This is a genomic window from Nonomuraea sp. 3N208 (assembly GCF_052245935.1).
Lineage (GTDB): Bacteria > Actinomycetota > Actinomycetes > Streptosporangiales > Streptosporangiaceae > Nonomuraea.
Genome location: NZ_JBQQBR010000039.1, coordinates 1 through 57671, shown reverse-complemented (window position 1 = coordinate 57671; position 57671 = coordinate 1). Strand labels below are relative to the sequence as shown.

49 protein-coding genes (1 of these 49 running past the window's edge) are annotated in these 57671 nt (G+C 70.2%); 23 read left to right on the top strand and 26 right to left on the bottom strand.

All coding sequences use genetic code 11. The annotated features are described in order from the left end of the window. The 4 genes in view from ACTWPT_RS44205 to solA (ACTWPT_RS44190) are tightly spaced (at most 20 nt apart) and all read left to right on the top strand, a layout consistent with a single transcriptional unit that may run on beyond the window. Positions 1 to 246 carry the 3' portion of a RidA family protein gene (locus ACTWPT_RS44205; protein WP_443183531.1) on the top strand. It extends 240 nt beyond the left edge of the window, so 246 of the gene's 486 nt are visible here — the last part of the coding sequence; the start codon falls outside the window, past its left edge; its stop codon occupies positions 244 to 246. Positions 247 to 259: 13 nt separating this feature from the next. Continuing rightward, a complete protein-coding gene (locus ACTWPT_RS44200) occupies positions 260 to 595 on the top strand; it encodes an SDR family oxidoreductase (protein ID WP_443183530.1) in 336 nt (111 codons plus the stop codon). Between the two features lie 10 nt (positions 596 to 605). Beyond that, positions 606 to 2009, top strand: a complete 1404-nt coding sequence (locus ACTWPT_RS44195) for an NAD(P)/FAD-dependent oxidoreductase (RefSeq protein WP_443183529.1) — start codon at positions 606 to 608, stop codon at positions 2007 to 2009. A gap of 20 nt (positions 2010 to 2029) precedes the next feature. Then, the gene (gene solA / locus ACTWPT_RS44190; RefSeq protein ID WP_443183528.1) at positions 2030 to 3175 is read left to right on the top strand and encodes an N-methyl-L-tryptophan oxidase; all 1146 of its coding nucleotides are present in this window, start codon (positions 2030 to 2032) and stop codon (positions 3173 to 3175) included. Positions 3176 to 3248: 73 nt separating this feature from the next. Here solA (ACTWPT_RS44190) and ACTWPT_RS44185 read toward each other — a convergent pair whose 3' ends face one another. From ACTWPT_RS44185 to solA (ACTWPT_RS44120), 14 genes are all read right to left on the bottom strand, one after another. Further along, positions 3249 to 3641 (bottom strand): isocitrate/isopropylmalate family dehydrogenase, encoded by a 393-nt coding sequence (locus tag ACTWPT_RS44185; protein ID WP_443183584.1) that lies wholly within the window; start codon positions 3639 to 3641, stop codon positions 3249 to 3251. 414 nt (positions 3642 to 4055) lie between these two features. Then, positions 4056 to 4940, bottom strand: coding sequence for a LysR family transcriptional regulator (locus ACTWPT_RS44180; protein WP_443183527.1), 885 nt, complete (start codon positions 4938 to 4940; stop codon positions 4056 to 4058). A 195-nt stretch (positions 4941 to 5135) separates the two neighbouring features. Continuing rightward, positions 5136 to 6419, bottom strand: a complete 1284-nt coding sequence (locus ACTWPT_RS44175) for an NAD(P)/FAD-dependent oxidoreductase (RefSeq protein WP_443183526.1) — start codon at positions 6417 to 6419, stop codon at positions 5136 to 5138. A gap of 14 nt (positions 6420 to 6433) precedes the next feature. Then, positions 6434 to 7099 carry a haloacid dehalogenase type II gene (locus ACTWPT_RS44170; protein WP_443183525.1) on the bottom strand — a complete coding sequence of 222 codons (666 nt, stop codon included), beginning with the start codon at positions 7097 to 7099 and terminating at the stop codon, positions 6434 to 6436. Positions 7100 to 7119: 20 nt separating this feature from the next. Next, positions 7120 to 7455: a hypothetical protein gene (locus ACTWPT_RS44165; RefSeq protein WP_443183524.1), complete on the bottom strand. Its 336-nt coding sequence runs from the start codon at positions 7453 to 7455 to the stop codon at positions 7120 to 7122. Continuing rightward, positions 7452 to 8909: an aldehyde dehydrogenase family protein gene (locus ACTWPT_RS44160; protein WP_443183523.1), complete on the bottom strand. Its 1458-nt coding sequence runs from the start codon at positions 8907 to 8909 to the stop codon at positions 7452 to 7454. The genes ACTWPT_RS44165 and ACTWPT_RS44160 overlap by 4 nt, the downstream gene beginning before the upstream one ends. Next, on the bottom strand, positions 8906 to 9862 hold the full coding sequence (locus ACTWPT_RS44155) for a succinylglutamate desuccinylase/aspartoacylase family protein (protein WP_443183522.1): 957 nt from the start codon (positions 9860 to 9862) through the stop codon (positions 8906 to 8908). The genes ACTWPT_RS44160 and ACTWPT_RS44155 overlap by 4 nt, the downstream gene beginning before the upstream one ends. A 6-nt stretch (positions 9863 to 9868) precedes the next feature. Further along, complete coding sequence (locus ACTWPT_RS44150) at positions 9869 to 11245, bottom strand: aminotransferase class III-fold pyridoxal phosphate-dependent enzyme (protein ID WP_443183521.1); 1377 nt, start codon at positions 11243 to 11245, stop codon at positions 9869 to 9871. Further along, positions 11242 to 12108 carry an ABC transporter permease gene (locus ACTWPT_RS44145; RefSeq protein WP_443183520.1) on the bottom strand — a complete coding sequence of 289 codons (867 nt, stop codon included), beginning with the start codon at positions 12106 to 12108 and terminating at the stop codon, positions 11242 to 11244. Before ACTWPT_RS44145 ends, ACTWPT_RS44150 begins: the two co-directional genes overlap by 4 nt. Then, positions 12105 to 12995 (bottom strand): ABC transporter permease, encoded by an 891-nt coding sequence (locus ACTWPT_RS44140; protein ID WP_443183519.1) that lies wholly within the window; start codon positions 12993 to 12995, stop codon positions 12105 to 12107. Before ACTWPT_RS44140 ends, ACTWPT_RS44145 begins: the two co-directional genes overlap by 4 nt. 3 nt (positions 12996 to 12998) lie before the next feature. Beyond that, positions 12999 to 14138: an ABC transporter ATP-binding protein gene (locus ACTWPT_RS44135; RefSeq protein WP_443183518.1), complete on the bottom strand. Its 1140-nt coding sequence runs from the start codon at positions 14136 to 14138 to the stop codon at positions 12999 to 13001. Then, the gene (locus ACTWPT_RS44130) at positions 14131 to 15231 is read right to left on the bottom strand and encodes an ABC transporter substrate-binding protein (RefSeq protein ID WP_443183517.1); all 1101 of its coding nucleotides are present in this window, start codon (positions 15229 to 15231) and stop codon (positions 14131 to 14133) included. Before ACTWPT_RS44130 ends, ACTWPT_RS44135 begins: the two co-directional genes overlap by 8 nt. Positions 15232 to 15277: 46 nt before the next feature. Beyond that, positions 15278 to 16240 (bottom strand): succinylglutamate desuccinylase/aspartoacylase family protein, encoded by a 963-nt coding sequence (locus tag ACTWPT_RS44125; RefSeq protein WP_443183516.1) that lies wholly within the window; start codon positions 16238 to 16240, stop codon positions 15278 to 15280. A gap of 12 nt (positions 16241 to 16252) precedes the next feature. Then, complete coding sequence (gene solA / locus ACTWPT_RS44120) at positions 16253 to 17386, bottom strand: N-methyl-L-tryptophan oxidase (protein ID WP_443183515.1); 1134 nt, start codon at positions 17384 to 17386, stop codon at positions 16253 to 16255. A gap of 228 nt (positions 17387 to 17614) precedes the next feature. Between solA (ACTWPT_RS44120) and ACTWPT_RS44115 the strand changes: the two genes are divergently transcribed. Next, positions 17615 to 18349: an IclR family transcriptional regulator gene (locus ACTWPT_RS44115; protein WP_443183514.1), complete on the top strand. Its 735-nt coding sequence runs from the start codon at positions 17615 to 17617 to the stop codon at positions 18347 to 18349. Here ACTWPT_RS44115 and ACTWPT_RS44110 read toward each other — a convergent pair. From ACTWPT_RS44110 to ACTWPT_RS44095, 4 genes are read right to left on the bottom strand one after another with little or no spacing between them, the layout of a single operon-like run. Further along, the gene (locus tag ACTWPT_RS44110; protein ID WP_443183513.1) at positions 18327 to 19322 is read right to left on the bottom strand and encodes a D-2-hydroxyacid dehydrogenase; all 996 of its coding nucleotides are present in this window, start codon (positions 19320 to 19322) and stop codon (positions 18327 to 18329) included. The genes ACTWPT_RS44115 and ACTWPT_RS44110 overlap by 23 nt on opposite strands. 5 nt (positions 19323 to 19327) lie before the next feature. After that, positions 19328 to 20776: an NAD-dependent succinate-semialdehyde dehydrogenase gene (locus tag ACTWPT_RS44105; protein ID WP_443183512.1), complete on the bottom strand. Its 1449-nt coding sequence runs from the start codon at positions 20774 to 20776 to the stop codon at positions 19328 to 19330. Next, positions 20776 to 23745: an FAD-binding and (Fe-S)-binding domain-containing protein gene (locus ACTWPT_RS44100; RefSeq protein WP_443183511.1), complete on the bottom strand. Its 2970-nt coding sequence runs from the start codon at positions 23743 to 23745 to the stop codon at positions 20776 to 20778. The genes ACTWPT_RS44105 and ACTWPT_RS44100 overlap by 1 nt, the downstream gene beginning before the upstream one ends. Continuing rightward, entirely contained in the window at positions 23742 to 25001 is a 1260-nt protein-coding gene (locus ACTWPT_RS44095; RefSeq protein WP_443183510.1) for an aspartate aminotransferase family protein, read from the bottom strand. Before ACTWPT_RS44095 ends, ACTWPT_RS44100 begins: the two co-directional genes overlap by 4 nt. Before the next feature lie 163 nt (positions 25002 to 25164). On the opposite strand from ACTWPT_RS44095, the gene ACTWPT_RS44090 reads away from it, so the two are divergent. From ACTWPT_RS44090 to ACTWPT_RS44080, 3 genes are all read left to right on the top strand, one after another. Next, the gene (locus ACTWPT_RS44090; RefSeq protein WP_443183509.1) at positions 25165 to 26820 is read left to right on the top strand and encodes a PucR family transcriptional regulator; all 1656 of its coding nucleotides are present in this window, start codon (positions 25165 to 25167) and stop codon (positions 26818 to 26820) included. A gap of 87 nt (positions 26821 to 26907) precedes the next feature. Further along, entirely contained in the window at positions 26908 to 28419 is a 1512-nt protein-coding gene (locus tag ACTWPT_RS44085) for an ABC transporter substrate-binding protein (protein WP_443183508.1), read from the top strand. A 29-nt stretch (positions 28420 to 28448) separates the two neighbouring features. Continuing rightward, a complete protein-coding gene (locus ACTWPT_RS44080; protein WP_443183507.1) occupies positions 28449 to 30242 on the top strand; it encodes an ABC transporter permease subunit in 1794 nt (597 codons plus the stop codon). Between the two features lie 120 nt (positions 30243 to 30362). Here ACTWPT_RS44080 and ACTWPT_RS44075 read toward each other — a convergent pair whose 3' ends face one another. From ACTWPT_RS44075 to ACTWPT_RS44050, 6 genes are all read right to left on the bottom strand, one after another. Beyond that, positions 30363 to 31676: a hypothetical protein gene (locus tag ACTWPT_RS44075; RefSeq protein WP_443183506.1), complete on the bottom strand. Its 1314-nt coding sequence runs from the start codon at positions 31674 to 31676 to the stop codon at positions 30363 to 30365. A 290-nt stretch (positions 31677 to 31966) separates the two neighbouring features. Further along, positions 31967 to 33379 carry an amidase gene (locus ACTWPT_RS44070; protein ID WP_443183505.1) on the bottom strand — a complete coding sequence of 471 codons (1413 nt, stop codon included), beginning with the start codon at positions 33377 to 33379 and terminating at the stop codon, positions 31967 to 31969. Positions 33380 to 33399: 20 nt separating this feature from the next. Further along, on the bottom strand, positions 33400 to 34083 hold the full coding sequence (locus ACTWPT_RS44065) for an ATP-binding cassette domain-containing protein (protein ID WP_443183504.1): 684 nt from the start codon (positions 34081 to 34083) through the stop codon (positions 33400 to 33402). After that, complete coding sequence (locus tag ACTWPT_RS44060) at positions 34077 to 35798, bottom strand: branched-chain amino acid ABC transporter ATP-binding protein/permease (RefSeq protein WP_443183503.1); 1722 nt, start codon at positions 35796 to 35798, stop codon at positions 34077 to 34079. Before ACTWPT_RS44060 ends, ACTWPT_RS44065 begins: the two co-directional genes overlap by 7 nt. Further along, positions 35795 to 37003: an ABC transporter substrate-binding protein gene (locus tag ACTWPT_RS44055; RefSeq protein WP_443183502.1), complete on the bottom strand. Its 1209-nt coding sequence runs from the start codon at positions 37001 to 37003 to the stop codon at positions 35795 to 35797. The genes ACTWPT_RS44060 and ACTWPT_RS44055 overlap by 4 nt, the downstream gene beginning before the upstream one ends. Beyond that, a complete protein-coding gene (locus ACTWPT_RS44050) occupies positions 36967 to 37839 on the bottom strand; it encodes a branched-chain amino acid ABC transporter permease (RefSeq protein ID WP_443183501.1) in 873 nt (290 codons plus the stop codon). The genes ACTWPT_RS44055 and ACTWPT_RS44050 overlap by 37 nt, the downstream gene beginning before the upstream one ends. Before the next feature lie 141 nt (positions 37840 to 37980). On the opposite strand from ACTWPT_RS44050, the gene ACTWPT_RS44045 reads away from it, so the two are divergent. Next, complete coding sequence (locus ACTWPT_RS44045) at positions 37981 to 38916, top strand: helix-turn-helix domain-containing protein (protein WP_443183500.1); 936 nt, start codon at positions 37981 to 37983, stop codon at positions 38914 to 38916. 15 nt (positions 38917 to 38931) lie between these two features. On the opposite strand, the gene ACTWPT_RS44040 is transcribed toward ACTWPT_RS44045, so the two are convergent. Next, positions 38932 to 39639, bottom strand: coding sequence for an IclR family transcriptional regulator (locus ACTWPT_RS44040; protein ID WP_443183499.1), 708 nt, complete (start codon positions 39637 to 39639; stop codon positions 38932 to 38934). Between the two features lie 131 nt (positions 39640 to 39770). Between ACTWPT_RS44040 and ACTWPT_RS44035 the strand changes: the two genes are divergently transcribed. The 13 genes from ACTWPT_RS44035 (at position 39771) to ACTWPT_RS43975 (ending at position 55233) form a co-directional block, all read left to right on the top strand. Beyond that, positions 39771 to 41252 (top strand): aldehyde dehydrogenase family protein, encoded by a 1482-nt coding sequence (locus ACTWPT_RS44035; protein WP_443183498.1) that lies wholly within the window; start codon positions 39771 to 39773, stop codon positions 41250 to 41252. Positions 41253 to 41363: 111 nt separating this feature from the next. Further along, positions 41364 to 42026 carry an NAD(P)H:quinone oxidoreductase gene (gene wrbA / locus ACTWPT_RS44030; protein WP_443183497.1) on the top strand — a complete coding sequence of 221 codons (663 nt, stop codon included), beginning with the start codon at positions 41364 to 41366 and terminating at the stop codon, positions 42024 to 42026. Further along, the gene (locus tag ACTWPT_RS44025) at positions 42023 to 42715 is read left to right on the top strand and encodes a hypothetical protein (protein ID WP_443183496.1); all 693 of its coding nucleotides are present in this window, start codon (positions 42023 to 42025) and stop codon (positions 42713 to 42715) included. Before wrbA ends, ACTWPT_RS44025 begins: the two co-directional genes overlap by 4 nt. A 442-nt stretch (positions 42716 to 43157) precedes the next feature. Beyond that, entirely contained in the window at positions 43158 to 44633 is a 1476-nt protein-coding gene (locus ACTWPT_RS44020) for an APC family permease (RefSeq protein WP_443183495.1), read from the top strand. Positions 44634 to 44693: 60 nt separating this feature from the next. Beyond that, positions 44694 to 46637, top strand: a complete 1944-nt coding sequence (locus ACTWPT_RS44015) for a primary-amine oxidase (protein ID WP_443183494.1) — start codon at positions 44694 to 44696, stop codon at positions 46635 to 46637. Beyond that, positions 46634 to 48211 (top strand): acetolactate synthase large subunit, encoded by a 1578-nt coding sequence (locus ACTWPT_RS44010; RefSeq protein ID WP_443183493.1) that lies wholly within the window; start codon positions 46634 to 46636, stop codon positions 48209 to 48211. Before ACTWPT_RS44015 ends, ACTWPT_RS44010 begins: the two co-directional genes overlap by 4 nt. An 8-nt stretch (positions 48212 to 48219) precedes the next feature. Beyond that, positions 48220 to 49731, top strand: a complete 1512-nt coding sequence (locus ACTWPT_RS44005; protein WP_443183492.1) for an aldehyde dehydrogenase family protein — start codon at positions 48220 to 48222, stop codon at positions 49729 to 49731. A gap of 26 nt (positions 49732 to 49757) precedes the next feature. Next, positions 49758 to 50552, top strand: a complete 795-nt coding sequence (locus tag ACTWPT_RS44000; protein ID WP_443183491.1) for an SDR family NAD(P)-dependent oxidoreductase — start codon at positions 49758 to 49760, stop codon at positions 50550 to 50552. Between the two features lie 22 nt (positions 50553 to 50574). Continuing rightward, positions 50575 to 51597 carry a WD40/YVTN/BNR-like repeat-containing protein gene (locus ACTWPT_RS43995; RefSeq protein WP_443183490.1) on the top strand — a complete coding sequence of 341 codons (1023 nt, stop codon included), beginning with the start codon at positions 50575 to 50577 and terminating at the stop codon, positions 51595 to 51597. Between the two features lie 8 nt (positions 51598 to 51605). Beyond that, a complete protein-coding gene (locus ACTWPT_RS43990; protein WP_443183489.1) occupies positions 51606 to 52115 on the top strand; it encodes a VOC family protein in 510 nt (169 codons plus the stop codon). Between the two features lie 15 nt (positions 52116 to 52130). Next, positions 52131 to 52733, top strand: coding sequence for an amino acid synthesis family protein (locus ACTWPT_RS43985; protein WP_443183488.1), 603 nt, complete (start codon positions 52131 to 52133; stop codon positions 52731 to 52733). A gap of 8 nt (positions 52734 to 52741) precedes the next feature. Then, a complete protein-coding gene (locus ACTWPT_RS43980) occupies positions 52742 to 53611 on the top strand; it encodes an alpha/beta fold hydrolase (protein ID WP_443183487.1) in 870 nt (289 codons plus the stop codon). Continuing rightward, positions 53608 to 55233: a bifunctional 3-(3-hydroxy-phenyl)propionate/3-hydroxycinnamic acid hydroxylase gene (locus tag ACTWPT_RS43975; protein WP_443183486.1), complete on the top strand. Its 1626-nt coding sequence runs from the start codon at positions 53608 to 53610 to the stop codon at positions 55231 to 55233. Before ACTWPT_RS43980 ends, ACTWPT_RS43975 begins: the two co-directional genes overlap by 4 nt. A gap of 143 nt (positions 55234 to 55376) precedes the next feature. Here ACTWPT_RS43975 and ACTWPT_RS43970 read toward each other — a convergent pair whose 3' ends face one another. Beyond that, complete coding sequence (locus ACTWPT_RS43970; RefSeq protein WP_443183485.1) at positions 55377 to 56360, bottom strand: LysR family transcriptional regulator; 984 nt, start codon at positions 56358 to 56360, stop codon at positions 55377 to 55379. Between the two features lie 383 nt (positions 56361 to 56743). Here ACTWPT_RS43970 and ACTWPT_RS43965 point away from each other — a divergent pair, with 383 nt between their 5' ends. After that, a complete protein-coding gene (locus tag ACTWPT_RS43965) occupies positions 56744 to 57568 on the top strand; it encodes an ABC transporter permease subunit (protein WP_443183484.1) in 825 nt (274 codons plus the stop codon). Positions 57569 to 57671: the final 103 nt, after the last annotated feature.

Below are 57671 nucleotides of genomic sequence, written 5' to 3'. Positions count from 1 at the left end.
CTCAACTGCCTCGCTGCCGCCGTGCAGGCGGTGGGCGATCTGGACCGGGTCCGGATCGTGCAGATGCTGGTCTTCGTGGCCAGCACGCCGGACTTCGGTGAGCAGTCGCAGGTCGCCAACGCGGCCAGTGAACTGCTCATCGAGGTACTGGGTGAGAACGGACGCCACGCCCGCACCGCGATCGGTGTCGCCGGGCTGCCGCTCAACACCCCTGTCGAGATCCAGGTCATCTGCACCGCTGTGTAGCGGCGAGCCAATCATGAGCAGTGCGGCGGTGGCCCGGCTGCAACAGGCACTCGACGCCCTCGGCCAGCACGATCGACACCCGGTGCAGATCCTGCTGGCCGACGCGATGCAAGACAGCGTCGGACGAGTCTTCGAGGCGTCCTTCCGGCGCAGCTACGACCCGGAGGCCACCCGCCGTGAGCGTGAGGGGCAGATCCCGCTCCAACGCCTCGCCACTCCCGAGGAAATCGCCGACGCCGTCCTGTTGCTCGCGTCGTCGGAGTCCTCGGACATCACCGGGGCAACGCACCCCGTCGACGGCGGCCACACCGCTTTCCAGCAGCAGCCCACGCGTCCCAGAGACAGATGAAGGACACACCATGAACGCCCTTGCGGCACCACCCCGAAACGGAGAGCTTGGCTTCTGGGTGGCCCAACTGGCCGACAAGAGGCCCTCGTTCCCCCGCTTCACCGGCCAGGAATCCGTCGACGTGGCCATTGTCGGCGGCGGCTACACCGGCCTCTGGACGGCGTACTTCGCCAAGAAGCTCGAACCGTCGCTCTCGGTCGCCGTCTTCGAGGCCGAACAGGTGGGCTACGGCGCATCAGGACGCAACGGCGGCTGGCTCTCGGCGATGCCTCCGGGAAACCGTGCCACCTTCGCCCGCGCCGGGGGAGGGCTGGAGGCGAGCCGGGCGCTGCAGCAGGAGTTCGTCGCCGGCGTCGACGCGGTCCTGGACATCCTCCAGGCCGAGGGCATCGATGCGGATCAGCACAAGGGGGGCGCGCTCGTCGCCGCCCACACGGAGGCGGGGCTGGGCCGGCTTGTCACCAGACGTGATGCCGACCTGAAGTACGGGCTGACCGACGACGAAGTCCACATGCTCGACCGGGACGAGTTCCAGTCCCAGATCAACATCTCCACCGTCCACGGCGGGCTCTTCTACAAGCACTGCGCGCGCTTCCACCCCGCGAAACTCGTCTACGGCCTCGCCGACACCCTGACCTCCATGGGGGTCAGGATCTACGAGGGCAGCCGAGTGGACAGTGTCGAGGGCAAGACCCTCACCTTGGCCGACGGACGCGTCACGGCTGCCAGGACGTTCATCTGTACCGAAGGCTATTCGGGACAGCTGCTCGGCCGCCGGACCCTGATCCCGGTCAATTCCTCAATGATCGTGACCAAGCCCCTGCCGGAGGAGGCGTGGCAGCAGATCGGCTGGGACGGGCCCCAGTGCCTCAACGACTCCGCGCACACCTTCATCTACGCCCAACGGACATCGGACGGCCGTATCACCATGGGGGGCCGCGGTGTCCCCTACCGCTTCGGGTCCGGCACAGGGGGAGCCGGTGCAACCGCCCAGTCCACCATCGACCTGATCTCGCAGAAGCTCAGTTCCTTCTTCCCGGGCCTGCCTTTCGAGGTGGACCACGCCTGGTCGGGAGTCCTGGGCGTCACGCGTGACTGGAACGGCGGCGTGCACTGGGACCCGGCATCCGGGATCGGATCGTCCACCGGCTACGCAGGACACGGCGTCACGGCAGCCTACGTCGGCGGCAGGACTCTCGTGGAGCTCGCCTTCGAGAAGGAAACCGAACGGACCACCCTTCCCTGGGTCGGCTACCGGGCACGGAAGTGGGAACCGGAACCCATCCGCTGGCTGGGCGTTCACGCCATGTACCGGCTCTTCAACATTGCCGACCAGTGGGAAGAACGCAGGGGTTCCAGCAAGACCTCACTCCTGGCCAAATTCGGCAGCAGACTCGCCGGACTTCACGAGTAAACGAAAAGGAAACTGCTCTCATGGACGCACAACTCGCAGTCATCGGCCTGGGCAGCATCGGAAGCATGGCCCTGTGGCAGGCCTCCCGGCTGTCCGACTCGGTAGTGGGCTTCGAAGCCGCCACCCCCGCCCACGGCCGCAGTGCCGTGGGCGGGGACACCCGCCTGTTCCGCATGGTCTACCTCGGGAAGCCCGACTACTACCCCATCCTGGAACGCTCCCGCAGCCTCTGGGCCGAGCTCGAAGCGGAAACCGGGCAGGACATCCTCACGCCTACCGGGGGGCTGTCCATCGGGACGGCGAACGGCAGCTTCATCAACAGCCTCCTCGAGGCAACGCGCATCACCGGAGCCGAGCACTACGTCCTCAGCCGGGAGGACATGGCGGAACGCTACCCCCAGCACAATCTCCGCCCCGACGACTGCGCCATCTATGACCCCCGCGCCGGCGTTCTGCGCACCGACCGCGCCGTCAGCGCTGCCGTCGCGGCGGCCCAGGCAGGCGGCGCCGCCGTCCTTCAGAACACACCCGTGGACAGCATCACCGAAGCCGAACACGGCGTGGTCGTCGCCTCGGGCGACAGAACCTGGACGTTCGAGAAGGTCATCGTCGCCTCGGGCGGCTGGTCCCGAAGGCTCATGCCCGACCACCTCAAGGCCGTTACGGAAACCCATCGGATCGTCCTGACCTGGTTCATCGCCCAGGACGGCACCCAGTTCTCGCCAGAGAAATTCCCCGTCTTCAGCCGACTGTACGACGATCGCTCCATGTACGGCGCACCCGCCGTCGATGGCGTGACGGTCAAGGCATCGGTGGACGGACCGCTGGACGGGCGCGGAAGGACAACCTCCGACCCGGACTCCGTGCCCAGAGAACTCACCCCGGAAGAAATCGAGAAGGTCACCGAGACCGTCACCGAATTCTTCCCCGGCCTGACCCCCACCATCGTGCGCTCCGACGCCTTCCCCGACCTTTTCACCGAGGACAGGCATCCCCTCCTCGGCTGGCTGGATGAGAACAGCAGGGTCTACTGTGCCACCGGATTCTCCGGAAAAGGCTTCAAAATGGCCACCGGCTATGGCCACATCGCCGCACACGAGGCGCTCGGCAAACAGACCATCGAAGGCCTGGACTTCGTGCGTCCGGACCGGTTCAAGACCAGGTAGCCCACCAACTTCCGCCGCCTGCCGGTGAGCGGTGGGCGGCGTCGTCCCTGCCGCCCACCGAGGGAGAGATGGCTCAGAGGAGCTCGATCACCTTGTCGGTGAACTCGGCGGTGGTCGCGGTTCCGCCCAGGTCACGGGTACGGATATCGGTCTTGGCCAGGACCGAGGCGATCGCGTCCGTGATGTCCCTGGCCGCGGCGGGGTGGCCGAGGTGGTCGAGCATCATGGCCGCAGACCAGATCGCGCCCAGCGGGTTAGCGATGCCCTGGCCCGCGATGTCTGGCGCGGAGCCGTGCACCGGCTCGAACATCGAGGGGAAGTCACGCTCGGGGTTGAGGTTGGCCGCCGGGGCGATGCCGATGGATCCGGCGACCGCGGCCGCGAGGTCGCTGAGGATGTCACCGAAGAGGTTGGAGGCGACGACCACGTCGAAGCGGGCGGGGTCGAGGACGAACTTCGCGGCCAGCGCGTCGATGTGCTCCTGGCCCCAGGCAACAGCCGGCCGCCGCGCTGGGAGGCGAGCGTGAAGGCGTAGTCCAGCACGCGCATGACGCCGGCCCGGGTGAACACGGCCTCCTGCAGTTCGATCTCGTCCGGGAAACCGCTGTTGTGCCGGTCTCCGACCTCGCTGTAATCGCCTTCCACGTTCTCGCGCACGACGAAAACTCGACCTCGCCCGGCCGCGCGCCGTGCACCGGACTGTAGATGCCTTCGAAGACGCAGATGGGCCGGAGGTTGACGTACTGGCGGAAGCTGCGCCGGATCGGGATCAGCAGCCCCCACAGCGAGACATGGTCGGGCACCTCGGGTATCCCACCGCGCCCAGCAGGATCGCATCCTTGTCGCGCAGCTGGTCGATCTGCCTTATAAGCCATGCCTATCAGCTGTCGGCGGCCGAGGTGGCGGCCGTGACGAACGCGGCGGCTGCGGGGGACAGGCGGCCGCGGCGGCTGACGAGGGCGATGTCCAAGGTGGCCTTCGGCTCGATGTCCAGGACGCGGGCGCCCAGTCGCCGGGCGATGTCCCGCCAGGAATCCGTGACCACCGCGAGCCCGACCCCGGCCAGTACCAGGGGCATGAGCGACACGCGGTGCTCGATCTCGGCGGCGACGGTGAACTCGATGCCCTGTTCCCGCAGCGCGTCGACGTAGGCGCGCATCCCGGTACTCGGCTGCCCGACGATCAGCCGCTGTCCCGCAAGCTCCCGGCACTCCACCGCCGTCCGATCAGGGAGCGGACCGTCGGCCGGCACCACCAGCACAAGACGCTGCCGCCCCAGCGCATGTGAGGCGACCTCCTTGTCGGAGACCGGACCAGCGGACGCCAAAAGCCCCAACTCCACGGCACCCGTGCGCACCATGTCGATCACATCGCGCGAGGTGAACGCCGCTTTGATGGCCACAGAGACGCTGGGATACCGGTGGCTGAAGGCACTCACCAAGGTCGTCAGCGGCTCCACCGCCTGAGACGGCATGGATGCCACATCCAGGCGCCCCTCACGCAGCTCATGCACCGCCGCGACACTCGCCCGCGCCGTCTCCAGACTCCGCACGGCCTCCCGGGCAGGCTCGATCAGGGCCCTTCCGGCCTCCGTCAGGACTGCCCTACGCCCGATGCGATGGAACAGCTCGGAGCCGAGATCACGCTCCAGTGCCCGCACGGCCTGCGACAGCGACGGCTGCGACACGTACAGAGCCGAGGCAGCACGGTTGAACCCCCCACGATCAACAATCGCAAGGAAGTACTCCAGCTGCCGAATGTCCATACGCGCCCTCTCCCCCTCAAGAAATCAACCGACGACTCGATTGGTCCCGACCATGGTTCTCGGGCTATGGGCCGGCGACGGCGGTGCGGGCGCGGGTCCGTGTGGCGCTTTGGACCCGATGTCTCGTCCGGTAGCTCGGAAGCGATCATCAAGAGGCTCCTCGCGGCCAGGGGCGCCGGCCGCGAGGAAGCCGAGTCAGCGGAAGCGGTCCTTCGCCTTGTAGTACGCGCCGGCGAACGGCAGGAACCAGGCGGTGCCGTTGTAGAACGGCACGGGCACCTTGGGAAAGCCGAGCCCGCGCCAGGGGTTGGCCTCGGGACGGCCGTCCATCATGTCGGCGAGCGCACGCCCCATGTAGGTGGCCATCTGCACGCCGTGGCCGCAGTAACCCCCCGAGTAGTACAGGCCGTCCTGCTCGCCGGCGTGCGGGACGCGGTCGTAGCTGAAGCCGACGCTGCCGCCCCACACGTAGTCGATCTTGACGTTGGCGAGCTGGGGGAAGATCTCGGCCATCTCCCGCTTGAGCACCGCGCCGCTCTTGCGGTCGGAGGCCGGGTCGGACGGGGCGAAGCGGGCCCGGCCGCCGAAGGCGAGCCGGTTGTCGGGGGTGAGCCGGATGTAGTGGCCGATGTTCTTGGAGTCGACCACCAGGCGCGCGTTCGGGATGATCTCGCGGGCCAGCTCCTCGCCCAGCGGCTCGGTGACGATGATGAAGCTGCCGACGCAGATGAGCCGCTTGCGTAGCCACGGCAGCGCGCCGTCGCTGTAGGCGTCGGTGGCCGCGACGACCTGCCTGGCCCGGATGAGGCCGTTCAGCGTTTCCACCTCGAAGCCGCCACCGGGCATGCGCCGCAACTCAGTGGCGGCGTTGCGCTCGTGGATCTCGGCGCCGGCGCGCTCAGCGGCCCCGGCCAGGCCGTGCACGTACTTGCCGACGTGCAGGCCCGCGCTGAGCGGGTCGAGCAGCGCGCCGTGGTAGTAGTCCGAGCCCAGCTCGGTACGCAGCTCGCCGGGGCCGATGAGCGTGGTCTCGTGGCCGAAGTTCTCGGCGAGATCGCGTTGCTTGGCACGCATCTTCTCGAAGTGGGCTGGTTTGAAGGCGACACCCAAGCGGCCGGAGCGGCGGAAGTCGCAGTCGATGCCCTCCTTGAGCGTCAGCTCCTCCACGAGGTCCACGGCGTGGCGGAAGGAGTCGTACAGCTCGCGGGCGCGCTCCTGGCCGTAGCGTTCGCGTGCCTGGCCGGTGGTGATGGTGATGCCCTGGGTGCACATGCTGCCGTTGCGCCCGGAGGCGCCCGAGCCGACCTTGTCCTTCTCGACGAGGACGACCCGGGCGCCCCTGCCGGCGGTGTGCAGGGCGGTGGACAGGCCGGTCAGCCCGCCGCCGATGACCACCACGTCGGCCTCGTCCGGCAGCGGCCTGCCGGACCGGTCGGGTAGCGGGGGAGCGGTGTCGAGCCAGTACGGGATCTGTTTCATCGTGGGTTCCGTTCTCAGCAGCCGAGCAGTGCGGGCAGGCCCGACAGGTCGTTCAGCTCGTCGTAGGGCTGGTAGTCGGAGCTGCCGGGGCGGCGGTAGCGGTTGATCCACACGCGCCGCTCGAGGCCGAGGTCGCGGGTGGGGATGTGGTCGTACTCCCAGCCCTGGGCGGTGTGGATCACCTGGGACGGCTCGACGTCCATGACCTTGAAGGCGTGCTCAAAGGCCTGGCGGTCCGGCTTGTACGCCCTGGCCTGCTCGGCGGTGATGACATAGTCGAACTCCACGCCGATGTTGGCGACGTTGTGCTTGATGAGGTCGTCGTCGGAGTTGGAGATGATCGCGATCTCGTACTTGCTCTTGAGCGCCCGCAGCGCGTCCGGCACCTCCGGGTGCGGGCCGAACGTGGGCACCGCCTCGACCAGGGCGTCGCCGTCGGAGGTGCGGTAGTCGAGGCCGTGCAGGCGCATGGCGTTGCGCAGGCTGGAGTGCAGCACCTCGTGGTAGGGGCGGTACGCCTCCAGCACGGCCTGGAAGCGCATGACGCGGAAGTCGTCGAGGAACTCCTCCACGTTGAGCCCGTCGAGGTCCAGCCGGTCGGCGAGGACTTTGAGCGTGGTGGGCCCGAGCTGGAAGTCGATCAGGGTTCCGTAGGCGTCGAAGGTGACTACCTGTCGCATGTCGTTCAACCTCATGGTGTTCAGACCACCCGTTCGCCGGGCGGCACGATGTGATCGAGCGCGGCCAGGTCGGCCGCGTCCGGGGTCCAGCCGGCCGCCGCCGCGTTGGCGGTGACCTGCTGCGGGGTCATCGCCCCGCAGATGACGGAGCCGACCTGGGGCAGCGCCGCCAGGCCGCCGACGGCGACCTGCAGCCTGCTGCCGGGAGGCGGCGGCTCGCCGCGCCGGTACTTGCCGCTGAGCAGGCCGTTGGCCTCGTCCCTGTGCCCCTTGAGCGCGGCTCCGAGCGGGCGCTGGCTGTCGCCGCCGCCGTACGCGCCGTCGCCGCCGAGCCTGCGGTAACGCATGCCGCTCATCGAGGCGTCCCGAAGCCGAGGCAGACGTTCTTGAGCTGGGTGTAGCCGTTCAGCGCCTCCAGGCCCTTCTCGCGGCCCCACCCACTGTGCTTGTAGCCGCCGAACGGCAGCTCGACGCCGGTGCCGACGCCGGTGGCGTTGACGTACACCTGGCCGGCCCTGATGCCCTCGGCCAGCCGCATCGCGGTGGTCATGTCGCGGGTCCACACGTACGACGACAGTCCGTACGGGCTGTCGTTGGCGATGTCCAGGGCTTCTTCGGCGTCGCCGAACTCGATGACCGTCAGGACGGGCCCGAAGATCTCCTCCCGCGCACACCGCGCGGCGTTGGTGAGCCCAGCCAGCACGGTCGGCTCGATGAAGTACCCGTCGGCGAGCGCCGGGTCCGCGGGCCGTCCGCCGCCAGTGCGGATGGTGGCGCTCTCCTGACGGGCCAGCTCCAGGTACGTCTCCACGCGGTCGCGTTGCCGCGCCGACACCAGCGGCCCCATGTCGGGGTCGTCCAGGCCCGGCCCGAGCCGCAGGGAGGCTGCGTGCGCGACGAGCCGATCGAGGAACTCCTCGGCGCCGCGCTGCAGCAGCAGTCGGGTGCCGGCGGAGCACGTCTGCCCGGCGTTGCCGAACGCCGAGGCCGCCACGCCGGCGAGCGCCTGGTCGAAGTCCGCGTCGGCGAAGACGATGGCGGGCGACTTGCCGCCCAGCTCCACGACCGACGGCACCACGTTCGCGGCGGCGGCCTGCGCGACCTTGATCCCGGTCGGTACCGAGCCGGTGAACGTCACCTGGTCGATTCCGGGATGGCCGGCCAGGGCCGCGCCGGTCGCGCCGTCTCCTGGCACCACGTTGAGCACCCCGGGCGGCAGCCCGCACTCCAGCGCGATCCGCCCGATCTCCAGCGGCGTCAGCGGCGCCTCCGGTGACGGCTTGAGCACGACGGTGCAGCCGGCGGCGAGGGCGGGGGCCGCGCCGCGGGCGGTGTTCTGCAGCGGGTAGTTGAACGGGATGATCTGCCCCGACACGCCGATCGGCTCGCGGACGGTGTAGTCGAGCAGGCCGCGGCCGAGCGGAATCGTGGCGCCGCCGAGCTTGTCGGCGATGCCGGCGTAGAACTCGAAGTAGCGGGCCGCCGCCTCGACGTCGGCGCGGGCCTGGCGCAGTGGCTTGCCCACGTCCAGGCTCTCCAGCTCGGCCAGGTCGCCGGCCTGGCGGCGGATCTCCTGGGCGATGCGGGTGAGCAGCCGCCCCCGCTCGGCCGGCCGCAGGCACGCCCAGCCGGGCGAGACGAGCGCGGCGCCGGCGGCGGCGACCGCGCTGTCGATGTCGGCGGGGCCACCGCGGGACACCTCGGCGATGGGGGTGCCGCGGGCCGGGTCGACGACGGTGAAGGTGGCCCCGTCACGGGCGGGGACCCTCTTGCCGTCGATGAGCAGCTCGCGCACGGAATGGCTGGTCACGGCCGGATCTCCCCTTCGACCGCGCCGAAGATGACGACCTCGTCGCCGGTGCGGACGGTGCGGATGCGGCGCACCCACAGCACGATGCCGTCCTGCGGGGCGCGGATCTCCTCCAGGGTGGCGCCGTAGTGGTCGACGACGCGGCCGATGAGGTCACCCTGCTTGCACTCCTCGCTGGGGTCGGCGTGGCCGAGGAAGAAGCCGCCTGCGGCCGAGCGGGCGAAGGTGCCGCTGACCTCCGTGTACGAGCCGAGCAGCTCCGCCGCGCCGTCGATCATGCCGAGGTGCCGCATGATGTTGCGGACGGAGCGCACGTGCAGGGCGACCGTCTCCTCACGGTAGGTGCCGCCGCCGGCCTCGACGGTGATGGCAGGCTTGCCGGCCTGCAGTGCGGACAGGCGGGCGGTGCCGCCCCACTTGCCGCCCTTCCAGATCAGCGGGTGGCCGGCGGCCAGGCCGATGCCGGTGGCCAGCTCCTCATAGCCGCCCTGGACGATGGTGAGCGGTGCGATCTCGCCGTACGCGCCGCCGGTGTGCAGGTCGACCAGGGCGTCCACGGCCGGGATGACCTGCTCGACGAACGTGGCGGCCAGCCGGAGCGAGTAGGAGCCGTCGGGGTCGCCGGGGAAGATGCGGTTGAGGTTGGCGTGGTCCAGGCCGCTGGTGCGAGCGGCGGCCTCGAAGGCGGGGGTGTTCACGCAGGGGATGCCGACGAGCGTGCCGCGCAGCGTGGCCGGGTCGGTCTCGTCGAGGACGCGGCGGACGGCCTCCATGCCGTCGTATTCGTCGCCGTGCACGCCGCCGTCCACGCACAGGACCGGACCGGGCTCGGCGCCGTTGACCACGATCAGCGGGATGCCCAGGTCGACGCCGTACGTGCTGACGCCGACGGGGATGAGGCCCTGGACGCGCTCTCCGGGGGCGCAGCTCACCGGGCCGATGGTGTATGTCACTGGTTTCTACCTTTCGAAGGAAATGAGCCGGTGCGACGCCTCGTCGAGCGTGGCGGCGATGATGTCGGCGATCAGGTCGAGCAGGCCGGCTTCGGCGATCAGCGGTGGGGCGATCTGAACCAGCGGGGCGGCCCGGTCGTAGACGCGGGCCAGCAAGCCTGCCTCGCGCAGCCGGCGTGGGATGAGGTCGTGGATGAGCGCCGCCCGCGCCGCCTCGCCGAATGCGCCGTCCTCGCGCTCGCCGGCCAGCTCGACGGCGTAGAAGTAGCCTGCGCCGCGCACGTCGGCGACGATCGGCAGGGCGCCGAGCGCGATCATGCGCTTGGCCAGGTGCTCCTCGTGGGCGCGGACGTTGTCCAGCACCCGGTCGCGTTCCATGATGTCGAGGGCGCGCAGCGCGATGGCGGCGCACAGCGGGTGCCCGGAGAAGGTGTAGCCGTGATTGAGCACCTCGCCCGGCCGGTTCAGCACCTCGGCGACGCGGGCGCTGACCATGGTGGCGCCCATCGGGGCGTAGCCGGCCGTAATGCCCTTGGCCAGGGTGATCAGGTCGGGCCGGGCGCCGTAGCGGTCGCCGCCGAACCACTCGCCGAGCCGGCCGAACCCGGTGATGACCTCGTCGGCGACGAGCAGGAACCCGTACCGGTCGGCCAGGCGGCGCAGCCCCTCCCAGTAGCCCGCGGGCGGGGGGATGCAGCCGCCGCGGTTCTGCACCGGCTCGGCGATGAACATCGCGACGTTCTCCGGGCCCGCCCCCAGGATCGCGGCCTCGGCGTCCGCCAGCAGGTGGGCGGTGAACGCGGCGTCGTCCAGCGGCTCCGGCAACAGGGCACGGTTGGTGTTGGCGACGAACGTGGTCGGCACGGCGGGGGGACCGTACGGCTCCTTGAGCTCGGGGTGGTCGGTGAACGACAGGGCGCCCAGGGTGAGCCCGTGGTAGGCGCCGCGCCTGGCCAGCGCCTTGGTCCGGCCGGGCTCGCCACGCAACACGTGGTAGCGGCGCACGATCTTCCAGGCGGTCTCGACGGCTTCGGCGCCGCCGCTGCTGAAGAACGTGTGCTCCATCCCGTCAGGGGCGAGGCCGGCGAGCCGCCTGGCCAGTTCCAGGGCCGCCGGGTGCGCGGAGGCGGTCCACAGGGGGCTGTAGCACAGCTCGCGCAGCTGCCGCTCGGCCGCCTCGGCGATCTCGCCGGCGTAGCCGTAGCCGAGCTGGGCGCAGTAGAGCCCGGACATGCCGTCGATGTAGCGGGTGCCGGCCGAGTCATACACGTAGGGGCCGTCGCCACGGGTCACGACGAACAGCTCCTTGCCGCCCTCGCCGAACGAGCCGTTCGCGGTCATGTTGAGCAGCAGGTGACGCTCCGCTGCCTGAGTGGCGTTCACAGCGCCTCCTTGCCCGGAGCACCGAGGGCCGTGGCGGTTTCGACCGACAGCAGGGCGTTCTGCCTGCCGGAGCCGAGCCAGCGCACCAGCCCGACCAGCACGAGGGCGAGGATCGCGAAGGCGATCAGCAGCGCGCTGACCGCGGTCACGCTGGGATCGATGTCGAACATCAGGGAGTTGTAGATCTGCACCGGCAGGGTGAGGGTGCCGACGGAAGACAGGAACTGGGAGACGTAGAAATCATCGAAACTGGTGATGAAAGAGAAGATCGCCGCCGCGACCATCCCCGGCGCGGCCAGGGGGAAGGTGATCCGCCGAGCGATCGTCATGCGGCCCGCTCCCATGCTCGCCGCGGCGTCCTCCAGGCGTTCATCGATCCCGCGCAGCGTCGCGACGAGGATCAGCACCGCGATCGGCGAGGCCATCACGGTGTGCCCCAGGGCGATCGCGAGCGGGCTGCCCAGCATCGAGGCGGGCTCGAAGAGCAGGAACAGGCCCAGGGCGGTGACGATGTGCGGGATGACCAGCGGCCCCAGGACCAGGGCGTAGACCGCGGAGCGCAGCGGCAGTTCGCTGCGGGTCAGCGCGGTCGCCGCGGTCACACCGATGATCAGCGAGAACACGGTGCTGATCGAGGCGATGAAGGCGCTCAGCGACAGCGCGCCCGGCCATTTGCTGCCGTCGGCGAACAGCGCCTGGTACCAGCCGAGCGACCAGGAGTCCGGCGGGAACGATGCGAAGGCGCTCTTACTGAACGAGGTGACGACGATCACGACGATCGGCAGCGCCAGGAACAGCAGGATCACGGTGGCAGCCGCGGTCAGCGCGATCCGCCCGGTGAGGGTGCTACGCAGTCCGATCATGACGCGCTCCTCTTCTTCGCCTCGCCGAGGGAGCTGACGAGCTTGACCAGAAGCAGCCCCGCGAAGGTCAGCAGCAGCAGGATGACGCCCTCGGCGGCCGCCCCGTTCCACCGGTTCTCCTTCATCACTTGCTGGTTGATGAGGGTGGCGATCATCGTCTGGTTGGGGCTGCCCATCAGGGCCGGGGTGATGTAGTAGCCGAGCGAGAGGATGAAGCTGAGCAGTCCGGCCGTGGCCAGTCCGGGAGCGACCAGCGGGAGGTAGACCCGGCGGAAGATGACCAGGCGGCCGGCCCCCATGCTGGCCGCGGCGGCGAGCAGCCTGCGGTCCACGCCGCGCATCACGCCGTACAGCAACAGCACGGTGTACGGCAGCATCACCGCAGTAGTGCCGATGACCACGCCGATCTCGTTGTAGAGCAGCTGGTACGGCGCCCCGGGGACCCCCAGGCTGACAAGCACCTGGTTCACCAGGCCCTTGTCGCCGAGCATGATGATCCAGCCGTAGGTGCGCACCAGGGCGCTGATGAAGTGCGGGACGACGACGATCAGCATGGCGAGTCCGGCCAGTAGGGGCTTCAGCCGGGAGATCGCGTTCGCCAGGAGGAATCCGATGACGAGGCTGAACAGCGCCGTCTCGGCGGAGATCCGCAGCGTGGTGAACAGCACGGACAGGTTCACGCCTGTCAGCGCGTCGACGTACCAGTTCAGCGTCAGGGCCCCGTCGCGGTCCTTCACACTGAGCAGCAGCGTGCTGAAGATCGGGTAGACGAACAGCGCCAGCAGGTAGACCACGGCCGGCAGGGCGTAGAGGATGCCGATCCGGTTCCTGCGGGAGGCCAGCAGCCGGCGGGGGCGGGCGGGGGCGCCGGCGAGGGTGGCGGCCATGGCTCACCCGTCCTGTTCGCCGGGGAAGAGGTTGACGTCGTCGGGATCTGCGCTGATCCCGACCCGCTCGCCGGTGACGGGTCCGCGGCCGGCCGGTACCTCCAGGCGCAACAGCGGGGAGTCGCCGCCGTCGACCCGCACACCGGCACGCACCACACTGCCCACGTACGTCGCGCTCTCCACCGTGCCGGTGCAGAAGCCGTCATCCGGTGCGCACACCCGCAGCCGACCCGGCTGGACGGCGACCTTGACCGGGACACCGGTGGCCAGCTCGTGGCGCCGTGTCTTGAGCAGGCCCCCGCTCCGGTCCAGGCGGACCATGGTGTGCGCGTCGGTCTGCTGTTCCACGCGGCCGGGCAGGAAGTTGGCCGCGCCCAGGAAGTCGGCGACGAAGGGGGTCCTCGGCCGCTCGAACAGCTCCCGGGGCGTGTCGAACTGCTCGATCAGGCCGTTGCGCATCACCGCGATGCGATCCGACATGACCAGCGCTTCTTCCTGATCGTGCGTCACATAGATGACGGTCAGACCGAGTTCCTGCTGGATGGTCTTGATCTCCACCTGGAGCTGGTCGCGCAGCTTCTTGTCCAGCGCGCCCAGCGGCTCGTCCATCAGGATGACCGGCGGCCGGTAGACCAGCGCCCGGCACAGAGCGACGCGCTGCTGCTGACCACCGGACAGCTCGCGCGGCTTGCGGCCGCCGAACCCGGACAGGCCCGCGATCTCCAGCGTCTCCCCGACCCGCCTGCGGATCTCGCCCTTCGGCACGCCACGCAGCTGCAGCGGGAACGCGACGTTCTCGCCGACGGTCATGTGCGGGAAGAGCAGGTACTGCTGGAACACGAAACCGAGGTTCCGCTTCTGCGGGGCCAGCCGGGTCACGTCGCGGCCCCCGACGGTGATGGTGCCGGAATCCGGCTCGCAGAAACCGGCGATCATCATCAGGGTCGTGGTCTTACCCGACCCAGAGGCGCCGAGGAAGGTGACGAACTCCCCGGCCGTGATCTCCATGGACGCCTCGTCGACGGCGACGACGTCCCCGTACGTCTTGCGCAGGGCCACGACTGACAGCGCTTTGCCGGTCGAGGTGGCCGTCTTGGAGCCGGCCACCTCGACGGACGGTCCGGCTACCCCGAACTCAGTCACGAGCCCACTCCAGCCAGCGCTTGCTGATGGCGGCTTCGTTCTTGAGCCACCAGTCGATGTCCGCGTCGAAGCCCTTGTCGTAGTACTGCGGCGCACCGGCGAGGCCGTTGCGGACCTCCTCGCTGATCTTGTCGTAGGCCGCGGGGGAAGACGGGTTCGTCGGGTACGTCATGGCCAGGCGGGCCTGGACGTCGGGACTCATCGAGTAGTCGAAGAGCTGGTAGGCGGTGTCCAGGTTGGCCGCGCCCTTGGCGATGGCGTAGCCCTGGAGCTGGCGGCGGGCGCCGTTGAGCTGGGCCGCGACCGGGACGCCCTGCTTGAGCAGGTCGGCGAGGCGGCCGTGCCAGACGGTGGTCATGGTCACCTCCTGGCGGGTGAGCAGCATGCCGGGGAGCGGGCCGCTGTCCCAGTACTTCTTGACGTCGGACCTGATCCGGTCCAGCGCCTTGAAGGCGCGGTCCACGTCGAGCGGGTACAGCTGGTCCATCGGGACGCCGTCGGCCAGCAGCGCGAACTCCAGCTCGGGCAGGTCGGCGTCCGGGTTGCACATCGAGCGGCCGCCCTGGAAAGCCTTGGCGTCCCAGAAGTCGGCCCAGGACTCCGGCTTACGGCCGTCGAAGGCGTCGGTGCGGTACGCCATGCACTGGGCGTAGAAGCTGTTGGCGACGGCGTACTCGGTGATCTGGTTCTCGGGCAGCTTGGCGATCTTGAGGTTCTTGATCCGGTCGAGGTCCAGCTTCTCCAGGCCGTTCTCGCGGACGAACTTGGCGTGGTCCATCATCGAGTTGTCGATGAGGTCGACCTGGGGGCGACCCTGATTGATCTGGGCCAGGACCTGGGCGCCGTCGAGGTTGGCGACCTGGACGGTGATGCCGGTCTCCTTGGTGAACGGGTCGTAGATCGCCTTCTTGAGGGCCTCGCCGTAGGCCCCGCCACTGTTGCGGACGGCCACCGTCTTGGCGCTCGAGCCGGTGGAGACGCTGGCACCAGTGGAGCGGCTGGTGCCGGTACCGCAGGCGGCGAGCGCCGGCAGGGCGGCCAGCGCGACGGCCCCGCGCAACAGCGCCCGCCTTCCGATCGGTGAATTTGTCATGGCGGTACCTCCGGGGGATGGGGGATGGTCGCGGTTCGGGGAGTGGTCAGGCGAGGACAGCGATGGCCGCCAGCTCGGTGCCGGGGACGACGGTGAGGCCGTTCATGCCGTAGAGGATCGTTCCGGTGGCCGTGGCGGTGACCTTGTGTTCGCCGCCGAGGGGGTCGATGATCCGGCCGATGGTCTGCCCTTCGGTGACCTCGTCGCCGGTGGCGGCGTCCGGATACCACAGGCCGGTGGCGGGCGAGTCCACGAACCCCGTCCACTCCCACTCGGGTGAGGGCGTGGCCGCCGGTGCGGGCGCGGGGTCGTCGAGTGCGCCGAGGTGCTGCAGCAGCCGGTGCAGGGCGTCCAGCAGGGTCCGCACGGTAGCCGGGTCGCGGTCGCCGCGCTGGCCGGTCTCGATGAGGACGGCGGGGATGCCGAGGCGGTTGGCGGCGGCGTGGCTGTTGCCGCCGTCGGCGGAGCGGCCGAACACCACGTACTCGTAGCCGACGGCGTGGGCCATCGCCCGGGACTTGGCGTCGAGGACGGCGTCGCCGGTGAGACGGTAGCCGACGAAGTCGAGCAGGGTCTGGTCGATGCCGCCGCTGTGCAGGTCGGCGTAGGCGTCGGCACCGGGGATGAGGTGCTCGAACAGCCAGGCGGCCATCCGCTCTGTCGGCCCGCCGGCGGGGTCGCCGGGGAAAACCCGGTTGATGTTGACGCCGTCGAGCGGCGAGACGTTGAGGCGGCCCCCGTAGGCGGCGGGCGGGTTGGAGACGGGGCAGATCGCGATCCGGCCGAGCACGTCGTCGGGCTGCAACCGGGCCGCGAGCTGAGCGGCGGCGCTGATTCCGGCGAACTCGCCGCCGTGGACCCCGCCGGTGATGACCACGGTGGGGCCGGGACGGGAGCCGTGGATGAGGATCAGCGGGACGTCGGCGGTGGTCGTGCCGAGGTCCACGGTAACGGTGCCGCTGGTCTTGGCGCCGGGTTCGGCGGTCAGGGTGGCGATGGTCCAGGTCATCTCATACCTCATTCAGGCGGCCGTGCGGCCGAGCGTCGTCATGAACTCGATGGGCTGGTCGGTGTGGCCGTCGAGCGCCAGGTCGGCGGCGATGTCACCCATGGCGGGCGACAGCTTGAAGCCGTGGCCCGAGAACCCGGCCAGCAGGATCGCGTTCTCGGCGCCGGGCAGCGGGCCGACGAGGGGCCGGCTGCTCTCGGTGTAGCCCTCCATGAAGACCGACAGCCGCACCGGGTCGGGGAGCAGGCCGGGCAGGTGGCGCCGCAGCAGCTCGGTGAAGACGTCCAGCTCCTCCGGCTGCACCGTGCGGTCGAGGCTGTTGGGGTCGGCCACCGGCCGGTGCAGCTGCCGCGACAGGCCCATCTTCACCGTGACTCCGTCGGGCGAGGGTAGGCCGTAGCAGTGGACGGGCGCGGTGCGGATGAACGCCGGCCGCTCCTCGCCGGCCCAGGTGTCGCCGACCGGCACGAACCAGGCGCTGATCACCCGCCGGACGTCGACCTCCCACGGCAGATCCGGCAGCAGGTCGTTGACCCACGGGCCGACGGTCACCACCGCCGCGTCGAAGCGCTCGCTCCCGGCGTCGGTGCTGATCATCACCCCGTCGCCGGAGGGGGCGATCTCCCGGACGGGAGTGTAGCGGTGAATCTCGGCGCCCAGCTCTTCAGCGCGGCGGGCGGCCGACAGGACGGTCAGCTCCGGGCGCAGGAAACCGGCGTGACGGTCCAGGACGGCGGCGTCGCCCTCCTCGATGCGGTACTGCGGGAACCGCTTGGCCAGGGCCTCGGCGTCCAGCACCTCGTGGTCGAGATCGTGCTCGGCGATCGACTCCAGCACGGTGCGCATCTGCCGCTCCTCGACGGGCCCCATGAGGAGGCAGCCGGTCAGGCGGCGCAGCTCGCGATCGGTCTCCTGCTGGAGCTGCTCCCACAGGCCGTCGGCGTGCCGCAGCAGCGGCACGTACCGGGAGTCCTCGAAGTGGGCGCTGCGGAAGATCCGCGTCTCGCCGCCCGCGGCGCTGCGGTCGTGGCCGGGGGCGAAACGGTCGAACCCGACGACCTCGGCTCCGCGGGCGGCCAGCCGCCAGGCGGCCTGGCTGCCCATCGTCCCGACGCCGACGACCGCGACACGCTTCCTGGCTGCCACAGGGGATTCCTTTCGGGAGGGACACCGGCCATTGACCGGCGCTCCGGTGATGGATTTGGATTCGGGGAACGGCCCGCTCCGTGTGGCGAGCCCGTCCTGGCCGTGCCACATTGTGGAACGCCGTGCTACTATTTGGCATTATTGGGACAGGGTGACTTTCCCGTCAAGAGGGTGTGTACCGGTGGTTACCAGCTATTTACCTGGGGAGATCTTGTGGAGATGAAGAGCGTGACGCGCAGCCTCCGGATCCTGGAGGCCGTCGCGCAGCAGCAGCCGGTGACCGTGGGCGAGCTGGCCAAGCACTTCGGTATCCCCAAGTCGACGGTGCAGCGCACGCTGGTGACGTTGCACGAGGCCGGATGGCTGCGGGCCAGCCGGGGTGACACGACCCGGTGGGAGATCGGCGCGCGGGTGCTGGCGGTCCGCCCGGCCGCGCTCCAGGGCGCCAGCCTGTTCGCCGCCGCGCGCGAGCCCATGGTGCGGCTGCGTGACGTGGTCAACGAGACGATCCACCTCGCGGTGCCGGACGGGCTGCAGTGCATGGTCGTGGTGGACCGGGTCGACAGCGACCGGGCGGTGCGCACCTTTCACCAGATCGGGGACACCTCTCCGTTGCATGCCACCGCGGCCGGCCGTGCGGTGCTCGCTCATCTGAGCGCGGGCGAGGTCAACGAATTAGTCGCGCGCGGACTGGAGAGCTACAGCCCGACGACCGTGACCGATCCCGACGAGCTGCGCGCCGAGCTCGGGCAGGTGCGGCGTGACGGGTACGCGGTGAACCGCAACCAGTACCGGGCGGACGTCTGCGCGGTCGCGGCGCCCATTCTGGAGGCGGACGGCACGCCGCTCGCCGCGGTGGCGGTGTCCATGCCGGACTCGCGCTTCGCCCCGGAGCGGCTGCCCGAGCTGGGCCGCCTGGTCTCCGAGACGGCAGCGGAGATCACGGCCCGCCGGCTCGGCTGACTCGGCCACTGACGTACCCCCGTTCCTTGTCCACGACGTTGCGCAGCGGCCGGCCGGCGAGGTAACGGCGCAGGTTGTCGAGGAACAGCTCGGCCTGCGCCTCCCGCCAGCCGTGCACGTCGCCCGCCATGTGCGGCGAGACGATCACTCCGGGCAGGTCCCAGAGCGGCGAATCGTCCGGCAGGGGTTCCTCCTCGAAGACGTCCAGCGCCGCCCCGGCGAGCCGCCCGCGGCGCAGCGCGTCCACGAGGGCGTCCTGTACGACCAGCCCGCCGCGGCCCACGTTGACGAGCCGGGCGGTGGGTTTCATGGCCTGCAGCGCCCTCTCGTCGATCATTTCGCGCGTCTGCGGGGTGAGGGGCGCGGCCAGCACGATGTAGTCGGCCTCACTGAGTGCTGCGAGCAACTCGCCGCCGCCGTACACGGTGCCGAAGTCGGGATCATCGGATCGCCCGGTACGGCCCGCGCCGCTGACCCGCATGCCGGCGGCGCGCAGCTGGCGGGCGATGGCCCGGCCGATCGGCCCCGTGCCTGCCACGAGGGCGGACCGGCCGCCGATCCGCTCGCTCTCCCGCCATCGCCACTCGCGCCGCCGCTGGTGGGCGAGGGTGCCCGGTAGGTCCTTGGCGAGGGCGAGGATCAGGCCGAGGACGTACTCGGCGATCGCCTCGTCGTAAATGCCGCGCGAGTTGCTCAGGGTGAGCCCGGAATCGCGTACCAGCGCGTCGAACAGCACGTGCTCCACGCCGGTGGCGGCCACATGGACCCAGCTTGGCGCGAGCGCCGGGTCCGCCGGCCAGGCCCGCACGATGCCGGTGAACCCGGCGCCGCCCACAAGCAGCACGTCCGCGCCCGGCAGGGCGTCGGCCAGACCGTCCTCGCCGACGTGGCGGACGTCGGCGAGCGCTTCGACGCGTTCCGGGTGCGGCAGCGGCGTGCCGTCGTGCAGGGCGACCAGGAGAGGACGGCCCATGGCGGTCATACCGGCACGGCCAGGTACTTGTAATCGAGGAACTCCTCGATGCCGACCCGGCCGCCCTCCCGGCCCAGCCCCGACTGCTTGACACCGCCGAAGGGCGCCGCCGGATTGGACACCAGGCCGGTGTTGAGGCCGACCATGCCCACCTCCAGCCGATCTCCGACGCGCAACGCACGGCTCAGGTCCCGGGTGAACACGTAAGCGACCAGCCCCCACTCGGTGTCGTTGGCGGCCCGTACGACCTCGTCCTCGTCGTCGAACGTCAGTACGGCCGCCACCGGCCCGAAGATCTCCGTGCTCGTGAGCCTGGAGCCCGGGTCGACGCCGGTGAGGACGGTGGGTGGGTAGAAGCAGCCGGGACCGGCCGGGGTCTCGCCACCGATCAGCACCTTCGCGCCGCGTTCGACGGCATCGGCGACCAGGTCGGCGACCTTGGCCCGGCCCGCCTGGTCGATGAGCGGGCCGACGTCGACACCGGGCTCTGTGCCCGGCCCCACGACCAGCGACCCCATGCGCTCGGCGAGCCGTACCGCGAACTCGTCCGCGACGGAGGTGTGCACGAAGAAGCGGTTGGCGGCGGTGCACGCCTCGCCCATGTTGCGCATCTTCGCCACCATCGCGCTGTTCACGGCGGTGTCCAGGTCGGCGTCGTCGAAGACGATGAACGGCGCGTTGCCGCCCAGTTCCATGGAGGTGCGCACGACGGTGTCGGCGCACTGGGCCAGCAGCGTGCGCCCCACCTGTGTGGATCCGGTGAAGGACAGCTTGCGGATGTGCCCGCGGCGCAGCATCGGCTTGATCAGCTCGCCGGCGTGGGAGGTGGTGACGACGTTCAGCACGCCGTCGGGCAGGCCGGCCTCCCGCAGGATGGCGGCCAGCGCCAGGCTCGACAGCGGCGTCTGCGGTGCCGGCTTGAGCACCATCGTGCAGCCTGCGGCGATGGCCGGGCCGATCTTGCGCGTGCCCATGGCGAGCGGGAAGTTCCACGGGGTGATCAGCAGGCAGGGCCCGACCGGGCGCCGTGAGAGCAGCATCCGGTTGCGGCCGTCGGGCAGCGTGCCGTACGCCCCCTCGATCCGTACCGCCTCCTCGGAGAACCAGCGGAAGAACTCGGCCGCGTAGGCCACCTCGACGCGTGCCTCCGCGAGCGGCTTGCCCATCTCGGAGGTCATGATCATGGCCAGCTCGTCGGTGCGAGAGATGATGATCTCGTACGCCCGGCGCAGGATCTCGCTGCGGGCGCGCGGTGCGGTGCGCGCCCATTCTTCTTGCGCGGCGACCGCCGCCTCCTCGGCGCGCCGCCCGTCCTCGGGGCCGGCGTCGGCCACGTGGCAGAGGATCTGGCCGGTGGCGGGGTCGTCGACGGGCATGGTGGCGCCGGAGGCGGCATCGGCCCACTGGCCGGCGATGAACAGCCGCTTCGGCACCCGTTCGATGGGTGAGGACATTATGAGCCTGCCTTTCGTTCAGCTGTTGTGTCTGTCTGCGTCTCGGGCGCCGGGTCGAGCAGTTCCGCCAGGTGCAGGGCGGCGATGCCCCGGTCCGCGCCGAGGTGCTCGACCTGGGTGGCGCAGCCGAATCCGTCGGCCACAACCACCCCGTCGCGCATTTCGTCCAGCCTGGGGCGCAGGGCCAGGCCGGCGACGGCCATGGAGGTGTCGTAGTGCTGGGCCTCGAAGCCGAAGTTGCCCGCCAGGCCGCAGCAGCCCTCCGCCTCGGCGACCTCCCGTACCCCGAGGCCGCGCAGCAGGTCACGCGGCCGGTGCCCGGGGAACTGGGCGTATTCGTGGCAATGGGTCTGCAGGACGACCCGGTCGGGCAGCGGGGGCGGCTCCCATCCGGCCGCGGCGAGTCCGTCCAGGGCAGCGGTGAGTGTATGGACCCGACGCGCCACCCTTTCGGCGGCCTCGGTGCCGAGCAGCCTGGGGAGGTCGTGGGCGAGTGCGGCCGCGCAGCTGGGCTCGGGCACCACGATCGGCAGCGTCGCGTGCGGACCGCTGGAGCTCGCGTCGAGCCGCGCGACCGTGCGCTCCATGACGCGGCGCGCCACGGTCAGCTGGCCGGTGCTGATCCAGGTCAGCCCGCAGCACAGACCTGCTTGTGGCGCGGCCGGCACGCCGGCGGCGGCGAGAACCCGGGAGGTGGCCGCCGCCACGCCTGGCCGGAACGCCGCGGTGAAACTGTCGATGAACAACACCGCCTCGGGCTCCCGCGCGCCTGGGGGAGTAGCGGCGAGGGCGGCGCGCAGGGCCTTCCGGGGGGCGAACGCGGGCAGCCGTCGCTGCGGCGCGATGCCGCCCAGCCGGGCTAGCAGCCGCCCGGCCGGGCCGCGTAGCAGCGCGTTGACCGGCCCGGCCGCCAGGGTGGCCACACGCGCGGCCGCAGGCAGCCAGCCCAGGGAGTAGTGAGCACGGGGCCGCGGCCGGCCGCGGTAGTGCCGGTGCAGGAACTCCGCCTTGTAAGTGGCCATGTCAACGCCCGTGGGGCAGTCGGTCGAGCAGGCCTTGCACGACAGGCACAGGTCGAGCGCGTCACGTACCTCCCGCGAACGCCAGCCGTCGGTGACGGTCTCGCCACGCAGCATCTCCTGCAGCACGCGCGCCCTGCCACGCGTTGAGTCGCGCTCGTCCCGGGTGGCGCGGTAGCTGGGGCACATGACGCCGCCCGCATTGGAACGGCAGCGGCCGACGCCCACGCAGCGGCGCACCGCCCCGGCGAAACCGTCGCTGTCCTGCGGGAAGAGCGTCAGGGTCGGCCACGCCCGCGCGCCGGGCGGCGTGTCGAGCGCCAGGTCGGCGTCCAGCGGCGCCGGGGCGACGATCACGCCGGGGTTGAGCAGCCCCTCCGGATCGAAGACCTGCTTGACGGCCGCGAACAGCTCCAGCATGCGCCGCCCGTACATCACTTCCAGCAGCTCGCTGCGGGCGCGGCCGTCGCCGTGCTCTCCCGACAGAGTTCCGCCGTGCCCGGTGACCAGCGTCGCCGCCTCGCGCAGGAACCGCCGCGCCGCCGCCCTGCCGCCGTCCGTGGACCAGTCGAAGTCGATGCGCACGTGGACGCAGCCGGCTCCGAAGTGCCCGTACACCACGCCGCCCAGCCTGTGCGCCGCCAGCAGGGCGCGGAAGTCTCGCAGGTAGGCGGCGAGGTTCGCCGGCTCGACGGCCGCATCCTCCCAGCCCGGCCACGACTCGCCACCGTCCACCAGGCGGGCGGCCAGACCGGCGCCGTCCTCGCGAACCCGCCATAGTGACCTGCGTTCGGCATCGCTCTCCACCACCCGACCGGCCATCAGCCGCCCGCGCGAACGCAGTACGCCGAGCAGGTCGCGCGCCCGCGCCGCGACCGCCGCCGTCCCATCGGGCGCACCGCCGTCACCGCCGTCGCCGTCCAGTTCGACGTACAGCCAGGCCCGCCCGTCCGGCAGGCCGGTGACCGAGCCGGGGCCGCGGCGGGAGCGCATGGTGGCGACGATGGCCTCGTCCATGCCTTCGACAGCGGTGGGCGACCAGTGCAGGATCTCCGGCACGTCCTCGGCGGCGGCGACCACGTCGTCGTAGCCGAGCACGAGCAGGGCGGTGGCCGAAGGCTGCGGCACCAGGCGCACGGTGGCCCCCGTGACCAGCACGCAGGTGCCCTCGGTGCCGACGAGAGCGCGGGCGACGTCGAAACCGCGTTCGGGCAGCAGGTGCTGGAGCTGGTAGCCGGAGACCTGCCGCGGAATGCGGCCCAGCTCGGTGCGGATCGGCGCGAGATTCTCCTCCACGAGCCGCCGCAGGTCCTTCTCCAGCCGCGCGATCCGCTCGCCGTCGGCAGGGTCGGCGGCACGCAGCCCGCCGCGCTCGGCGTACGCCACGACGCCGTCGGCCGTCACGATCTCCAGGGACTCCACGTGCGCGCTCGTGCGTCCGTGCCGGACCGACCGGTTGCCGCACGCGTCGTTGCCGATCATGCCGCCGAGGGTGCAGCGGCTGTGCGAGGACGGGTCGGGGCCGAACGTCAGCCCTTCGCGTGCGGCCAGCGCGCGCAGGTCGTCCAGGACGACACCGGCCTCCACGCGGGCGGTGCGCGTGCGGGGGTCGAGGTCCAGGACGCGGCGCATGTGGCGGGAGAAGTCCAGTACGACGCCCGGTCCGACGGCGTTGCCGGCCATGCTGGTCCCGCCGCCGCGTGCGGTGACGGGGATTCCGAGTTCGTGGCAGGCCCGGACGACGGCGCGCACGTCGCCGGCCGACCGGGGGAAGGAGACGGCCAGCGGCGGCACCCGATAGTTGGAGGCGTCGTAGGCGTACTGCGCGCGCCGGCCCACGTCCGTCTCCACGTCCAGCCCGGGAACGGTCCGCCCGAGCACATCCAGCAGCTCTCGGGCGGATGCGGGCCGGTGGGACACGCGCGAGGCGTCGCCGGGCCTGCCGGTCATCTGCCGGACACTCCGGCCTGCACCGCCGCGCTCCAGGCGCGGAGTCCCTCGTCCACTCCCGCCTCGTCGATGACCAGCGCCGGGATCATGCGCACGACGTTGTTCCAGGCGCCGCACAGGAGCAGCAAGAGTCCTTCCTCGATGGCGGCCTGCTGGATGCGGGCGGCGATCTCGGGAGCGGGACGGCCGTCCTCGGTGACGAATTCGCCGGCCAGCATCAGGCCGAGCCCGCGCACGTCGTCGATGCAGGAGTGCTCGGCGGCCACCTCCTCCAGCCCGGCGCGCAGTCGCTTGCCCATGGCCTCGGCGTTCTCCACGAGGCGTTCCTCGCGGACCGTGCGAAGAGTGGCGACGGCGGCCGCGCAGGCGACGGCGTTGGCGCCGTACGTGCCGCCCTGCGACCCCGGCCAGGCACGGCTCATGAGCTCTTCGGAGGCCGCGATGCCGGACAGCGGGAAGCCGCTGGCCAGGCCCTTGGCTGTGACCAGGATATCCGGGGCGACGCCGAAGTGCTCGTGCCCCCAGAACCGGCCGGTGCGGCCCACGCCCGTCTGCACCTCGTCCATGACGAGCAGGAACCCGTGCCGGTCCGCCCGTTCCCGCAGCCCTTCCATGAAGGCGCGGGTCGCGGGCACGTACCCGCCCTCGCCGAGCACGGGCTCCACGACGACCGCCGCGGTGTCGGCCGGTGAGGAGATGGTCTGCAGCACGTAGTCGAGCTCCTGGAGCGCGAAGCGGGTGGCGGTCTCCTCGTCCCAGCCGTACCTGTATGCGGCAGGGAACGGGGTGACCACCACGCCAGGCATCAGCGGCGCGAATCCCGAACGGAAACGGGTGCCCGAGGTGGTCATGGAGGCGGCCGCCACGGTACGGCCGTGGAAGCCGCCGTGACAGACCACGATGTTGGGCCGGCCGGTCGCCTGGCGGGCCAGGCGCAGGGCTGCTTCCACCGCCTCGCTGCCCGAGTTGGTGAAGAACAGACTGTCCAGCCCTGCCGGGAGCACTTTGCCCAGTTCGGCGACCAACTGCTGGAGCGGCTGGTGCATGACGGTCGTGTATTGACCGTGGATGAGCGTGGCGACCTGTTCCTGGGCCGCGGCGACGACCCGGGGGTGGCAGTGGCCGGTGCTGGTGACCCCGATGCCGGCGGTGAAGTCCAGGTAGCGACGGCCGTCCTCACCGTACAGGTGGACTCCCTCACCGCGGACCGCCACCACGGGGGTCGCCTGGCGGAGGTGCGGCGACAGATTGGTCATACTCGTCTCCCAGACTGCTGGTCGTCGGTCGCGTTGGCATCCGAGCATCGCCGAGCCGCAATGGCCGAACAACGGATGATGTGTCCGCCCCGCGACCCCTCTCTGGACAAAGTGTCAACCTGCCGTTTCAGCACGTCACCCGGGTCACGTACCGTGAGGAGCCATGACAGGAGCACCGGATCAGGTCCCATCGCCGGCCGCGGCGCCGGTGCGCGGCCGCGTGCTCACCGTCGCCGAAGTGCTTGCCCTACCCGTCATGGCGGCCGGCCGGCCCCAGGTGGTCGCGGGCGAGTCGCAGCTCGGGCGCTCGATCCGCTGGGTGCACATCACAGAGCTGACCGACCCGGCCTCCTTCCTCAAGGGGGGCGAGCTGGTCCTGACCACGGGCATGCCGCTGCCCCGCGAACCGGCGCTGGTGCGGCGCTACGTCGACGAGCTGGCCACGGTCGGCGCCGCCGGCCTCGTTCTGGAACTCGTCCGGCGCTACCACCGCCCGCCCGAGGAACTGGTGCGCGCATGCAGAGCACATGATCTGCCGCTGGTGCTGCTGTCCAGGGACGTCAACTTCCTGGAGGTCACCCAGGTCGTCCACGAGCTCCTGCTCGGCAACCAGGTGGAGACGCTGCGCCGGACACAGGAGATTCACGAGACGTTCACCGGCCTGACCTTGAGGGGCGCCGGGGCCGCAGAGGCGATGCGCGCCGCAGCCGAGATGAGCGGCCGGGCGGTCGTGCTGGAGAACCAGGCACACCAGGCGCTGATCTGCGAGCCGTCGGCCCGCACCGTGGAGGAAGTCCTCACGGATTGGGAGCGGCGCTCCCGCGCGACGCCGCCGACCGACTCCGCGGCGGTGAGCGGCCCCGAAGGATGGCTGGTGTGCCCGGTGGAATACCGAGGGGAGCGCTGCGGGCGCGTGGTCATGCTGCCCGACCGCACCGCCGTGGAGCCCGCCTTCGCCGAGGTGGACACGTCGGTGCTGGAACGGGCGGCGATGTCTCTGGCGATTTCCCGCCTCATCCACCCGGCAGCCTGGGAGCGCGGAGCGCACCGCGGGGCCCTGCTGGACCTCGCCGAGCAGCGTTATCGGACCGCGGGCGAGGCAGCGGTCCGCACGGCGGCGCTCGGCCTGCCCGCCCGCGACTGCCGGTACGTCGTGGTCCTCGTGGACCTGCCCGGCGACGAGTCCGGCGTGAGCGTCGCAGAACTCGAGGAAAGCCTGGTGAAGGAGGTTACGGTGGCCGGCGTCCCCGCGCTCGTGGGTGAGCTGGGCGCCGGACGGATCGGTGTGCTGCTCGGTCTGCGGCACACCAAGCAGTGGAGGCCCGCGGTCGAGCTGATCGGCCGCGCCGCCATGGAACTGGCCCCGCAAGCGGTTGTGAGTGTCGGCTCGGACGTGGCCGACCTCTCCCAGGCCGCGCGGTCCTTCCGGGACGCCTCTCACGTCGCGGAGTCGGCCCTACCCGGCACGTCTCCCCGCAAGCCGTACTACGAGCTGTCGGACATCGGGCTGCGGCAGCTGCTTTACGCGCTGCGCTCGGACGTACGCCTCCAGGGCTACGTGGAGCGCCAGGTGGGCCGGCTCATCGACTACGATCACCGGCACAACACGGATCTGGTGTCCACGCTGCGCCACTACCTGGACGCCGCAGGCAACAAGACGGTCGCCGCCCAGGCGGCGGATCTGTCGCGGCAGACGCTCTACCAGCGGCTGCACATCATCGAGCGGCTGCTCGGCTCCGACCTGGAGTCCGGGCAGCGACGCACCGAGCTGCACGTGGCCCTGACGGCCCTCGACGTCCTTCGCCTCGGCTCCCGCTGAATGGCAGGGGTTGGTTGAAAGCGAAACAGTTAAGTTAGGCTAACCTTATCGCGATCAATTCGGACCAGGCACCACAGGACTGCTCTTATGCGCACAATCCCCCTCCGCGTCGCCGCGGCGCTGCTCCTTACTCCACTACTCGCCGGCTGCTTCTCGGATGGCTCCGCCGGCAGGGGCGGGGCCCGGTCCGAACAGCGCATCAGAGTCGCCCTGGCCGTGCCACCGGCCCAGGCCCTCTCCCCGTACAGCAACGACGCCACGGTGCTGAGCAAGCTCTCCGTCGTCGAAGGCCTGACCAGGCTCGACGCCGACGGCACCGCGAAGCCCGCACTCGCCGCTTCCTGGAAACAGGCCGACGACACCACCTGGACCTTCGAACTACGCGACGCCCAATTTCAGGACGGGACGAAGGTCACCGCCGAAGCCGTCGCGAACGCCCTTGCACACGCCTCCGACGCCGAGCCGGCACCGCGCGTGCTGAGTGACATCGAGCTGACCGCCAAGGCGCAGGACGCCCACACCGTGGTACTCACCACCGGCACCGTCGACCCTGTCCTGCCGCTGCGCCTGGCCTCTCCCGCCCTGGGCATCCTCTCCCCGAAGGCATATGGATCCAACGGCGCCGTCAGCCCGATCGGTGCCGGCACCGGCCCCTTCAAGATCACTAAGCTCAGCGGCAAGACCCAAGCCACCCTTGACCGCTTCGACGGCTACTGGGGCGGCAAGGCCAAGGCCGCCGGCATCGACGTCTCGTGGATCGCCGACGGCACCGCTCGCGCCAACGCCCTGCGCGGCGGGTCTGTCGACATCGCCGAGTGGATCCCCACCTCCCAGGCCCAGCTCCTGGCACCCGGAACCCTCCACGAGGTCCCGTCCACCCGAACCGACAGCCTGCTGCTCAACACCGGCAGCGGCGTCTTCCGGGACGCCGCGATGCGCGCCGCCGCCCGCGAGGCCGTCGAGCCCACCGCGCTCGTGGACAGCGTCTTCGGCGGCTACGCCGACGCCGCCCAGGGACTGTTCGGCCCCGCCATGTCCTGGACCCGGGACAAGCATGTCACCGTCCAGCACATCGTGAAGGCCGCCACCGCCGAGCAGGTCAAGCAGCAGACCGGCGGCACAGCCATCACACTGGCCACCTACACCAATCGCACCGAACTGCCCGAGGTCGCCAGCGTGCTCCAGCAGCAACTGGAGAAGGCCGGATTCACCGTGAAGCAGGACGTCCGTGAATATTCGCAGATGGAGGCCGATCTGCTCGCAGGAAAGTACGACGCGCTGGTCTTCTCCCGGGTGACGCTCCTCGACACCGGCGACCCGGTCGCCTACCTGGCCAGCGACTACACCAGCAAGGGCTCCTACAACATCACCCGGCTAGCCGAACCGGCCGTCGACCGGGCCATTTCGGCCGCCGCCGAGTCCGGCGCCGGCACGCGCCAGGACAAGGTGATGGCCGCCGAAGCCGCCGTCCTGTCCACCGACGCCGTCGTGCCGCTCATCCACGAAAAAGTCCTGCAAGGTATCTCCACCGACGTCGAAGGCGCCATCCTTGATCCGCGCGAGCGCTCCTTGGTAGGCCTCGACACCCGGCTGAAGTAGCCGAAGCGGTCACGAGAGCGCGTCCCCACGTGAGCCTCACTAGAGCCGACTCGCGGCTCCGCCCGCCGGCCCGCGGCCGGTCCCGCGGCTCCGACGGCCGTTGGGCCGGCCTATTCGGTGCTCTGTTCGCCGGGGCCGGGCTGCTGGCCGTCATCGCCCTGCTGCCCTGGATCTCCGGTACGGATGCGGCGCTCACCGTCCTGCGTGCCCGTTCCGGCGAGCAGGACCCGTCCCCCGAGGCACTGGCCGCCGTACGTGAACAACTCGGTCTGGACGCCGGTCCGGTGGCCGCCCTCCGCCACTGGCTGGGAGCTCTGGTACGTGGCGACGCGGGGACCTCCTGGGTCTCCGGCGAGCCGGTGGCGCCCGCCCTCGGCACCGCGCTCGGTGTCTCACTCACCCTCACCTCGGCCGCACTCCTGGTCACCCTCGCCGTCGCCGCGATGGTCTGCGCCCGGACGCTGTGGCTGGGCGCCCATCGCCGGCTCACCCGCAACAGGGCCGGAATCGGCGCGGCGGTGGTGGCAGCACTGCCCAAGTTCCTGCTCGCAGCCGTGCTCTCCACCGTCCTCGGCGTGCACCTGGGCTGGTTTCCGCCGTACGGCTGGGAGGGGCCGTCGTCGATGGTGCTGCCCGCGCTCGCCCTCGGTGTGCCCTCCGGCGCGATGATCGGCGGACTGCTCGACCAGGCGCTGCCCGCCGCGTTCCGTGAGCCCTGGACCCGTGCGGCGACCGCCAGTGGAATGCCGCCTGGCTGGATCATGCGTGCCGCGCTGCGCCGCACGGTGCCCGGCGTACTCCCGCAACTGCTGCCCACCGTGGTCAGCCTGGCCGGGGGCGCGGTCGCCGTCGAGAAGATCTACGCAATTCCCGGCCTCGGCATGCTCACCCTCGATGCCGCCATCGCGCAGGACCTGCCCGTCCTGCAGAGCGGAAGCCTCGCCCTGATCCTGCTCGGCACCGGCGCGGGACTGCTCGTACGCTTGGCACGACGCGCCATGCTCGGCCCAGCTCTACGCGAGGGGGCGCTGCCGTCGCTACCCCTGCCCGGTCTGCATAGTGGACGCGCGCTGCCTGCCGTGGCCGTCGGGTGCGCCCTGCTGCTCGCCACCGTCGTCGGGCTCGGGCTGTTGCGTGACCCCATCCAGGTGGACACCGCCGCGCGGCTGCTGGCGCCCTCGTACGAGCATCCGTTCGGCACCGACGCGCTCGGGCGGGATCTGCTTGCCCGGCTGGGGCACGGCGCACTCCGGACCACGGCGCTGGCCTTCGCCGTCACCGCCGTCAGCCTTGTCCTCGGTGTGCTCGCCGGACTGGCGCGCCAGGTCACGGCCGGTCTGACCGACATCGTGTCCACCTTGCCGGTGATACTGGCGGGCCTGCTGGTCACCGCCGTAACCGGACCGTCGGCGCTCGGCGCGGCGCTGGCCGTCTGCCTCGTCGGGTGGAGCCCGTACGCCGCCCAGACCGCCGCTCTGTTGGAGCAGGAACGCGCCGCAACGCACATAGCCGCCTCCCTCGCCCTGGGGGCGAGCCGCCGCCACCTGATCCGGCGTCATCTGTTGCCCGCCCTGGTCCCGCCACTGCTGCGCAACGCCCTGCTGCGGCTGCCGACCGTCGTCCTCGTCCTCGCCTCCCTCGGCTTCCTCGGGCTCGGCGAGCAGCCGCCCGCACCTGAATGGGGGCGGTTGCTGTCGGAGAACCAGTCATACGCGGAGCTCGCGCCGTGGACGGTTCTCGGCCCGGCCGTCGCACTCTCCCTTCTGGCAGTGCTCGCCGTCGCGGCGACCGCACTGCTGAGTCGCGCCGGCCGACGAGCGTGAACCCCTTTCACTCGCCGCGGGTGAGCTATCTGGTGTTCCGGCTGGAGCGCTACATCCGGGGCCGCCTGAACGAAGCCCTCGCCCGGCCCCTCGCCACGCGCTGAAGGGACCCGGCGCTTGTCAGGCTTGTGGCCTGGTCCGACTCAGCAGCCACCGGAGGATGGACCCGTCCTCGTACGCAGGCCCGTACGCCGCGTGGTAGTCCGGAAGCGAGAATGCCGTGTCCTCGTACTCGGTGTACCGCAACAGGGTCTCGATCTGCTCGGATGTCTTGCCCCGCGCGGTGTACGCGTCCCGCAACAGCGTCCGCGTCGTGCGAGCCAGGTTGATGTTCAGCAGGTGGTCGTGCACGCCGTGGGTGACCCACAGCGGGATCTCCGCGGCCGCGATGGCCGCCGCCTGCTCGGCGTTGACCGCGAAGCCGCCGGTCACCAGCCCGCCGGCGAACAGGTCCGGCCGCTTGGCGAACGCGTTCCACAGCAGCTGCGAGCCGTAGGAGACGGTGGTGGCGTAGACCCGCCGCTTGTCCACGGCGAAGTCCTTGAGGAACTGGTCCAGCAGCTTGACCAGCAAATCGGCCTCGGCCGGGCTGCCCACGCGCTGGTGCTGCGGGGCGAGCACGATGACGTCCTCCGTGCTGCCGGTCCACTCGGGCTGCAGCCAGGCGGTCGCGGGGATGTCCGCGGCCACCTGTACGAGCAGGTTGTCGCCGTCCCAGCCCATGCCGTGCCCGGGCAGCACGACCATCAGCGGGTACCTCTTCGCCGGGTCGTAGTTCTTCGGCAGGTGGTAGTGGTACGGCAGCACCATCCCGCCGGACAGGTACGAGCCGTACCGGAACTCGTCCACGAGGAGGTTGACCGGCTTCTCGGTCACTTTTCTGGAGGTGTCCGGGGTTGCCCTGGCCAGCAGCGGGCCCTTGCCGATCCCGAGGCCGGGCTTGCCGTACACGTCCTTGCGCTGCACCACCTGGGTGGGCAGGTCCGGGTTCACTTTCACCGTGCACAGGAAGGTCGGGCACTTGGAGACGATCACCGTCCAGCCCGCGTTCTGCTCCGGATCGAGTTCGACGATGACGTACCGGCCGCGGCCGGACCGGCCGTGTGGGTCGAGCGCGGGCTCGTCGTTGGTGTAGATCCGCGTCACCGTGCGGTCCGCGCGTTTCGGCAGGTCTTCCGGCGGGTTGAAGCGGAAGTTGTAGATGCTGTCGGAGACCGTGAACGTGTCGCGGTCCAGCGTCCGTGGGTTGACGGTGTCCTTGTACTCGACGGCCACGGCGGCGACCTTCTGCCCGAAGGTGTAGACCTTCGTGATCGCCGTGACGCTCTGGATACCCGCCCGGGTGTGCGCGGACGGTGACGCCGACGCCGGCGTGGCCGTCGTGGTTAAGAGTCCGGCCGCCATGAGGGTGGCGATTAGCCGGCGGGTGGTCATGTGGGTGACCTCCACTGCGTTTCGGGTGGCTGATGAGACGCCGCGGACCACCGGCAGCTGAACGGTGGTGGTCGCGGCGGTGGGACCGGGGCGGACGAAGCCGCCTTCGACGCTAAATCGGGTTAGCCGTACTATCACGGCCGGTCCCGCTCCTGTCAAGGCACGGCTTGGGCCGCACGGACGGCCTGGCCGGCGGGGACGCGACATGGGAGACCCGCGGCTTCGGTGACGGCGTTCGCGACGTTCACCTGCTCGCGGGTCGTCAGCCGGCTATTTGAGACAGTCCGTTGTCAGGCGGTGAAGCGTGCGGGGCGGCGCTGCGGCCATGGGTCCAGCGTTTCCAGGGCGGAGGCGAGGTGGATGAGCACGGCCTCGTCCCAGGGACCGGCCACGAGCTGGGCGCCGATGGGAAGGCCGGCGGGGGAGGTGTGCAGGGGCAGGGTGACAGCGGGCAGGCCGGTGATGTTGCAGACCGCGGTGAAGGAGATCATCTGGGTTTCGGTGACCCGCAGTCCGTCGGGGTTGTCGTTGGCCTCTTGGAGGACGGCGTCGACGGGTGGCGGGGGGCAGGCCATGGTCGGGGTGAGCAGGACGTCGAAGTCGCGGCCCCACTGGGCGACGACGGCGCGGGATTCGAGTTGCAGGCGGAACGCGGCCTGTACGTACTCGCCGGAGTGCCTGGCCGCCGCGCGCTCCATCCGGCGGCGCAGATGCGCCTCGGCCAGCTCGGGCCGGTCGTAGGGCATGGCCCACAGGTTGGCGTCCAGCACGGTCTGCGCGTACCCCGCGATGGTCTCCTCGCTGAAGAACCGGGGAGCGACGGGGAAGACGTCGTGCCCGAGGGATTCCAGGAGCCGCGCCGCCCGCTCGGCCGCCTCGACGCACACGGGGTCCACCGGCATGCCGGTGGGCGCCTGAGTGAGCAGGCCGACGCGCAGCCGCCCGCTGTCGCGCCCCACCTCCTCGGCGAAGGGGCGCTCCGGCGCCGGCGCCTGGTACCAGGCCAGCCGGTCCGGCACGGACATGACGTCGAGCAGCGCGGCGGCGTCGCGCGTGTAGCGGGTGACGGCTCCCTCGACGGTGGCGTGCTCCCATGCCGCCACTTGCTGCGGCACCCGCCCTCTGCTGGGCTTGAGCCCGACCAGGCCGCAACTGGACGACGGCATGCGGATGGAGCCGCCGCCGTCGTTGGCGTGCGCCACCGGGCTCAGCCCGGCCGCCACCGCGGCCGCCGCGCCGCCACTCGACCCGCCGGGGCTGCGGGACGGGTCCCAGGGGTTGCGGGTGCTGCCGAAGCGGCGGTTCTCCGTGGTGGACAGCAGGCCCATTTCCGGACTGTTCGTACGCCCCATGAGCAGGAATCCGGCGTCAAGGAACCGCTCGACCACGGGCTCGCTCGAAGGCCGTGGATGGTCGTTCACTCCCAGTGATCCGTAGGTGGCCGGTTGCCCCGCCACCTCGGTCAGCTCCTTGATCGGGATCGGCACTCCGTGAAAGGGCGGCAGGTCCGTGCCCTCGGCGACGGCCTGCTCGGCCCGCCGGGCGGCGGCGCGCACCTCGTCGTCATTACGCCAGACGAAGCAGGTGAGGCCGGGATCGTAGCGGTCGATCCTGCGCAAGTAGGTGTCGACGATCTCGACAGGGCTCAGCTCTCGTTTGCGTACGGCTGTGGCGAGGTCGACGGCGGCGGCGAAGGGATCCATATCAGCTCCAAACAGGCAATTCAGCGGACCATGAGCAGCTCGTCGAGCCGCTGACGGGTTTCCTGGCCGACCGGCGCGTCGAGCACGACCCGGCCCGCCACCATGACGACGGCGCGGTGGCAGTGATCGAGCAACAGCCCGGCATGCTGGTCGACGACGATCACGGCGACGCCGTGCGCGGCGACGGTGGCCAGCGCGGCCAGCACCTCGCTCACGAGTGAGGGCTGCAGGCCCTGGGTCAGCTCGTCGATCACTATCATGCGCTGCCCGGCCAGGATCGACCGCGCCACCCCGAGCTGCTGTTTCTGCCCGCCGGACAGGGTGCCGGCCGGCTGGCCGGCCCGCTCGGTCAGCAGCGGGAAGAGCTCCCGCGGGTCGATGGCCGGGACGAACCCCTTCCGCGTGGCCAGCCGGAGGTTCTCGGCTACGGTCAGCGACGGGAAGACGCCGCGGTCCTCGGGCATGAGGGCGGCGCCCCGCCTGGCGAGCAGGTCGGGACGGCCCGGCGGCACGGGACGGCCGTCGAAGACGACCTCGCCGCCCTGCCGGTCGGCCAGGCCGAAGACCGTGCGCAGCAGCGTCGTCTTGCCCGTGCCGTTCCGTCCCAGCAGCGCGACCACCTCGCCCGCCGCGACCTCCGTGGTCACTTCGCGGACCACGTTCGCCTGGCCGTATCCGCCGGACATTCCGCTCAGCGTCAGCATCGGCCCGCTCCCAGGTACGCCTCGCGCACAGCCGTGTCGGCCACGATGTCGTCCATGGGGCCGTGGGCGATGATCCGGCCGCCGTGCAGTACGACGACGTCGTCAGCGAGCTCCCTGACGATCTCCATGTCGTGCTCGACGACGAGCATGGCGCAGCCGGTCCGTACGGTGACCTCTTTCAGCTCCTGCGTCAGCCGTCGGGCGTCCTGCCGTCCCATGCCCGCCGTCGGCTCGTCCAGCAGGACCAGCCTCGGGGCGCCTGCCAGCACCATGGCCATTTCCAGGCGGCGGCGGTCGGCCAAGGGGAGGGTGCCCGCCTCGATCGCGTCGTTCGTCACCAGATCCTCGTACTCCTCGGGCAGCTCGGCCAGGACCGGCGCCTCCATGCGCGCCAACCGGATGTTGTCGGCGGGGGACAGCGCCGTGAAGACGCTGGGGATCTGGAACATGCGGCCCAAGCCCATGCGTACCCGGCGGTGCACCGGTACGGCCGCCGCGTCCCGGCCGAAGATGCGCAGTGTGCCTGCGTCGGCCGCGAGCTGGCCGGCGACGATGGCCAGCAGCGTGCTCTTGCCCGCGCCGTTGGGCCCGATCAGGCAGACACACCGGCCCGGCGGTACGACGAGGTCCACGCCGTCGAGGACTCGGACGGGGCCGAAGGACTTGGCGATCCCCTCCAGGCGCAGCGCGGCGTCGCGACCGGCCGCGGGCGGCGTATCGGCCCGCTGGTCCAGGGAGACGGCCGCGGGCGATGTCCTCCTGTCCCGGGAGGCGGCCGGGGGCAGTGCCACGCCGGGCCTGCCGCCCGACAGCCAGGAGCGGGCGAGCCCGGCCAGCCCGGCCGGCGCGACCTGAACGACCAGGACGAACAGGGCGGCGAGCCCCAAGACGTACCAGCCCAGCCAGGCGGTGCCCAGGATCTGCTGGCCGGTCGTGAGCGCCACCGCGCCGAGCAGCGGGCCCAGCGTCGACTCCCGGCCGCCCAGGGCGAGCCAGACCAGGACGCTGGTCGACAACCCCAGGCCGAACACGGGCGGCGACACCAGTCCGGCCACGGGGGCGTACAAGGCACCGGCGATCGTCGACACGACCGCGCTCGCGGCGAAGGCGGTCGAGCGGACGCGGACGGTGTCGATGCCCGACTGCGCGGCACGTTCCGGATTCCGGGCCGCCGCCGTCAGGCGCGCCCCGAACCGGCTGCGGACGATCAGCAACGTGCACAGCCCCACCACCACGACGACCGCGACCAGTGTCCGGTAGTAGGTGGACACGATGTCCGAGGTGGACACCGGCAGGCCGTTGGTCCCGTTGGTGAGCGACGTGAGCGTGGTGGCCGCCTTCTGAAGGAGCAGGCTGACCCCGAGCGTCAGCAAGATCAGCGGCGCGTCGGGTACCCCGGACGCCAGGCCGATGCGGACCACGACCAGCGTGATCACCGCCGCCGCCGCAAGCGCCACGGCCAGCGCGAGCATCAGGGGGATGCCGTGCCGCTCGCTCAGCGCCACCGCGTAGGCGCCGCAGCCGAAGAAGGCGGCGTGGCCGACGCTGAGGAGGCCGGCCCGTCCCCAGGCCAGATCCAGCCCGTACGTGAACAGCCCGAAACACAGCCCGAGGGTCAAGGTGGCAACGGCGAAGGCGCTGAGCCCGAAAGGCGCCGCCGCCAGGGCCACGATCAGCAGCGCGGTGACGGCGCCTGCCAGGCGAGGAGCGCTCACGGGCAACCCTGCTTGGCCACGGTGTCGGTGATCTGGCCGAGGTTACGCGTCACCGCGTAGGCGCCGCCCGGCCCGATGGTGGTCTCCAGCATGTCCGCCTGAAGGAGGTGGTTGGCCGGCTCGAAGTACGTGCCCTTGCCCAGCGGCGAGTCGAACCGCATCCGCCCGATCTCACTGTTGATCGCCTTGGGGTCGTTGCGGCCGGCCTTGCCCGCGGCGGCGAGGAAGAACTGGACGCCGAAGTAGGCGTTGCCCGCGACCTCGGGAATGGGTTGCGTCCACTTGTAGGCGGCCCGGTAATCGGTCACGAACTTCTTGCTCTCGGCGTGGTCGAGCCGATCGGTCCAGCGCACGACGTGGGTGCGCCCGTTCACCAGATCGCTGAGCGCCGGATAGTAGTCGGCGTCCAACGGCGCGCCGTCGTAGCCCAGCTCGCCGCGGAACAGCCCGAACTGCTGGCCCTGCTTGCTGAAGGCCACCGCGTCCGCGCCGACCACCATCGACAGCAGTACGTCCGGCTTGGCGTCCTTCAGCCTGGTGATGACCGACTGCCAGTCCGTCTGGCCGAGCGGGCTGTACTCCTCCGCGACGATCGTCCCGCCGGCCGACTTGGCGACCTCTTTGACGATGCCGGCGTAGAAATGCGGATAGTTGTAGTCCGACCCGGCGATGGCGACCCGCTTGCCGTGCTTGCGAATCAGCTTGGGAACGCTCGGGAGGAGGATCTGGCGGGTGGACTCGCCGAAGCCCCACGCGTAGCGGAAACAACGCTCGTTGTCGCCCAGGATGGCGGTGCCGAACGGCACCTCGGAATCGTTCGCGACCTTGCTCACCGCTTCCGCGGTGTCGCCGGTGATGGTGCCGAACAACATCGACACGCGGTCCTGCTGGATGAGCTTGCGGGCCAGCTGCGTGGAGGTCGCCGGGTCGCCCGCATCGTCGGTGACCACGTACTCGACCTTCTTGCCGTTGACCCCTCCGCTGTCGTTGACCTTCCGCACGCCGAGCTCGAAGCCGCGCTGGAGCGCCTTGCCCGTCTCGCTCACCGGGCCGGTGAGCGGGAGGACCACCCCGATCTTCAATGGCGCGCCGGTGTCGCCGGCGGCGCTGGACACGGCCGAGCCGCTGCACGCCGCCAGCGAAAGCAGGGCCGCCGCGGCCGTCGTGGCTACGGCCGCGCGGGAGTAAGGATGCGACGGGACCATGAGAGCAACCTCCGTACGTAGGAACGCGACCGGAGCGCCGCGGTCCCGATGACGACGATGTAGAAGAGCACGTCGGCGAGAGTGTCGGTGAGCCAGGTACGCAGCAGCACGGCCAGCGCGGCCACCAGGAACGCCGCGGCCACCGCACTCCCGAGTGCCCCGGGGCGGCTGAACAGCAGCGCGAAGAACATGGGCACGAGCAGCCCGAAGCCCATCGTCGGATTCACCGCGAGCAACGGGCTGTACAGTGCCCCGGCCAGCACCGCCAGCAGTCCGCCGGCGACGAAGGCCGCGATCCGCATCCGGCGCGGATCGGTGCCCAGCAGCGCCGCCATCGTGGGATTGTCCGCGAGCGCGCGCAGCGTGAGCCCCCAGCCCGTCCGGTAGGTCACCAGCAGGACGACTCCGATGACCGCCACCGCGACCAGGCCGGCCACCAGGCGGTAGGCCGGATAAGACGTGCCCAGCAGCTCGACCGTGCCGCCCACGGGATCGGCCACCGACCGGGACGTGGAGGTGAACAGCAGCTCGGCGCCCTGCCGCAACGCCATGCCCACACCCCAGGTGACCAGCATCGTGGCCAGGCCGTCGGCCAGCGGACGCCGCAGCAGCGCTCGCTCGATCACCATGAGCGGCAGGACGCACAGCACGAGAGCCAGCAGCACCCGCCAGCCGAACGCGGCGCCGGTGACGGTCGCGACGACGTACGCGCCGGTCATCGCCAGGTCGCCCTGGGCGAGGTTCACCACCCGCAGCGCCGCGAAGATGATCGCGACGCCGAGAGTGAGCAGGCCGTACAGCCCGAACTGGCCCACGATGGCGAGCAGAACGTCCACGCCGGGGTCCGCCTTTCACCTGAGGAATGTTCAGATGATCGCCATCAGGCGGTGGGCGAATTGGTGTGGCAGCGCACACTTGTGGTCTTCCAGCGCCCGGCCCGACACTGGAGCATGCGCAACGGCCGGTGAAGGAGGGCCATGCCCATCGAGCACAGGCCGGACGGCACCCTCGTCTACGGCTATCTCGACACGGCCGCACGTCAGGGGGCGGGTGCCTCTGACGCGGTTCTCGTCCGGGACGAGGATCGTCCCTACCAGGCGGAGACGAGGCCGTACCGCCTCGGCGCGCTGGGCGCGTGCGAGATCACCGGCGAGGACCGGGTCCGGGTGAGCTCCCTGCGGTCAACGGCCGCTCCGGCGGGCGACCACCTGCTCGGACTCCTCCGGGACGGCAACGGCCGGCTGGAACAGGACGGCCGCCTCGCCTCGCTGTCCACCGGCGAGTTCCTGCTCTACTCCGGCTCGCGGCCGTTCCGGCTGGAATTCGACGGCCCCTACCGCTACTTCCTGATCAGGCTCTCCACGGCCGCGTTCAGCATCTCCCGCGGCTTCACCGCCAACCGCGACATCCTCGGGCCGCCCAGCGCGCGCATCCTGGGGGCCATGCTGATGGAGCTGGCCGACCAGGCGGCGCGGCTGGGCCCGCTGGCCGGCCACGAGCTGGGACACCACGTCACGGCCGTGCTCAGAACGGTGCTGCACGAGTCGTCCCGGCCGACCCCGCCCGGCGACGGCGCCGCCCTGCTGGAGCGGGTCCTGGACCACATCGATCGCCATCTGAGGGACGACCTGCCGCCCGCCGCGATCGCCGCCGCCCACCACGTCTCGGTGCGCTACCTGCACAAACTGTTCCAGCAACAGGGCCACACCGTCAGCGACCACGTACGCCGCCGCCGACTGGACCGCATCCGCCAGGACCTCGCCGACGCCGCACTGGCCCACCTGCCCGCCCAGACCATCGCGGGTCGCTGGGGCATCAAGGACCCCAGCCACTTCAGCAAGCTGTTCCGATCGGAATACGGGCTCTCACCCCGCGAATTCCGGCGCGAGGCGATCGCCGGCCGCCCGGACTGACGTGGGCCGCAACCCCTAGTAGCGCTCGGCCGCTTCAGCTCGGGGTGCGCCTGACAGTCGCGCGCTGGCCTCGGCCGCGGCGTCCATCACGGCGGGAACGAGCGCATCGTCTGCCTTGACGCCGAGCTGGACCACTCCGAGGCTCGCCGTCGCCCAGTCCGACACCTGGATGGGCGCGGCAATGCCGACCGCGCCAGGCTGGATCATGCCCACCGTGACGGCGTAGCCGCGCTCACGCGCCAGCCGGACGTCTTCGGTGTCGCCGGCGCTCGGCGGCCGGCCGGCGAGGATCGCCACCCCGTCGGCGCCGACGTTGAGGGGGTGGCGCGCCCCTTCCCGCATCGCCAGGTGGAAGGTGCTGTTCAGAGGTTCCGCCGTCACGAGGATGAGCGCATGATCTCCGTCGGCAACGCTCAGTAGCGCGGTGCTGCCGGTCTGCTCGCTAAGCTTGCGCAGAATGGGCCATATCGTGGTCTGGAGCCGTGGTTGGAGGCGTCCGGCCAGTTCAGCGATGCCGAACCCGAGGACGTACCTCGCGCCCTCTCGGCTCACGAGATCGTGGGCCTCCAGAGTGCGCAGCAAGCGGTAAACGATGGCCCGGGCAGTGTGGAGCCGTTCGGCGATGTCGGCGGCCGTCAGGCCGTCCTCGCTCCTGGCCAGCAATTTGAGCACGGTCAAACCGCGGTCGAGTGTCTGAGATGTCTCCCCGCCCGTTGCAGCCACGACAGCTACTCACCCTCCTTTCCAGGCGCACATGGTGTCACATGTCGGCGTGCGGTGCCGTCTTGACGGTCATCCGGCGCCGTGACTATCGTGCGCGTACGACTATCGGCCAAAAAGAACGGTAATCGAACATGATAGTACGTGCTGAAGCCGAGCGCCTGGCCCTGAAGGTCCCCACCGAGCCGTACTACGCGGGACGGTGGGGTGTCACGCGAGGTGTGGGCACGTTCGACGTGGTCGATCCCGTGACAGAGCGACGGCTCATGACGGTTCAGGCGGCCGGTCCCGCCGAGGTCGACTCGGCCGTCTCCTTCGCGCGATCAGCCTTGGACGACGGCGCGTGGGGACGGATGGATGGTGCCACCAGGGGCCGGTTGCTCAACCGGGTGGCAGACCTGCTCGAGGAGCGCAGCGAAGAATTCGCGGCACTGGAGTCGCTCGACGTCGGCAAGCCGGGCTTCGAGCCCCGCGCGATCGATCTTCCCCAGTCGGTCCGGACCTTCCGCCACTTCGCCGGCTGGGCGGACAAGCTGGAGGGACGCTCCATCCCGACGTCCGGCTACATGGGACGGCCCACGGTCAGCTACACGGTCCGTGAACCGGTCGGGGTCGTCGCCGCGATCACGCCGTGGAACTCGCCGACGATGATCGCGGCATGGAAGATCGCACCCGCCCTCGCCGCGGGGTGCGCGGTCATCCTGAAGCCTCCGGAGGAGGCGCCGCTGACATCGCTGCTGCTGGCGTCACTGATCGAAGAGGCCGGATTCCCTCCCGGGGCGTTCAGTGTGCTTCCCGGCCGTGGAAGCGTGACCGGCCAGCTCCTCATCGATCACCCGGGCGTCGACAAGATCTCCTTCACCGGAAGTCCTGAGACGGGCTACAAGGTGGCCGTCGCTGCGGCGAAGGGCTTCCGTCGCATCACCCTCGAACTGGGTGGGAAAAGCCCGCAGATCGTCTTCGCGGACGCCGACCTTGACGCGGCGGCCGACGGCGTGGCGGTCGGCATCTTCGCCAACCAGGGGGAGGTGTGCGCCGCAGGCAGCCGCATTCTCGTGGCCCGCGCCTTCTACGACGAGGTCGTGGAACGTCTGGTGACCAGGGCGCGCGGCGTGAAGGTCGGCGATCCGTTCGATGAGGGCACGACGATGGGAGCTCTCATCAACGCGCGGCAGCTCGAGCGAGTGTCCCGATACATCGAGGCGGGCGTCGCGGGCGGCGCACGGTGCGTCGTCGGGGGCGGCCGGCCCGGACGTCCGGGCTACTTCGTCGAACCGACCCTGTTCGCCGACGCGACGAACTCGATGACCATCGCCCGAGAAGAGATCTTCGGCCCGGTCGGCACGATCATCCCGTTCGATTCCGAGGAGGAGGCGGTCGCGATCGCCAACGACTGCGACTACGCGCTGTCCGCCACCTTGTGGACCTCGGACGTCGGCCGCGCGCACAGGGTGTCGCGCGGCGTCAAGGCGGGTGCGGTCGCGGTGAACGGCTGGTCTCCGCTCGACCCGAGCCTTCCCTGGGGAGGTTTCAAGCTCAGCGGTCAAGGCCGGGAGCTGGGGTGGGCGGGCATCGAGGCGAACACCGAAGAGAAGACCGTGACGATCGTTCTCTGACCTCCGCGGGTCGTCCTGCCGGGAACGCAGGCGGCCGCTCCTTCCCGCAACTCACCGCTGATCCCACACATTCCGTGCAACTCCTCCGCGCGTCCCATGGAAAGGTTCGTCATGTCACCACGTGTTCTCGTCGTCTACTACAGCGCCACCGGATCGGTGCACCGGCTCGCGGAAGCCGTCGCCGAAGGGGCCGAATCAGCCGGCGCCGAGGTCCGGCTGCGCCGGGTCACCGAACTCGCCCCGCCCGAGGCGATCGCCTCGAACGCGGACTGGGCCCAGCACCGTCAGGACGTCGACTCGATCGTCGACGTGGCGACACTCGACGACCTCGAATGGGCGGACGGATACGCCTTCGGGACGCCGACCCGCTACGGCACGCCGGCGGCGCAGCTGAAGCAGTTCATCGACTCGGCCAGCAGCCTGTGGCATGCAGGCAAGCTGGCCGACAAGCCCGTCACCACGTTCGTGTCCTCGGCGGAGCAGCACGGGGGACAGGAGTCGACGATCATTTCCCTCAACAACGTCTTCTACCACTGGGGATCGGTCATCGTTCCACTCGGATACACCGACGACGTCGTGTACGCCGCCGGTGGTAACCCCTATGGGACGTCGTGGCCGGCCGGGTTCCCCTCGAGTCCCCCCGACGATGTGACGTTGAGCTGCGCCCGCTATCAGGGCGCACGGTTGGTGAGGTTCGCGCGGCTACTCGCCCCTGCGGGGATGGCGTTGTCCGGCGTACCAGGGGGGAATGACATGGGGGATCGGGCTCGGTGACGCGGCGGGTCGACATCTGGTCGGACATCCACTGTCCCTGGGCTCTGATCGCGGTCCATCGGCTGCGGCGGGCCCGGGCCCGCCTGGGCGCCGAGATCGTCTTCGTCCCGCGGGCATGGCCGTTGGAATGGGTCAATCACCGCGGGACCCCCAGGGACATCCTCTCGGTCGAGGTCGCCGCGCTGGCCTCCCACGAGCCGGAGCTGTTCAACCTCTATTCGGGGGAGTCGTGGCCCTCCACTTTCCTGCCGGCGTTCGAACTGGTGGCGGCGGCGGCCCGTACGGGTGGGGCCGAGCTGGCGGAGCATGTCGACTACGCCCTCAGAATCGCGTTCTTTCGGGATTCGGTGGATGTCAGCATCGAGGCCGGACTGCGCCGATCCCTGGACATCGCTCTCGAGTACCGGCCCGACTGCGATGTGGAAGGCGTCATGTCCGCCTGGCGGACGCAAAACGTCCGAGTGGACGTCGTACGTGACTTCACCGAAAGCCAGGGCGTGCGGATCCAGGGCAGCCCGCAGGTCGTCTGGCCCGACGGAACCTCCGTTCACAACCCGGGCATGACCGACCACCACTGGCGCGGCGGGCTGCTGCGGATCACTTTGACGGATCCGATGGAGCCCGACCGCCTGCTGGCGGAGTTCCTGGGCCGCGACGCGGCCGATCGTCCCGGGCCGCCGCGCCGGTAGCGGCCCGGGAGGCACACTTCTTCTCGGGATAGGATTAACGCGACAATTCGGGCGAGCGAGACGCCGTCCGTTATCCGCACCCGTCTGGTACCCGCCTCCAACACTTTGCCCCCGGTGGATCTCGCCGTAGATGTGTACTCCCCGGTCGGCGTTGAAGACGGCGGGTGGTCTCCGTGCGCTGTCTCCTGCCGCGGATCAGTGGCCTTCCGGCATGGCCCGCCTGGACGACCCCATACGCATCAATCCCGTGCTCCGGGGCGCGATGTGCGTGGCTCGCCCGGCGGTCCGGGGTGATGTCAGGTCGCGATTTCCCGGGGGTTGACACCAGCCGACCAGCGGACGCACGATGTGTTTCCATTAATCGAACTTGCTGAACGATTATCGGACAAGACGGGGACTCATCCTTCGCGTGAAGACGCACGACCCCAAGGAGCTGCTTCGGATGACGCCAACCCCTGACAACACCGAGCTCGCGCGGGGTCGCCTTTCCCTGCTCGGCGTGCTCACCCAGTCCATCGGATTCATGGGCCCCGTCTTCTCCATCGCGGCCCTCATGCCCCTGGTCGTCGGGTTGTCGGCGACCGGCCGCGGCGCCGGCGTCGCGACTCCCGCCGCCATCCTGATCGCCGCCGTCGGCATGGCGGGGGTGGGCTGGATCATCGCCCAGTACGCCAAGCGGATCCATCGGTGCGGCTCGCTCTACGACTACGTCAGTCTCAGCGCCGGTCCCCGGGTCGGTCTCGTCGGCGGTTGGCTCTACTACGGCGCGATGCTGGTCCTCGCGGCCGCGACCTTCCTCCTGCCCGGCGGCCTCACGCAGGATCTCCTGCGCAGCCTGCTGTCGGTCGACGTACCGTGGTGGCCGCTGTCGCTCGGATACGTGGCGATCGTCGTGGCCGTGCTCGTCATCGGCGTCCAGATCTCGATTCGCACGCAGCTCGCTCTCGCGCTGCTCTCGATGGCGGTCGTGCTCGCCTTCTCGGTGCGCATCATCCTCGCCGGCGGGCAGGGCGGGCACAGCCTGTCCGCGGCCCCCTTCAACCCGCTCGCGGTGGGCGGTCTGGACCTTCTGTACGGCGTCCTCTACGGCATCAACATGTTCATCGGGTTCGAGTCCGCCGCCAACCTCGCCGAGGAGACCGCGGAGCCGAAGCGGCACATCCCGCGGGCGGTCATGCTGTCACTCACCATCGTCGGGGCGTTCTACCTGGTGACCGCGTACGCCCAGGACATCGGGTTCGGCCTGGACGCGGAGGCGTGGAAGAACAGCGTCTTCCCGCTGCAGGCCCTGGCGTCGGGCGCCGACTTCGGCTCCCCCGTGTTCGGCCACCTCGTGTCGGTCCTGGTCATCCTCGACGTCCTCGCGGTCGCGATCGGAGTAGGCGTCGCGGTGACCCGCGGGATGCTCTCGATGGCCCGCGAGCAGCGGCTCCCGAAGGTCCTCGCCGTCGTCCACCCCCGCTACCGGACGCCGGCCCGTTCCGCCGCTCTCCTCGGTGTCGTCTCGGTCGTCTCGGTCATGGTGGTCGTGATCAGTGACGGACTCTTCTCCCGGGCGACCGGCCAGCCGGGCGTTCTCCAGCCGCAGTGGTCTCCGATGTTCGGCTGGATGGCGGGCTTCGGCGGGACGGGCCTGGCGCTGATGTACCTCGTGGTGAGCGCGGCAGGTGTCAAGGGCCTGTGGGGTCAGGTCAGCAGCGGCAAGCTGGTGGTCGCCTCCGTCGCCGGGGTGACGGTCGCGACGGGCGCGGTGTTCGGCGCCTTCTACCAGGCGGCGAGCCCTCTGGACACCATCCCATGGGCTCTGCTCGCGTGGATCGCGCTCGGCGTGCTCTGGTCGTACGTCGCGCTGCGCCGGCCGGCCGGGCTGGTCGAGGTCGAGGGAGGGGTCGCCCAGACCGCTCCGGCAGGGGATTGACGGTATCGACGCCACGCGAGGCATCGCACCGTCGCCATGACAACGAAGAGGAACCGGGTGATGACGACATCGCGCGCCACGGCGCACCCCTACGATCCGCTGACCGCCGAGGAGATCGAACGGGCCGTGCAAGCCGTACGTTCGGATCGGCCCGAGCTCGGCTCGCCGAGGTTTCCGCTGGTGCGGCTGGACCCTCCGGACAAGGAAGCCGTGCGGAGCCATGACCCCTCGCGGCCCGTCGCGCGATCGGCGTTCCTGGTCGTCTACGACCGCGACGCCGGGGCCACCTACGAAGCCCGTGTGGGTCTGGCGCGGAACGTCGTGACCTCCTGGAGGCACGTGCCGGGAGTGCAGCCGCCGATCATGATCGAGGAGATCCTCGCCCTCGAGGACATCGTGAAGAACGACGACGCCTCGATCGCCGCACTCGCCCGTCACGGGGTCGACGACCTGTCCCTGCTGCAGCTCGACCCCTGGTCGACGGGCACCCTGCCGGTCGAGGGCGTGGACGCCCGGCGCCGCGTCATCCGGGCCAGCGCCTACGTCCGGCGCTTCAAGGAGGACAACGGCTACGCGCGTCCTGTGGGGAACCTCGTGTTCGTGATCGACTGTGACGCCCGCTCCGTCGCCGCGATCATCGAAGGAGAGCCCATTCCGTTGCCGCCGGAGAACGGCAACTACGACGCCGGGAGCGTCGGCCCGCTGCGCGACGACCTTCGTCCCATCGAGATCGTCCAGCCCGAGGGCCCGTCGTTCACGGTGTCGGGCAACGTGATCGAGTGGCAGCGCTGGCGGCTGCACACGCACATCGACACCGTGGAAGGCCTGGTCATCAGCGACGTCTCCTACCAGGACGGTGATCGGCGCCGGTCGATCCTGCACCGGGCGAGCATCGGCGAGATGGTCGTGCCCTACGGCGACACCAGCGACGACTTCTACTTCCGGAACGTCTTCGACGCCGGAGAATACAACCTGGGCAAGACCGTCGGGTCGCTCAGCCTCGGATGTGACTGCCTGGGCGAGATCCGTTACCTCGACGCGGTGCTCGCCGACGAGTCCGGCAGCCCGCACACCGTCCCCAACGCCATCTGCCTGCACGAGGAGGACTACGGCATCCTCTGGAAGCACTGGGACTTCCGTTATGTCGAGCGGGCCGAGGTCAGGCGCTCCCGCCGCATGGTCGTGTCGGCCATTCACACGATCGGCAACTACGAGTACGGCTTCTTCTGGTACTTCTACCTCGACGGGACGATCCAGTTCGAAGCGAAGCTGACCGGCATCGTTCAGACACGCGCGATCGCCCCGGGGGAAGTTCCCGGATACGGAACCCTCGTCGCGCCGCAGCTGGACGCGCCCAACCACCAGCACCTGTTCAACATGCGTCTGGACATGGAGGTCGACGGCCCGCGCAACTCCGTCGTCGAGGTCGACGCCGTCGGCCTCCCGGTCGGGCCGGACAATCCCCACGGCAACGCGATCGTGGCCCGGCAGACCTTGATCGAGAACGAGCGGGCCGGGCGGCGCATGTGCGAGCCTCTCGCGGCCCGCACCTGGAAGATCGTCAACCCAGGGGTGCGGAACCGTCTCGGGCAGCCGGTGGCGTACAAACTGGTGCCCTTCGCCGGGCCAACGCTGCTCGCGGCCCCGACGAGCGATCTGGCCCGCCGCGCGGAGTTCGCCCGGGCGCACCTGTGGGTGACCCGCTACAGCCCCGACGAGCTGCACCCTGCCGGCGACTACCCGAACCAGCATCCCGGGGACGGGATCGGGGAGTGGGTCAAGCAGGAGCGTGACCTCGTGAACACCGACGTCGTGCTGTGGCACACGTTCGGCACCTCCCACCTGCCCCGTCCGGAAGACTGGCCGATCATGCCGTGCGAGTACGTCGGCTTCACCCTCAAGCCCGCCGGGTTCTTCGACCGCAACCCCTCGCTGGACGTTCCGCCGCCGGTAGGCCATGACACGGCGCACTGTCACCACGTGCCGGAACAGGACGATCAGTGAAGACCGACCGCCACACCGCGCACGAGGAACTCACCGGAGCGCAAGTCCTCCTGGAGACGGCCGCCGGTCGTGGCGTGTCGGTGTGCTTCGCCAATCCAGGAACCACCGAGATGCCGCTCGTCACCGCGCTCGACCACTCACCGGGGATGAGAGCGGTGCTCGGGCTGCACGAGAACGTGTGCACGGGCGCCGCCGACGGATACGCTCGGATCGCCCGGAGAGCCGCGCTGACCCTGCTGCACCTCGGGCCAGGGTTCGCGAACGGCCTGGCGAACCTGCACAACGCGCGCCGTGCGCACAGCCCGGTCGTCAACGTCGTGGGTGATCACGCGAGCTGGCACCTGCCCTTCGACGCGCCCCTGACCTCCGACATCGCCGCCCTCGCGGGCACCGTCGGAGCGCACCACGAGATCGATGATCGCGCCGCTGTCGCCTCGGTGACGCGGCGGGCGATCGACGACGCGCATGAGCGTCTGGGCGTGTCGACGCTGGTCGTGCCCGCCGATCTCCAGCAGCTGGCCGCCCAGGAGCCGCCACAGGAGGAGAGCCCTCGTGCCGCCCCCCGGCCCGGCGTCGACGAGGAGGCCGTGGAGCAGGCCGCCCACCGGTTGCGGGCCGCCGGTTCCCGGGGCGTTCTCCTCCTGGGCGGCGAGGGCCTGAGCCGCCTGGGCCAGTACACCGCCGGCCGGATCGCGGCCGCCACCGGAGCCCGTCTCTACAGCGAGACGTTTCCCACGCGAGCCGAACGGGGCGGCGGGCTGCCCCCGATCGACCGCCTGCCGTACTTCCCGGAGACAGCGGTAGAGGTGCTCCGGGACGCCGCGGTGGTGGTGCTGGCCGGGGTCCCCGAACCGGTCGCGTACTTCGGATACGAAGGGATCCCCAGCCGCCTGGCGCCCCAAGGGGCGGTGCACCGGCTCGCGGACGTCGCCCAGGACGTCGAACAGGCGCTGGTAGCGCTAGCGGAACTCGTCGGCGCTGCGGATCGACCCTCGGCCGGTGCGCAACGGCCGGTCGAGCATGCGCCCGGGACCGCCCTGACCGGGCAGACCGTCGGCGCCGCTCTGGCGAGCTGGCTGCCGGAGAACGCCATCGTCTCGGTCGAAGGTGGGACCTGCGGCTACCCCTTCTACTCGGCATCGGCCGCAGCGGCGCCCCACACCGTCCTGACCAACACCGGCGGCGCGATCGGCCAGGGACTGCCGGCCGCGCTCGGCGCCGCCATCGCCGCACCCGAGCGTCCCGTCATCGCCCTGCAGTCCGACGGCAGCGGCCTGTACACCGCGCAGGCGCTGTGGACCATGGCGCGCGAGTCGGCCGACGTCGTCGTGCTGATCGCCGCCAACCACGCCTACAACGTCCTGCGCACCGAGCTCGCCCGCCACGGAAGCACCGAACCGGGTCCCCAGGCCGCACGGCTGACGAGCCTCGGCGAGCCCGCGATCGACTGGGTGTCGCTCGCGCGAGGTTTCGGAGTCCCGGCGAGCGACGCCAGCACCGTCGATGAGCTGCGCGTCGCGTTCACCGACGCGCTCCGGGCGCGAGGCCCGCACCTTATCCAGATGACGATGTGAGGACCGCGATGTCGTCCGAAATTTCGCTCTCCCAGACGGTGCGACGGTTCGTGAACCGGCCGCAGCGCATGCTCATCGGCGGCGAATGGGTGGAATCCCGAACCGGCGAGACCCTGGAGTCCGTCGATCCGGCGACGGGCCGGAAGCTGACCACCATCGCACGGGGTGACAGCGCGGACGTCGACCGGGCCGTCGGCGCGGCGCGCGGCGCCTTCGAGTCGCCGGCCTGGCGGGACATCTCCCCGCTGGACCGCGGGCGGCTGCTCAACAACCTGGCGGAGCTGATCGAGGAGCACGCCGACGAGCTGGCGCTGATCGAGGCGCACGACAACGGCAAGCCGGTCAAGGTGGCCAGGGCCGTGGACGTCGGCTCCAGCGCGAAGCTGTTCCGATACTTCGCCGGGTGGCCGAGCAAGTTCGAAGGCAGCACCGTCCCGGTGTCGCCCCGGGGCGGGCTGAAGATCCTCAATTACACGCTGCACGAGCCCATCGGCGTGGTCGGCGCGATCGTCCCGTGGAACTTCCCCATGTCGATGGCCTGCTGGAAGCTGGCCCCCGCCCTGGCCACCGGAAACACCGTGGTGCTGAAGCCGGCCGAGGAGACGTCGCTGTCCACGCTGCGGCTGGCGGAGCTCATCCAGGAGGCGGGCTTCCCGGACGGGGTCGTCAACGTGATCACCGGCACCGGTGCCGAGGCCGGCGCGGCGCTCGCGGACCACCCGGGTGTCGACAAGATCGCCTTCACCGGGTCCACCGAGGTCGGGCGGCTGGTCGCGCGGGCCGCGACGGGCAATCTGAAGAAGGTGTCGCTGGAGCTGGGCGGGAAATCGCCGCACATCGTCCTGCCGGACGCCGACCCCGCGCAGGTCGCCGAGGCGGCCGCGGACGCGATCTTCTTCAACCAGGGACAGACCTGCACCGCAGGGTCGCGCCTGTACGTGCACAAGCGCATCTACGACGAGGTGATGGCCGCGCTGGTCGAGCGCGCCCGCCGCATCGTGGTGGGTCCCGGCACCGATCCGGGCACCGAGATGGGCCCGCTGGTGTCGGCGAAGCAGCTCGCTCGGGTGGGGGAGTACATCGTCTCCGGCCGGCAGGAGGGCGCCGAGCTGGCCACCGGCGGCGGACGGCCGGACGGGCTCGGCGAGGACTACCGCGACGGCTTCTTCCTGCAACCGACCATCTTCGTCGAGACCGACCATTCGATGCGGGTGGTGCGCGAGGAGATCTTCGGCCCGGTCCTGGTCGCGATGGAGTGGAACGACATCGACGACCTCGTCGCCAAGGCCAACGACACTCCCTACGGCCTTTCCGCCGGGGTGTGGACGCAGGACCTGAAGATGGCCCATCGCATCGCGGCGGCGATCCGGGCCGGAACGGTGTGGGTCAACTGCTACAACCTCACCGACCCGGGCTCCCCCTTCGGCGGCTACAAGCAGTCCGGCTGGGGACGGGAGATGGGCCGCGAGGTGCTCGAGCACTACACCGAGACCAAAAGCGTGTGGGTGAACCTCACGTGAGAACACCGAACCAGGAGAGGAACGTCGTGGATCTCGAGCTTCGCGGGCGGGTCGCCGTCGTCACCGGCGGCGCGCTCGGCATCGGCCGGGCCGTGGCCCGTGAGCTGGTGAAGGAAGGCGTCTCGGTGGTGATCGCCGCCCGGCGCAGGCATCTCCTGGAGGAGACCGCCAAGGAGATCGAGGCCGAGCTGGGTGGACGCGTCGTGCCTCTCGTGGCCGACACCACCAGCACCACCTCGGTGCGCGCGATGATGGATGCGGCGGCCGGCGAACTGGGCCGCGTCGACATCCTCGTCAACGGCGCCGCCGCACCGTCGGGACTGGTGCGCAACTCGGTCGACGAGGCCGACCCCGATCTCCTGCTGACCGACCTGAACACCAAGGTCGTCGGCTACTTCCGGTGCGCGCAGGCGGCCGCGCCGCACATGCGGAAACTCGGCTACGGGCGCATCCTCAACATCGGCGGGCTGACCGGCCGGTCCAGCCACGCCCTGTCCGGCATGCGCAACCTCGCCGTCGTGCACATGACCAAGGCCCTGTCGGACCAGCTCGGCCCGTTCGGGATCACGGTGAACACGGTGCACCCGGGGGTGGTGGAGACCGAGCACATCCACGAACTGTACGAGAAGGAAGCGGCCAAACAGGGCATCACACCGCAGCAGGTCGAGCAGAACTTCATCGATCGGACACCGATCCGCCGGGTCCTGACCGCGCAGGAAGTCGCCCGCACGCTGTGCTTCCTGGCCTCGCCGCACGCCGGCGGCATCACGGGTGAATCGCTCGGCATCGACGGCGGGCTCACCCGCGGCATCTTCCTCTGACCCTCGACCAAGGAGCATCGCCATGGAAGGAACGATTCTCGTGGCAACCGCCGGACAGGGTGTGCTGTCCAGCGCGGACGACGGCAGAACCTGGTACCGGATCCCCCCGGGGCAGGAAGTGGAGTTCGACGCCGTGGTGCGGTGCCTGGCCGTCCACCCCGCCGATCCACAGGTGATCTACGCGGGGGCTGACGTCGGCCTGGTCCGCAGCGACGACACCGGCGTGACCTGGCACCGTGTCGACTCTCCGATGAACGGCATGCACATCTGGTCGCTGGCCATCGACCCCGCGGATCCGGACCGCATGCTCGCCGGCACCGGCGCCCCCTCCCGGTCGGCGGTGTTCCGCACCACCGACGCCGGGAAGAGCTGGGACCGGCTTCCCCCCGAGATCCCCGAGTTCTGCGCCGGGGTCAACCGCCCGCGCATCCTCACGGTGACGTGGGATCATGTCGACAGCGGGGGCGCGTGGTTCGGCGTCGAAGAGGGCGGCCTGTGGCGCACGCGCGACCGGGGGTACACCTGGCAGCGCGTGGACGGCACCCCCGCGTCGCTGCCGGACGGGGTCACCAACTCCGACATCCACAGCATCGTGGTCCTCGCCGGTCCGCCCAAGACGATCGTGGTCGCGGTCGTCAACGCGCTGTTCGTCAGCCAGGACGACGGCCGGACCTGGACCCGGCAGGACACCCGCCGGAAGTACGGGATCTACTACACGCGCCTGGTGATGCCGATTTCCGGTACCGACGACCTGCTGCTCGGCATCGGCGACGCCACACCCGGCACGATGACGAAGATCCTCTACTCGACCGACCTCGCGCGGACCTGGACCGAGGCCGATCTCGACACTCCGGCCAACTCCACGGTGTGGGCATTCGGCACTCACCCGGCCGACCCCTCGACGGTCTTCGCCGGCACCAAGTACGGCCACCTCCTGCGGTCCACCGACGCCGGACGGACCTGGACCAAGGAATGGCGCGAGTTCCCCGAAATCACCGACGTGGCATGGACCCCGGCCGTCGCCGCGGGTCCCGGCGCCCACTAAGGAGGCACATGATGATGGCCAAGGACGACGCACCGCGGTCCACGACCGACGCCGTTTCCAGTGTGAAACCACGGGTGCGGCGCACCCACCTGTCGCTGTTCGTCGGCGACCCCGAGGTCTCGGCGAAATGGTACGAGGACGTGCTCGGCATGGAGGTCACCGCCCGCGGGCCTGAATGGGTCTTCCTCTCCTACGGGCTCAAGCACCACGACATCGCGCTGATCCGCGCCGAGGACGGCGCCAGGCCCGGTGGCATCGGGCTGCAGCACTACGGCCTGGAGATCGACGGCGACCTGGACGAGCTGCGCCGCCTGTACGGCATGCTGCTCAGCAAGGGTGTGCCCGTGGTGAAGACGACCGACCACAAGGTGGGCTTCGGCGTGTACTTCACCGATCCCGACGGCAACCGCTTCGAGTTCTTCTGCGAGACCGTGCAGGACGACGAGGAGGGCAAGCGGATCCTCGGCGAGCACAACGCGCCGAGCGAGACCGTCGATCTCGATCCGCTCTACACCTGATCACTGGAGAGACCCATGCGCGACCCAAATTTCGAGGGCTACCACATCCGCAAGTGGTTCACCTACATCGAGGACACCCTGGCCACCGAGACCGGCGCCCTGGCCGACGGCGAGCCGGTGCGGAAGATCGTCATCGCCGCGGCGATCCACAACCCCTACGCGGGCCGCTACAGCGAATCCCTCGACGAGATCGTGGGCCGCTCGGCCGCGCTCGGCCTGGAGTTCGGCCGCCGCGTCAAGTCGGCGGCCGAAGGCCGGCCGATCGAGAGCTACGGCAAGGCCTGCCTGGTGGGAACCGGCGGCGAGTACGAGCACGGCAACGCCTTCCTCACCCAGGTGTTCGCCGACCCGGTCCGGGAGGCGGTCGGCGGAGGCAAGTCCTGGGTGCCCTCCACTGGCAAGCGCGCCGCCCCGGGCACGAGCATCGACGTGCCGCTCGCGCACAAGGACGCGCTCTACGTGCGCTCGCACTACGACACCGTCACCGTGACCTTCACCGACGCGCCCGCACCGGACGAGGTGGTGGCGATCTTTGCCTTCGCCACCCGTGGGCGGTTGCACGCGCGCCTCGGCGGGCTGACGGCCGGTGCGATCGAGGGCCGAGACGGGCTGCGGTGAGCGTGGCCGTGCCGACGAAGCCGACCGCGGGCGCCGACCGGTTCACCACGCTGAACGGTCTGCGCGCGCACTACGTGGAGTGGGGCGTGCCGGACGCGCCCCCGATCGTGCTGCTGCACGGTCTGCGAAGCTACGCGCGGACGTGGGAGCCGGTGGCGGCGGAGCTGGCCGATCGCCATCGGCTCATCGCCCTGGACCACCGGGGCCGCGGTGACAGCGCCTGGGATCCGGCGGGCGAATACGTCACCGATGCCTATGTCAGCGATGTCGAGCAGCTCGCCGACGCGTTGGACCTGCGTCGCTTCACGCTCGTCGGTCATTCCATGGGCGGCACCAACGCGATCGTCTACGCGGCACGGCACCCGGAGCGGGTCCGGCTCGCGGTGATCGAGGACATCGGGCCCGGTTCGTCGGCGTCCGGCGCGGGCGCGGAGCGGATCAGGCGCGAACTCGGGCGGACGCCGCGCGCGTTCGCTGGGCGGGACGAGGCGCTTGCGTACTGGCGGAGCGTGCGCCCGGACATGTCGCAGGCCGCGCTCGACTCCCGGATCGACAACACCGTCCGTGCGGCCGCCGGCGGCCAGTGGGTGTGGAAGTTCGACCTCGAGGGCATCGCGCGGGTGCGCCTGGATCCCGACCCGGCACGCACCGTAGATCTGTGGCCGCACGTCGAAGCGCTGCGGTGCCCGACGCTGGTGCTCCGCGGTGCCCGGTCGGACTTCCTGCCCGCCGCCACGTGCGCCGAGATGGCCGCCCGCCAGTCGCTGCTCACCTGGCAGGAGATCCGCGGGGCCGGGCACTATGTGCACGACGACAACCTGGCCGACTACCTGACCGCCCTGCGGGAGTTCCTGGACCGGCATCGGGAGCGGCCATGACCCGCACGCTGCGGACCCAGGTCGCCGTGGTCGGCGCCGGCCCGGCGGGCGCCACCCTTGCGAACTTTCTCGGCAAGTACGGCGTGGACGTCCTGCTCATCGAGCGCTCCCTCGAGATCATCGACTACCCGCGCGCGGTCGGCATGGACGACGAATGTCTGCGCAGCTATCAAGCCGTGGGCCTGGCCGACGAGCTGATCAAGGACATGATCCAGAACGTGCCGCTGCGGTTCTTCGACGGCCGCAACCGGTGCTTCGCCGACGTCCGGCCGGCCACGCGCGAGTACGGCTGGTCCCGGCGCAACATCTTCGTGCAGCCCAGCTGCGAAGTGGTGCTGCGCCGCGGCCTGCACCGGTTCCCCTCGGTGCGTGTGCTGCTCGGGCACGAGGTCGTCCGGCTGGAGCAGGACGGCGACGGGGTCGAGCTCGACGTCCAGGCTCCCGGAGGAGAGACCCTGCGGGTCCGCGCCGAGTACGTGATCGGTGCCGACGGAGGCCGCAGCACCGTCCGCGAGCTGCTGGGCGTGGAGCTGGAGGGCGACACGCATCCGCGCAAGTGGGTGGTCGTCGAGTGTGACAACGACCCTCTCGACGCCCAGTACACCGCGTTGCACTGCGATCCGGCGCGGCCGTACGTCTGCGTCCATCTGCCGCACGACCTCCGGCGCTGGGAGTTCATGGTGTTCCCCGGCGAGGACGACGACGAGATGCTCAAGACGGACAAGGTGCACGAGCTGCTCGGCCACCATGTCGAGGACCCGGCGCGGCTCAACATCATCAGGGCACGCGTCTACACCCACCACTCGCGGATCGCCCGGCGGTTCACCGTCGGCCGCGTGTGCCTCGTCGGTGATGCCGCCCACCTCATGCCGCCCTGGGCGGGTCAGGGGATGAACACCGGCATCCGCGATGTCACCAATGTCGCCTGGAAGATCGCCGCTGCCGTCAGGGGGCACGCCGATCCGGGCATCCTGGCCACGTACGACACCGAGCGGCGCCCCCACGCGCAGGCGATGATCGACCTGTCGACCACGCTCGGCCGCATCCTGTCACCCACCAACCGCCTGGTGGCGACCGCACGCGACGTGTTCTTCCACGCCGTCGTGCGAGCGCCGGCGGTGCGCGACTGGGTCCTGCAGATGCGGTTCAAGCCGATGCCGCAGTACACCGACGGCGTCGTGGTCCCCGACGGGGGCGGCCGGCGGTCGCCGGTCGGGCGCATGTTCATCCAGCCTCTGGTCGAGAACGCCGAGGGCGACGTCCTGCGCTTGGACGACGTGCTCGGCCCCTGGTTCGCGGTGGTGGGCTTCGGCGCCGACCCGGCCGAGCACCTCTCCGGCGCCCAGCGCGACTACCTCACCGCACTCGGCGCCACCTTCGTCAAGGTCGTCGACTCGCGCGCCGGCCGGGCGCGGCGCGCGACCGTCAACCCGGAGACGCGGGTCGTCGAGGACGTCGAGGGATATCTGCGCGAGTGGTTCACCCGGCACTCCACCCGCTTCGTCCTCACTCGCCCCGACCGGTACGTCGCGGCGCGCGCCGACGAGGCCGCGCTCGGCCCGGCCGTCGACCGGCTCCACCGGCTGCTCGGCCCGGCCAACACTGATACGGAGCAGAAGTAACCATGATCGTCGAAGAACGCAACTACGGCCTCCGGCCAGGTGGGGTCATGTACCTGTGGGGATTCCCCTCCTGGGAGGATCGTGGCCGGCGGCGGGCCGCGCTGATGGCAACTCCGCACCGGGGCCGATCGCGGACTCGGCGGTCAACTCCGGGTCAGATCTCGTGCGCTGCGGCTGATTCGGTCGAGCGCGACGCGGGCAGCAACGACGGCCGGGTGATGGTGGCTGCCAGTGCGGGTAGCGATGAGCACGCGCCGAGCGTTCGGCGGCGTCAGCTCGGTAAGTGTCACTGTAGGAGCGTGGACGCCCCAGGCAAGTTTGGGTAGGAATCCGACCGCCTGCCCGGCTTCGATCAATCGCACGTGGAAGGTGAGGTCGGTCGACTGGTAGCGAACGTGGGGTTCAAAGCCGGCTTGGCGACAGACGGCGCTGGCCCAGCGCCTGGCGGCATTGCCCTCGGGCTCCATGACCCAAGGCAGGTGTGCGAGAGCTGCGAGTTGCGGCGGCTCGCCGTCCGGTGGGGTGGCCAGAAGAAGAGGATCCTCGAGGAGAAGCTGAGTGTGCAGGCCGGTCAGAGCCGACGGCGGCTCTCCCGGGTAGTCCTCGGCGATGACCAGGTCGAATTCGTGCGCGACAAGCGCCCGCAGCGGTGTGCGTTCGTTCTCCTGATGCACGTAGACGCGAAGCTGCGGATGCTCGCGCTGAAGCAGCTCTACGGCAGGTAGGACCAGAGTCTTAGCAGCAGTCTGGAAGGTTGCAATCCGCAGGTCCCCCTCGAGCACCGTTTTAGACCGCGCGATATCGGCCTCAGCCTGCTCGAGCCGGTCCAAGATCACCTCGATATGCCCCACCAGCATCTCCGCCGCGGGCGTCAGACGGACCCGACGTCCCATAGGTTCCAGGAGCGGGACGCCCACCTCGGCCTCCAGCTGCGAAAGCTGCGAAGAGATGGTCGAAGGACTGTACGAGAGGGCCGAAGCCACAGCTGCAAGGGTGCCGCGGTGCTTGAGTTCGCGCAGCAACCGAAGCCGGTGAAGGTCGTACATCACGCACCAATCGCCGCCCGCGACCATCGATTCGTCGCTTGAGATAACGAATCGTACGCGAAAACATTTGCCGCCCCGCATTGAGGGCATCCAACCGCCACGACCACCAACCCGGCGAACCTACGCGGTCACAGCACTACATGCGGCTTCTTCCCAGTTGATTGGTCGAAAATATCGATGAGTGCGCATCGATAACGACGACTGGACCGGGCAATGGGCGGCGCATAGCATTCCAGAACCGCGAGAATCGGCCACCCGAAATCCGCGGTACGGCCGACGCAGCCCGCGGCAGAGCGGTATCGGTCGTCCGTCTCCCCACGCTGTCGTCGCTGCCTGCCGGCCCGCCCGCCGCAGGCCGATCAGATATCCCGCCATGCAATTTCGGAGCGGCCATGAGACCACCCCGTGCACGTTGGCGCGTACGCAGCCATCCTGCTCGCCTGTCACTACTGCTGGGAGCGGTCATGCTCTCGATCGCCCTGCTCGGCGTCGTGGCAGTGGGCGGTCCGACGTACGCGGCTGGTGATCGGACCGTGCAGGGAACGTTGCGCAACTCTGCCGACAACAACGCACCGGTCGCCGGGGTGAAGATCAATGTCCAGTCCAGTACGGGTAAGACCTACACGGGCGTCAGCAACGACCAAGGCCGGTTCGCGATCACTGTGCCCGGCAGCGACTCGGGCACCCTGGCCGTCATCTTGGACACCAAGACGCTTCCCGATGGTGTGCAGGTCCGCGACGGAGCGTCGAACACCTTGCGGCCAACGGGCACCTTGAGCACGATCACCGTCAACTTCCCCCTCGGTCCCGATACGCGTCGAGTGTCGACGGTGTGGGACCAGGTCCCCCAACTGCTCTACAACGGTCTGCTGTTCGGCCTGGTGCTGTCATTGGGGGCTCTTGGCCTGTCCATGGTGTTCGGCACGACGGGACTGTCGAACTTCTCCCACGGCGAGCTGGTGACCTTCGGGGCATTCGCCACCTATCTCGGCAACCGGGTCATAGGGCTGCCCATCGCGGTGGCGGTGGCGGTGGCGGTAGCGCTGTCGGCACTGTTCGGCTACCTGAACGAAAAGGGTTTGTGGGGTCCACTCAGACGCCGCGGAACGGGACTCATCGCCATGATGATCGTCTCGATCGGTCTGCAGTTCTTTCTCCGGAACTTCTACCAGTACTTCACAGGCGGCCGCGCCTTGACCTACCGCGAATACGTCACGCCCGCCGGCCGAGACGCCTTCGGCTTCTTCACCTACACCATGCGAGACGGGACTGTACGGTTTTCGGTGTAACTCCTGATCAAGGAGAACGCACCTGATGAGTACTGTGATCCAGGCATCGACGGAGATCGACCTGGAGGACGCCGCAGTGGCACGCAAGGAGCCCAAGGACGCA

Bases quoted from the DNA above. Each gene is read 5' to 3' on its own strand.
- ACTWPT_RS44200 (WP_443183530.1), top strand. From the start codon at position 260: ATGAGCAGTGCGGCGGTGGCCCGGCTGCAACAGGCACTCGACGCCCTC.
- ACTWPT_RS44015 (WP_443183494.1), top strand. From the start codon at position 44,694: ATGACGACATCGCGCGCCACGGCGCACCCCTACGATCCGCTGACCGCC.
- ACTWPT_RS44005 (WP_443183492.1), top strand. From the start codon at position 48,220: ATGTCGTCCGAAATTTCGCTCTCCCAGACGGTGCGACGGTTCGTGAAC.
- ACTWPT_RS44035 (WP_443183498.1), top strand. From the start codon at position 39,771: ATGATAGTACGTGCTGAAGCCGAGCGCCTGGCCCTGAAGGTCCCCACC.
- ACTWPT_RS43990 (WP_443183489.1), top strand. From the start codon at position 51,606: ATGATGATGGCCAAGGACGACGCACCGCGGTCCACGACCGACGCCGTT.
- ACTWPT_RS44180 (WP_443183527.1), bottom strand. From the start codon at position 4,940: ATGGACATTCGGCAGCTGGAGTACTTCCTTGCGATTGTTGATCGTGGG.
- ACTWPT_RS44095 (WP_443183510.1), bottom strand. From the start codon at position 25,001: ATGACCAATCTGTCGCCGCACCTCCGCCAGGCGACCCCCGTGGTGGCG.
- ACTWPT_RS44105 (WP_443183512.1), bottom strand. From the start codon at position 20,776: ATGTCCTCACCCATCGAACGGGTGCCGAAGCGGCTGTTCATCGCCGGC.
- ACTWPT_RS44045 (WP_443183500.1), top strand. From the start codon at position 37,981: ATGCCCATCGAGCACAGGCCGGACGGCACCCTCGTCTACGGCTATCTC.
- ACTWPT_RS43975 (WP_443183486.1), top strand. From the start codon at position 53,608: ATGACCCGCACGCTGCGGACCCAGGTCGCCGTGGTCGGCGCCGGCCCG.
- ACTWPT_RS43995 (WP_443183490.1), top strand. From the start codon at position 50,575: ATGGAAGGAACGATTCTCGTGGCAACCGCCGGACAGGGTGTGCTGTCC.
- ACTWPT_RS44065 (WP_443183504.1), bottom strand. From the start codon at position 34,083: ATGCTGACGCTGAGCGGAATGTCCGGCGGATACGGCCAGGCGAACGTG.
- ACTWPT_RS44170 (WP_443183525.1), bottom strand. From the start codon at position 7,099: ATGCGACAGGTAGTCACCTTCGACGCCTACGGAACCCTGATCGACTTC.
- ACTWPT_RS44075 (WP_443183506.1), bottom strand. From the start codon at position 31,676: ATGACCACCCGCCGGCTAATCGCCACCCTCATGGCGGCCGGACTCTTA.
- ACTWPT_RS44055 (WP_443183502.1), bottom strand. From the start codon at position 37,003: ATGGTCCCGTCGCATCCTTACTCCCGCGCGGCCGTAGCCACGACGGCC.
- ACTWPT_RS44020 (WP_443183495.1), top strand. From the start codon at position 43,158: ATGACGCCAACCCCTGACAACACCGAGCTCGCGCGGGGTCGCCTTTCC.
- ACTWPT_RS43970 (WP_443183485.1), bottom strand. From the start codon at position 56,360: ATGCGGGGCGGCAAATGTTTTCGCGTACGATTCGTTATCTCAAGCGAC.
- ACTWPT_RS43985 (WP_443183488.1), top strand. From the start codon at position 52,131: ATGCGCGACCCAAATTTCGAGGGCTACCACATCCGCAAGTGGTTCACC.
- ACTWPT_RS44125 (WP_443183516.1), bottom strand. From the start codon at position 16,240: ATGACCTGGACCATCGCCACCCTGACCGCCGAACCCGGCGCCAAGACC.
- ACTWPT_RS44175 (WP_443183526.1), bottom strand. From the start codon at position 6,419: ATGAAACAGATCCCGTACTGGCTCGACACCGCTCCCCCGCTACCCGAC.
- ACTWPT_RS44085 (WP_443183508.1), top strand. From the start codon at position 26,908: ATGCGCACAATCCCCCTCCGCGTCGCCGCGGCGCTGCTCCTTACTCCA.
- ACTWPT_RS44145 (WP_443183520.1), bottom strand. From the start codon at position 12,108: ATGATCGGACTGCGTAGCACCCTCACCGGGCGGATCGCGCTGACCGCG.
- ACTWPT_RS44100 (WP_443183511.1), bottom strand. From the start codon at position 23,745: ATGACCGGCAGGCCCGGCGACGCCTCGCGCGTGTCCCACCGGCCCGCA.
- ACTWPT_RS44130 (WP_443183517.1), bottom strand. From the start codon at position 15,231: ATGACAAATTCACCGATCGGAAGGCGGGCGCTGTTGCGCGGGGCCGTC.
- ACTWPT_RS44165 (WP_443183524.1), bottom strand. From the start codon at position 7,455: ATGAGCGGCATGCGTTACCGCAGGCTCGGCGGCGACGGCGCGTACGGC.
- ACTWPT_RS44195 (WP_443183529.1), top strand. From the start codon at position 606: ATGAACGCCCTTGCGGCACCACCCCGAAACGGAGAGCTTGGCTTCTGG.
- ACTWPT_RS44110 (WP_443183513.1), bottom strand. From the start codon at position 19,322: ATGGGCCGTCCTCTCCTGGTCGCCCTGCACGACGGCACGCCGCTGCCG.
- solA (WP_443183528.1), top strand. From the start codon at position 2,030: ATGGACGCACAACTCGCAGTCATCGGCCTGGGCAGCATCGGAAGCATG.
- wrbA (WP_443183497.1), top strand. From the start codon at position 41,364: ATGTCACCACGTGTTCTCGTCGTCTACTACAGCGCCACCGGATCGGTG.
- ACTWPT_RS44090 (WP_443183509.1), top strand. From the start codon at position 25,165: ATGACAGGAGCACCGGATCAGGTCCCATCGCCGGCCGCGGCGCCGGTG.
- ACTWPT_RS44070 (WP_443183505.1), bottom strand. From the start codon at position 33,379: ATGGATCCCTTCGCCGCCGCCGTCGACCTCGCCACAGCCGTACGCAAA.
- ACTWPT_RS43965 (WP_443183484.1), top strand. From the start codon at position 56,744: ATGCTCTCGATCGCCCTGCTCGGCGTCGTGGCAGTGGGCGGTCCGACG.
- ACTWPT_RS44140 (WP_443183519.1), bottom strand. From the start codon at position 12,995: ATGGCCGCCACCCTCGCCGGCGCCCCCGCCCGCCCCCGCCGGCTGCTG.